The 54,222-nt window shown below is 59.0% G+C and carries 59 protein-coding genes (2 of these 59 cut by a window edge); 29 read left to right on the forward strand and 30 right to left on the reverse strand.

From position 1 onward, the window contains the following. The 3 genes in view from N7U68_RS16290 to N7U68_RS16300 are tightly spaced (each overlapping or abutting the next) and all read right to left on the reverse strand, a layout consistent with a single transcriptional unit that may run on beyond the window. Nucleotides 1-745: the 5' portion of a DMT family transporter gene (locus tag N7U68_RS16290; RefSeq protein ID WP_263047488.1), read on the reverse strand. 179 nt of this gene lie to the left of the window's left edge; only the first 745 of its 924 coding nucleotides appear in the window; its start codon is at nucleotides 743-745; its stop codon lies beyond the left edge, outside the window. Then, entirely contained in the window at nucleotides 742-1,140 is a 399-nt protein-coding gene (locus N7U68_RS16295) for a DUF1801 domain-containing protein (RefSeq protein WP_263047489.1), read from the reverse strand. Before N7U68_RS16295 ends, N7U68_RS16290 begins: the two co-directional genes overlap by 4 nt. After that, nucleotides 1,133-1,258 (reverse strand): hypothetical protein, encoded by a 126-nt coding sequence (locus N7U68_RS16300; RefSeq protein WP_263047490.1) that lies wholly within the window; start codon nucleotides 1,256-1,258, stop codon nucleotides 1,133-1,135. The genes N7U68_RS16295 and N7U68_RS16300 overlap by 8 nt, the downstream gene beginning before the upstream one ends. Nucleotides 1,259-1,341: 83 nt before the next feature. Between N7U68_RS16300 and N7U68_RS16305 the strand changes: the two genes are divergently transcribed. Then, complete coding sequence (locus N7U68_RS16305) at nucleotides 1,342-2,058, forward strand: helix-turn-helix transcriptional regulator (protein ID WP_165193861.1); 717 nt, start codon at nucleotides 1,342-1,344, stop codon at nucleotides 2,056-2,058. 63 nt (nucleotides 2,059-2,121) lie between these two features. Next, the gene (locus tag N7U68_RS16310) at nucleotides 2,122-3,477 is read left to right on the forward strand and encodes a lytic murein transglycosylase (RefSeq protein ID WP_263047491.1); all 1,356 of its coding nucleotides are present in this window, start codon (nucleotides 2,122-2,124) and stop codon (nucleotides 3,475-3,477) included. Between the two features lie 22 nt (nucleotides 3,478-3,499). Here N7U68_RS16310 and N7U68_RS16315 read toward each other — a convergent pair whose 3' ends face one another. The 8 genes from N7U68_RS16315 to N7U68_RS16350 all read right to left on the reverse strand — a co-directional run bounded on the left by N7U68_RS16315 (nucleotide 3,500) and on the right by N7U68_RS16350 (nucleotide 11,265). After that, on the reverse strand, nucleotides 3,500-3,997 hold the full coding sequence (locus tag N7U68_RS16315) for a hypothetical protein (RefSeq protein WP_263047492.1): 498 nt from the start codon (nucleotides 3,995-3,997) through the stop codon (nucleotides 3,500-3,502). Then, complete coding sequence (locus N7U68_RS16320) at nucleotides 3,994-4,476, reverse strand: RNA pyrophosphohydrolase (protein ID WP_263047493.1); 483 nt, start codon at nucleotides 4,474-4,476, stop codon at nucleotides 3,994-3,996. The genes N7U68_RS16315 and N7U68_RS16320 overlap by 4 nt, the downstream gene beginning before the upstream one ends. A gap of 143 nt (nucleotides 4,477-4,619) precedes the next feature. Beyond that, a complete protein-coding gene (locus N7U68_RS16325) occupies nucleotides 4,620-5,960 on the reverse strand; it encodes a S41 family peptidase (RefSeq protein WP_165193853.1) in 1,341 nt (446 codons plus the stop codon). 3 nt (nucleotides 5,961-5,963) lie between these two features. Further along, nucleotides 5,964-7,118 carry a murein hydrolase activator EnvC family protein gene (locus N7U68_RS16330; RefSeq protein WP_165193851.1) on the reverse strand — a complete coding sequence of 385 codons (1,155 nt, stop codon included), beginning with the start codon at nucleotides 7,116-7,118 and terminating at the stop codon, nucleotides 5,964-5,966. Further along, the gene (gene gpmI, locus N7U68_RS16335) at nucleotides 7,115-8,632 is read right to left on the reverse strand and encodes a 2,3-bisphosphoglycerate-independent phosphoglycerate mutase (protein WP_263047494.1); all 1,518 of its coding nucleotides are present in this window, start codon (nucleotides 8,630-8,632) and stop codon (nucleotides 7,115-7,117) included. Before gpmI ends, N7U68_RS16330 begins: the two co-directional genes overlap by 4 nt. A 190-nt stretch (nucleotides 8,633-8,822) precedes the next feature. Beyond that, nucleotides 8,823-9,293, reverse strand: coding sequence for a 23S rRNA (pseudouridine(1915)-N(3))-methyltransferase RlmH (gene rlmH / locus N7U68_RS16340; protein WP_263047495.1), 471 nt, complete (start codon nucleotides 9,291-9,293; stop codon nucleotides 8,823-8,825). Next, the gene (gene rsfS / locus N7U68_RS16345) at nucleotides 9,294-9,620 is read right to left on the reverse strand and encodes a ribosome silencing factor (RefSeq protein ID WP_241188250.1); all 327 of its coding nucleotides are present in this window, start codon (nucleotides 9,618-9,620) and stop codon (nucleotides 9,294-9,296) included. Between the two features lie 232 nt (nucleotides 9,621-9,852). After that, nucleotides 9,853-11,265 (reverse strand): mechanosensitive ion channel family protein, encoded by a 1,413-nt coding sequence (locus N7U68_RS16350; protein ID WP_263047496.1) that lies wholly within the window; start codon nucleotides 11,263-11,265, stop codon nucleotides 9,853-9,855. Nucleotides 11,266-11,366: 101 nt separating this feature from the next. Between N7U68_RS16350 and N7U68_RS16355 the strand changes: the two genes are divergently transcribed. The 4 genes from N7U68_RS16355 to N7U68_RS16370 all read left to right on the forward strand — a co-directional run bounded on the left by N7U68_RS16355 (nucleotide 11,367) and on the right by N7U68_RS16370 (nucleotide 16,496). Beyond that, nucleotides 11,367-12,293, forward strand: a complete 927-nt coding sequence (locus tag N7U68_RS16355; protein ID WP_263047497.1) for a histone deacetylase family protein — start codon at nucleotides 11,367-11,369, stop codon at nucleotides 12,291-12,293. 65 nt (nucleotides 12,294-12,358) lie between these two features. Continuing rightward, the gene (locus N7U68_RS16360) at nucleotides 12,359-13,540 is read left to right on the forward strand and encodes an MFS transporter (RefSeq protein WP_263047498.1); all 1,182 of its coding nucleotides are present in this window, start codon (nucleotides 12,359-12,361) and stop codon (nucleotides 13,538-13,540) included. Between the two features lie 68 nt (nucleotides 13,541-13,608). Next, the gene (locus N7U68_RS16365) at nucleotides 13,609-14,631 is read left to right on the forward strand and encodes an aspartate-semialdehyde dehydrogenase (protein ID WP_165193839.1); all 1,023 of its coding nucleotides are present in this window, start codon (nucleotides 13,609-13,611) and stop codon (nucleotides 14,629-14,631) included. Nucleotides 14,632-14,858: 227 nt separating this feature from the next. After that, nucleotides 14,859-16,496, forward strand: a complete 1,638-nt coding sequence (locus N7U68_RS16370; protein ID WP_263047499.1) for a DUF4139 domain-containing protein — start codon at nucleotides 14,859-14,861, stop codon at nucleotides 16,494-16,496. Between the two features lie 100 nt (nucleotides 16,497-16,596). On the opposite strand, the gene N7U68_RS16375 is transcribed toward N7U68_RS16370, so the two are convergent. Next, a complete protein-coding gene (locus N7U68_RS16375) occupies nucleotides 16,597-17,247 on the reverse strand; it encodes a carbonic anhydrase (protein ID WP_165193835.1) in 651 nt (216 codons plus the stop codon). Between the two features lie 171 nt (nucleotides 17,248-17,418). On the opposite strand from N7U68_RS16375, the gene N7U68_RS16380 reads away from it, so the two are divergent. From N7U68_RS16380 to N7U68_RS16395, 4 genes are all read left to right on the forward strand, one after another. Then, nucleotides 17,419-17,799, forward strand: coding sequence for a hypothetical protein (locus tag N7U68_RS16380; protein WP_165193834.1), 381 nt, complete (start codon nucleotides 17,419-17,421; stop codon nucleotides 17,797-17,799). Nucleotides 17,800-17,938: 139 nt separating this feature from the next. Then, a complete protein-coding gene (locus N7U68_RS16385; RefSeq protein ID WP_263047500.1) occupies nucleotides 17,939-19,345 on the forward strand; it encodes a leucyl aminopeptidase family protein in 1,407 nt (468 codons plus the stop codon). Further along, nucleotides 19,342-20,175, forward strand: coding sequence for a C40 family peptidase (locus tag N7U68_RS16390; RefSeq protein WP_165193832.1), 834 nt, complete (start codon nucleotides 19,342-19,344; stop codon nucleotides 20,173-20,175). Before N7U68_RS16385 ends, N7U68_RS16390 begins: the two co-directional genes overlap by 4 nt. A 125-nt stretch (nucleotides 20,176-20,300) precedes the next feature. Beyond that, nucleotides 20,301-21,155, forward strand: coding sequence for a class I SAM-dependent methyltransferase (locus N7U68_RS16395; protein ID WP_165193830.1), 855 nt, complete (start codon nucleotides 20,301-20,303; stop codon nucleotides 21,153-21,155). 16 nt (nucleotides 21,156-21,171) lie between these two features. On the opposite strand, the gene N7U68_RS16400 is transcribed toward N7U68_RS16395, so the two are convergent. From N7U68_RS16400 to N7U68_RS16410, 3 genes are all read right to left on the reverse strand, one after another. Beyond that, nucleotides 21,172-21,801 carry a LysE family translocator gene (locus N7U68_RS16400; RefSeq protein ID WP_165193829.1) on the reverse strand — a complete coding sequence of 210 codons (630 nt, stop codon included), beginning with the start codon at nucleotides 21,799-21,801 and terminating at the stop codon, nucleotides 21,172-21,174. Nucleotides 21,802-21,825: 24 nt separating this feature from the next. After that, nucleotides 21,826-22,170, reverse strand: a complete 345-nt coding sequence (locus N7U68_RS16405; RefSeq protein WP_165193827.1) for a DUF2794 domain-containing protein — start codon at nucleotides 22,168-22,170, stop codon at nucleotides 21,826-21,828. Between the two features lie 103 nt (nucleotides 22,171-22,273). Then, complete coding sequence (locus tag N7U68_RS16410) at nucleotides 22,274-22,555, reverse strand: I78 family peptidase inhibitor (protein ID WP_263047501.1); 282 nt, start codon at nucleotides 22,553-22,555, stop codon at nucleotides 22,274-22,276. 133 nt (nucleotides 22,556-22,688) lie between these two features. Between N7U68_RS16410 and N7U68_RS16415 the strand changes: the two genes are divergently transcribed. Both N7U68_RS16415 and yghU read left to right on the forward strand, forming a co-directional pair. Then, the gene (locus tag N7U68_RS16415) at nucleotides 22,689-23,801 is read left to right on the forward strand and encodes an S-(hydroxymethyl)glutathione dehydrogenase/class III alcohol dehydrogenase (protein ID WP_165193823.1); all 1,113 of its coding nucleotides are present in this window, start codon (nucleotides 22,689-22,691) and stop codon (nucleotides 23,799-23,801) included. Nucleotides 23,802-23,937: 136 nt separating this feature from the next. Continuing rightward, complete coding sequence (gene yghU / locus N7U68_RS16420) at nucleotides 23,938-24,804, forward strand: glutathione-dependent disulfide-bond oxidoreductase (protein ID WP_165193821.1); 867 nt, start codon at nucleotides 23,938-23,940, stop codon at nucleotides 24,802-24,804. Between the two features lie 4 nt (nucleotides 24,805-24,808). Here yghU and N7U68_RS16425 read toward each other — a convergent pair whose 3' ends face one another. Together N7U68_RS16425 and N7U68_RS16430 are read right to left on the reverse strand one after the other, a co-directional pair. Further along, nucleotides 24,809-25,105, reverse strand: a complete 297-nt coding sequence (locus tag N7U68_RS16425; RefSeq protein WP_165193819.1) for an AzlD domain-containing protein — start codon at nucleotides 25,103-25,105, stop codon at nucleotides 24,809-24,811. Further along, on the reverse strand, nucleotides 25,102-25,782 hold the full coding sequence (locus N7U68_RS16430; RefSeq protein WP_263047502.1) for an AzlC family ABC transporter permease: 681 nt from the start codon (nucleotides 25,780-25,782) through the stop codon (nucleotides 25,102-25,104). The genes N7U68_RS16425 and N7U68_RS16430 overlap by 4 nt, the downstream gene beginning before the upstream one ends. Before the next feature lie 87 nt (nucleotides 25,783-25,869). Between N7U68_RS16430 and N7U68_RS16435 the strand changes: the two genes are divergently transcribed. Together N7U68_RS16435 and N7U68_RS16440 are read left to right on the forward strand one after the other, a co-directional pair. Beyond that, the gene (locus N7U68_RS16435) at nucleotides 25,870-26,337 is read left to right on the forward strand and encodes an Lrp/AsnC family transcriptional regulator (RefSeq protein WP_263047503.1); all 468 of its coding nucleotides are present in this window, start codon (nucleotides 25,870-25,872) and stop codon (nucleotides 26,335-26,337) included. Between the two features lie 96 nt (nucleotides 26,338-26,433). Continuing rightward, entirely contained in the window at nucleotides 26,434-27,138 is a 705-nt protein-coding gene (locus tag N7U68_RS16440) for an NYN domain-containing protein (RefSeq protein WP_165193813.1), read from the forward strand. 188 nt (nucleotides 27,139-27,326) lie between these two features. Here N7U68_RS16440 and dapA read toward each other — a convergent pair whose 3' ends face one another. Further along, the gene (gene dapA, locus N7U68_RS16445; protein ID WP_263047504.1) at nucleotides 27,327-28,202 is read right to left on the reverse strand and encodes a 4-hydroxy-tetrahydrodipicolinate synthase; all 876 of its coding nucleotides are present in this window, start codon (nucleotides 28,200-28,202) and stop codon (nucleotides 27,327-27,329) included. 163 nt (nucleotides 28,203-28,365) lie between these two features. Between dapA and N7U68_RS16450 the strand changes: the two genes are divergently transcribed. Both N7U68_RS16450 and N7U68_RS21010 read left to right on the forward strand, forming a co-directional pair. Then, a complete protein-coding gene (locus tag N7U68_RS16450; RefSeq protein WP_308446149.1) occupies nucleotides 28,366-29,646 on the forward strand; it encodes a hypothetical protein in 1,281 nt (426 codons plus the stop codon). Next, complete coding sequence (locus N7U68_RS21010; RefSeq protein WP_308446150.1) at nucleotides 29,594-30,328, forward strand: lytic transglycosylase domain-containing protein; 735 nt, start codon at nucleotides 29,594-29,596, stop codon at nucleotides 30,326-30,328. Before N7U68_RS16450 ends, N7U68_RS21010 begins: the two co-directional genes overlap by 53 nt. A 119-nt stretch (nucleotides 30,329-30,447) precedes the next feature. Here the strand turns inward: N7U68_RS21010 and N7U68_RS16455 are convergent, their stop codons facing one another. Continuing rightward, nucleotides 30,448-31,314, reverse strand: a complete 867-nt coding sequence (locus tag N7U68_RS16455; protein ID WP_263047505.1) for a DMT family transporter — start codon at nucleotides 31,312-31,314, stop codon at nucleotides 30,448-30,450. Next, nucleotides 31,311-31,988, reverse strand: a complete 678-nt coding sequence (gene mnmC2 / locus N7U68_RS16460; RefSeq protein ID WP_263047506.1) for a tRNA (5-methylaminomethyl-2-thiouridine)(34)-methyltransferase MnmC2 — start codon at nucleotides 31,986-31,988, stop codon at nucleotides 31,311-31,313. Before mnmC2 ends, N7U68_RS16455 begins: the two co-directional genes overlap by 4 nt. A 76-nt stretch (nucleotides 31,989-32,064) precedes the next feature. Between mnmC2 and N7U68_RS16465 the strand changes: the two genes are divergently transcribed. The 3 genes from N7U68_RS16465 to N7U68_RS16475 all read left to right on the forward strand — a co-directional run bounded on the left by N7U68_RS16465 (nucleotide 32,065) and on the right by N7U68_RS16475 (nucleotide 34,390). After that, complete coding sequence (locus N7U68_RS16465) at nucleotides 32,065-33,096, forward strand: NAD(P)/FAD-dependent oxidoreductase (RefSeq protein WP_263049177.1); 1,032 nt, start codon at nucleotides 32,065-32,067, stop codon at nucleotides 33,094-33,096. 41 nt (nucleotides 33,097-33,137) lie between these two features. After that, the gene (locus N7U68_RS16470; protein WP_263047507.1) at nucleotides 33,138-33,635 is read left to right on the forward strand and encodes a L,D-transpeptidase family protein; all 498 of its coding nucleotides are present in this window, start codon (nucleotides 33,138-33,140) and stop codon (nucleotides 33,633-33,635) included. A gap of 401 nt (nucleotides 33,636-34,036) precedes the next feature. After that, nucleotides 34,037-34,390, forward strand: coding sequence for an H-NS histone family protein (locus N7U68_RS16475; protein WP_165193803.1), 354 nt, complete (start codon nucleotides 34,037-34,039; stop codon nucleotides 34,388-34,390). Between the two features lie 23 nt (nucleotides 34,391-34,413). Here N7U68_RS16475 and N7U68_RS16480 read toward each other — a convergent pair whose 3' ends face one another. Next, nucleotides 34,414-35,067 (reverse strand): YggS family pyridoxal phosphate-dependent enzyme, encoded by a 654-nt coding sequence (locus tag N7U68_RS16480; protein ID WP_263047508.1) that lies wholly within the window; start codon nucleotides 35,065-35,067, stop codon nucleotides 34,414-34,416. Nucleotides 35,068-35,233: 166 nt separating this feature from the next. Between N7U68_RS16480 and N7U68_RS16485 the strand changes: the two genes are divergently transcribed. Next, nucleotides 35,234-35,716, forward strand: a complete 483-nt coding sequence (locus N7U68_RS16485; RefSeq protein WP_165193799.1) for a DUF3576 domain-containing protein — start codon at nucleotides 35,234-35,236, stop codon at nucleotides 35,714-35,716. 152 nt (nucleotides 35,717-35,868) lie between these two features. Further along, nucleotides 35,869-36,321: a GNAT family N-acetyltransferase gene (locus tag N7U68_RS16490; protein WP_308446151.1), complete on the forward strand. Its 453-nt coding sequence runs from the start codon at nucleotides 35,869-35,871 to the stop codon at nucleotides 36,319-36,321. Nucleotides 36,322-36,341: 20 nt separating this feature from the next. Here the strand turns inward: N7U68_RS16490 and N7U68_RS16495 are convergent, their stop codons facing one another. Continuing rightward, nucleotides 36,342-37,592, reverse strand: coding sequence for a glycosyltransferase family 4 protein (locus N7U68_RS16495; RefSeq protein WP_263047509.1), 1,251 nt, complete (start codon nucleotides 37,590-37,592; stop codon nucleotides 36,342-36,344). A 193-nt stretch (nucleotides 37,593-37,785) separates the two neighbouring features. Between N7U68_RS16495 and leuS the strand changes: the two genes are divergently transcribed. From leuS to N7U68_RS16515, 4 genes are all read left to right on the forward strand, one after another. After that, nucleotides 37,786-40,335 (forward strand): leucine--tRNA ligase, encoded by a 2,550-nt coding sequence (gene leuS, locus N7U68_RS16500; RefSeq protein ID WP_263047510.1) that lies wholly within the window; start codon nucleotides 37,786-37,788, stop codon nucleotides 40,333-40,335. A 77-nt stretch (nucleotides 40,336-40,412) separates the two neighbouring features. Then, nucleotides 40,413-40,910 (forward strand): LPS assembly lipoprotein LptE, encoded by a 498-nt coding sequence (gene lptE / locus N7U68_RS16505; RefSeq protein ID WP_165193793.1) that lies wholly within the window; start codon nucleotides 40,413-40,415, stop codon nucleotides 40,908-40,910. Beyond that, on the forward strand, nucleotides 40,907-41,935 hold the full coding sequence (gene holA, locus N7U68_RS16510; RefSeq protein ID WP_263047511.1) for a DNA polymerase III subunit delta: 1,029 nt from the start codon (nucleotides 40,907-40,909) through the stop codon (nucleotides 41,933-41,935). The genes lptE and holA overlap by 4 nt, the downstream gene beginning before the upstream one ends. Continuing rightward, nucleotides 41,932-42,717, forward strand: a complete 786-nt coding sequence (locus N7U68_RS16515; RefSeq protein WP_263047512.1) for a dienelactone hydrolase family protein — start codon at nucleotides 41,932-41,934, stop codon at nucleotides 42,715-42,717. The genes holA and N7U68_RS16515 overlap by 4 nt, the downstream gene beginning before the upstream one ends. A gap of 6 nt (nucleotides 42,718-42,723) precedes the next feature. On the opposite strand, the gene N7U68_RS16520 is transcribed toward N7U68_RS16515, so the two are convergent. Beyond that, complete coding sequence (locus tag N7U68_RS16520; protein ID WP_263047513.1) at nucleotides 42,724-43,158, reverse strand: GFA family protein; 435 nt, start codon at nucleotides 43,156-43,158, stop codon at nucleotides 42,724-42,726. A 142-nt stretch (nucleotides 43,159-43,300) separates the two neighbouring features. Between N7U68_RS16520 and N7U68_RS16525 the strand changes: the two genes are divergently transcribed. Continuing rightward, nucleotides 43,301-43,888 carry a glutathione S-transferase family protein gene (locus N7U68_RS16525; RefSeq protein ID WP_165193787.1) on the forward strand — a complete coding sequence of 196 codons (588 nt, stop codon included), beginning with the start codon at nucleotides 43,301-43,303 and terminating at the stop codon, nucleotides 43,886-43,888. Here the strand turns inward: N7U68_RS16525 and N7U68_RS16530 are convergent. The 3 genes from N7U68_RS16530 to hemE all read right to left on the reverse strand — a co-directional run bounded on the left by N7U68_RS16530 (nucleotide 43,864) and on the right by hemE (nucleotide 47,502). Continuing rightward, nucleotides 43,864-45,042 (reverse strand): FAD-dependent monooxygenase, encoded by a 1,179-nt coding sequence (locus N7U68_RS16530; RefSeq protein ID WP_373322935.1) that lies wholly within the window; start codon nucleotides 45,040-45,042, stop codon nucleotides 43,864-43,866. The genes N7U68_RS16525 and N7U68_RS16530 overlap by 25 nt on opposite strands. Next, the gene (locus tag N7U68_RS16535) at nucleotides 45,042-46,370 is read right to left on the reverse strand and encodes a mechanosensitive ion channel family protein (protein ID WP_263047514.1); all 1,329 of its coding nucleotides are present in this window, start codon (nucleotides 46,368-46,370) and stop codon (nucleotides 45,042-45,044) included. Before N7U68_RS16535 ends, N7U68_RS16530 begins: the two co-directional genes overlap by 1 nt. A gap of 97 nt (nucleotides 46,371-46,467) precedes the next feature. Continuing rightward, a complete protein-coding gene (gene hemE / locus N7U68_RS16540) occupies nucleotides 46,468-47,502 on the reverse strand; it encodes a uroporphyrinogen decarboxylase (RefSeq protein ID WP_263047515.1) in 1,035 nt (344 codons plus the stop codon). Nucleotides 47,503-47,595: 93 nt separating this feature from the next. On the opposite strand from hemE, the gene hemC reads away from it, so the two are divergent. Beyond that, nucleotides 47,596-48,543, forward strand: a complete 948-nt coding sequence (hemC, locus tag N7U68_RS16545) for a hydroxymethylbilane synthase (protein ID WP_263047516.1) — start codon at nucleotides 47,596-47,598, stop codon at nucleotides 48,541-48,543. 94 nt (nucleotides 48,544-48,637) lie between these two features. Then, the gene (locus N7U68_RS16550; protein ID WP_263047517.1) at nucleotides 48,638-49,285 is read left to right on the forward strand and encodes a pseudouridine synthase; all 648 of its coding nucleotides are present in this window, start codon (nucleotides 48,638-48,640) and stop codon (nucleotides 49,283-49,285) included. A gap of 3 nt (nucleotides 49,286-49,288) precedes the next feature. On the opposite strand, the gene N7U68_RS16555 is transcribed toward N7U68_RS16550, so the two are convergent. Genes N7U68_RS16555 through N7U68_RS16570 form a run of 4 tightly spaced genes read right to left on the reverse strand, consistent with a single transcriptional unit; the run spans nucleotide 49,289 to nucleotide 53,436 of the window. After that, nucleotides 49,289-50,329, reverse strand: a complete 1,041-nt coding sequence (locus tag N7U68_RS16555) for a serine/threonine protein kinase (protein ID WP_263047518.1) — start codon at nucleotides 50,327-50,329, stop codon at nucleotides 49,289-49,291. Nucleotides 50,330-50,374: 45 nt separating this feature from the next. After that, nucleotides 50,375-51,223, reverse strand: a complete 849-nt coding sequence (locus N7U68_RS16560; protein WP_263047519.1) for an alpha-1,2-fucosyltransferase — start codon at nucleotides 51,221-51,223, stop codon at nucleotides 50,375-50,377. A 16-nt stretch (nucleotides 51,224-51,239) separates the two neighbouring features. Next, nucleotides 51,240-51,992 carry a glycosyltransferase family 25 protein gene (locus N7U68_RS16565; RefSeq protein WP_263047520.1) on the reverse strand — a complete coding sequence of 251 codons (753 nt, stop codon included), beginning with the start codon at nucleotides 51,990-51,992 and terminating at the stop codon, nucleotides 51,240-51,242. A gap of 10 nt (nucleotides 51,993-52,002) precedes the next feature. Then, nucleotides 52,003-53,436, reverse strand: a complete 1,434-nt coding sequence (locus N7U68_RS16570) for an aldehyde dehydrogenase family protein (RefSeq protein WP_263047521.1) — start codon at nucleotides 53,434-53,436, stop codon at nucleotides 52,003-52,005. Nucleotides 53,437-53,609: 173 nt separating this feature from the next. On the opposite strand from N7U68_RS16570, the gene N7U68_RS16575 reads away from it, so the two are divergent. Next, nucleotides 53,610-54,222 carry the 5' portion of a peroxiredoxin gene (locus N7U68_RS16575; protein ID WP_165193772.1) on the forward strand. 41 nt of this gene lie beyond the right edge of the window, so only the first 613 of its 654 coding nucleotides appear in the window; its start codon is at nucleotides 53,610-53,612; its stop codon lies beyond the right edge, outside the window.

Raw genomic sequence — 54,222 nt, forward strand, 5'->3', positions numbered from 1 at the left:
CGGCTGGCCCATTCTGATAGGCGATTGCGGCACCGATGCTGCCAATCAGGATCGCGCCTCCCAAGGCGACCATCAGTTGCCATTCCTCCCGGCCCATCGGCGTCCACGGCCGGGTAAGAAAACCGTCTGCCGCCGGGGCGGTCCATTGCAGCCAGAGCAGGGCCGCGCCACCAGTAAGGATAAAGCCGATGTTGAGACTGAACGCCAAAGCAAATGCGTGATCGTTCCGACAGCGCGCGCGGGTCAGGACCATGGCCAGCGCATACAGGATCGCCGCCAAGAGCGGTAGCAGACTGGCGGGACCGAAGGCATCGAACCCCGGACGCAAGATCACGAGAACACCGACGAAACCGATCAGCACAGCCAGCCAGCCCCACGCACCGATCCGCTCGCCTAGAAACAGCCCAGCGAACAGGGTGATCCATATCGGAGAGGTATAATAGACTGCGGCGGCGACAGGCAGATCAAGATGTGGCAGGCTGGCATAATAGGCAATCCAGTTCGCCGTCAGCAGAGCCGAACGCAACGCGGCCCAGCCCGGCGTGTCCGGTACGACTGCACGTCGGCCCCATAGTACCAGTCCAACGGCCAGCAACACTGCCAGCAACAAGACGGAGCGTAACACGAATATCTGCCACAGGCCGAATCCTGCGCTGCTGGCCTTGATGGCGGCGTCGCCCAACGACAGGGCCAGCACAGAGATTACAATCGTGAAAATGGCCAAAGGCAGACGGTCGGGGGTCATTGTGGCTTTTGGTGATAGGTCAGGGCATGCGCGATCAGATGCGACAGCCGCTCGGGCTCTATCTGCTCAAGCGTGTCAAAAAGAACCGCACGATTTCCGTCAAGCCGGTCCCAGCCGGGAAATGCCTGCGCATAGGCGGTGATTACAGTGCTCTGGCAATGGGCAAAGAGAGCAAAGCACGCATCACGGTGCGGTCCAAGACGCAATGTCGTTCCACCTGTCCGGGGGCGGTAGGCCGGTTGACCCCATTTCAGCGTCTCATTGATGGTAACGTTTTGCGGCAGGTTTGCCGCCACGTCATAGATGAGTGCGCGCAGATGCGAAACGCCTGCGCGCACCTCCGGCGCATAGGCGTCGATGACACATGCAACGTCGGGTGGAACAGCATCAGTCATGCGGGCCCGGCACGGTGCTGGTCAACTGACGAACACGTGCCATCGTCGGATCGTAAGGCCGATCGAATCCGGGCGGATTGGCATTGCCTGCAAATGTGCTGCGCCTGCGCCTGCGCATGGGAACGTTTCCTATCTAAGCAGGAAAAACATAACACATCATTGGTGACAATTCTTGTCAGGACGTGCGACGATACTCGGGCCATGACCCGCACCCACCGCTTGTTCCAATTGATGCAAACACTCCGGACGGTGCCGCCGCCCGCGACGGCGGCTGCGCTGGCGGATGCGTTGGGTGTGACGCCGCGCACGGTCTACCGCGATATCGACACCCTGCGAGGGTTAGGTGCTGTGATCGACGGTGCAGCGGGGTTTGGCTATACGCTGATCGAGGATGCAGCATTGCCGCCGCTCAGCTTCGATGCAGAAGAACTGGAGGCGCTGGTTCTGGGCTTACGCGAAGTGCAGCAGGTCGGTGACCCCGCACTGGCCGAAGCAGCCGGGGCGGCATTGAGCAAGATGCGCGCGCGTCTGCCGCCGGGACAGGCGCACAGGTTACAACACGCCGTTCTGAGTGCGCACCGCTACGCGCCAATGCCGGAACCGGGCATTGATGTGCGCGTATTACGTCAGGCCGCTTGGGACGAACGAACCGTACGATTTGACTATTGCGATGTGGAGGGCCGTGCCACCACGCGCAATGTTGACCCGTTGTCGATTGTGTACATGCAGGCGTCGCACTGCCTGTTGGCATGGTGTCACCTGCGTCGCGCTTTCCGCGCCTTTCGGCTGGATCGGATGGATGGGCTGGAGGTGCTGGAAACCTCATTCAGACCGCGCCGCGTGCCGCTGCTGCGCGAATGTCTGGCCGAGATGGGATCGTGCCCGCCATCGGCACCATCCCGCACGGCATCCGTTTGATGCTTCCGATTCGGGCGATCTGCGGGTACACTTCATATTGAGGCAGATAAAAAGGGCGAGGGTATGCGTACAGGATTTCTGTGGGCTGTGACCGTTGGTTTGGCGGTTTTTCAAGGCTCCGCAACATATGCGACTGAGGTTGAAACATCCCTCAGGCCACAACTTAGGCCAGAGGGATTGGGCGAAATCGTCGCGCGTCAGGCCGTGTCTGAAACGGTTCTGGCTTCTGCTGTGCGGCCAGTGCTGCGTCCGGCGAACCTGAAAGAGACACCGATCGTTCAGGTTTCGACGTCGAACCGCGGGTTTGATCAGTGGATCAAGGGATTCCGGGGGCGGGCAGGTGCGGCTGGCATCCAGTCGGGCGTCTTTGATCGTGCGTTCCACGGTATTCAGTATGACGCCAGTGTGGTCAAACTGGACCGTAATCAGTCCGAGTTTACCAAGCAGATTTGGGAATACCTCGACAGTGCCGTGTCACCGACGCGGATCACTAACGGCAAGCGAGAGCTGCGCCGCCAGCGCAAGACGTTGGATCGGATCGAGGCACATTTCGGCGTCGATAAGGAGATCGTAACCGCAATCTGGGGCATGGAGAGTGCTTATGGTGCGCGACGTGGCGACCGCCCATTGATCCAATCATTGGCCACGCTGGCTTATGACGGCAGACGCGGGCGGTTTTTCGAGGGTCAGTTGATCGCGGCGCTGAAGATTATTCAGGCGGGCGACGTGGCCCCGCGCAAGATGACCGGGTCATGGGCCGGTGCCATGGGGCACACGCAGTTTATTCCGACGTCCTATCTGGCCTATGCAGTGGATTTCACGGGCGATGGCAAGCGTGACATCTGGTCCGACGACCCGACCGATGCACTGGCATCGACGGCGGCTTATCTCGCGCGTTTTGGCTGGAAGAAGAACCAACCGTGGGGCGTAGAGGTCAAACTGCCCGGTGGTTTTGACCCCGCGCGCGCGCGCCGGTCGCTGAAACAGGCACCGTCGGCATGGGCGGCGGAGGGCATCCGCGATATGCGGGGTAAGCCGGTTCCGAATTATGGCGCGGCGTCGATTCTGCTGCCCGCAGGAACGCAAGGCGCGGCCTTTATGATCTTTCACAACTTTGGCGTGATTGAGAAGTATAACAAGGCTGACGCCTATGTGATCGGTGTCGGTCATCTGGCTGACCGACTAAAGGGCGGACCTGCGATACAGGCCAGTTGGCCACGCCAGTACCAATCTACGACGATCAAACAGAAAAAAGAGATCCAGCGGCAGCTAAAGCGCAAGGGCTATAACGTGCAGGCGATTGACGGCAAGATCGGCCCCAAGACTATTGGCGCGATCCGCAAGTTTCAGAAGTCGCGTGGCCTGCCGCCTGATGGCTACCCGTCGCGGCAATTGCTGAAAGAACTGCGCGGCAGTTAGTGGACCGTGCCCCGCGGGCGCATCACTCCATGCCGGGAACGCATGCGCCACCAGCAAAGCACTGGCGCACGGTTTCCAGTGTTGCGCCCGTCGGTTCCGAAAAGGCATCACCACCACAAGGGCCGATGGTCAGGCTGTACCCGTCGTCCCCTGACTGCAGAAACCCAAGATACTGTTCGCCAGATACGGCACTGGCGCACCATGGTCCGGCGCATTGAATTTTCAGTGTGATATGCTGGTCGAAGGGTGTCTCGAATCCCTCAATGCTCAGTGAATGGCCGGTCAGACGAGCGGACAGCAGTGTTTCGGGCGGTGTGGTTTCCTGATGTTCCCAGTCAGTAGATGGCAGACGCTCTTCGTCAAAGACGAGCGTGCCGACAACGCCGATATAGATCTCTGGCGCGGCGTGAATCCGTTGGAACGTGGCGGCCGGATCATGCGGTGTGCAGGACAAGGCTGACGCTTCAATCGGGATCAGTGCGGTGATGAGGGCGAATACTGCTGCCGAACTGCGCATCATAACTTGTCCCCGAATTCTGCCAGCACTTGCCGATACACGTCGCGTTTGAATGGTACGATGTTGCCCTCCAGATCAGCGGCGGGCAACCAACGCCATTCAGAGAATTCAGGATGTGCGGTGGCGATGTTGATCTGCTCGTCGTTCCCGGCAAAGCGCAGCAGGAACCATTTTTGCTCCTGCCCGCGATAACGCCCTTTCCAGATACGCGGCACCAGATCATGAGGCAGTTCATACCGCACCCAGCTGGTGGTTTCAGCCTCGACATGTACCAGATCGGGAGTGACGCCGATTTCCTCGCCCAATTCACGCAGCGCCGCTTCGCGCGGGCTCTCGCCGGGATCAATTCCGCCCTGCGGCATCTGCCAGGCGGGTGCATCATTGTCGATCCGCTGACCGACAAAGACTTCGCCTGCGGAATTGGCCAGCATGACACCGACGCAGGGACGATAGGGCAGCACGGCGATCTGATCTGGGGTCATTGGTGTTTCCTTGCGGTTATGGGACCGGATGCAATTGGAATACTCGGTAGCACTTGTGCGATCCAGCCAAATGAAAAACCGCCCCGCTATTGAGCGGGGCGGTGTCAATTCCTCACCAACAAAGGTTCAGGTCGGCTGAAATCCTACTTCGCCCCGTTCAGCGTGCTCAAACCCTTGAGGATGTCGATGGCATAGGCCAGCTGATAGTCTTCTTCGCGCAGCTTGGCGACTTCTTCGGCGCGGGCGCGGTCCTCTTCGATCTGGCGGATTTCATCCTCTGTCAGGCTGTCATTGTCGAGGCTGCCGCGCAGTCCTGCCTCGGTCCGGGCAAAGCCTGTGGCCTCCTCTTCGCCTTCGTCGGCGCCGTCACGATCGCGGCGCGGCTGCTTGACCAGAATATCGGGCGATACACCCAAGGCCTGAATCGAGCGACCCGACGGGGTATAGTAGCGCGATGTGGTCAGACGCATCGCACCATCGCCGCGCAGTGGCATCACCGTCTGAACCGATCCTTTGCCAAAGCTCTTGGTGCCGACAATGATAGCGCGCCGGTGATCCTGCAATGCGCCTGCGACGATCTCGGACGCAGAGGCAGAGCCTCCGTTGATCAGCACGACAATCGGTTTGCCCATAGCCAGATCGCCGGGCGTTGCATTGAATCGGTCGCCATCAGCGGGGTTGCGCCCACGGGTCGAGACGATCTCGCCCTTATCGAGAAACGCGTCGGAAACCTTGATTGCCTGTGTCAGCAGACCACCCGGATTGTTGCGCAGGTCAAGCACGATACCGTTAACCTTATCCTGCCCGCCGGCCTCTTCGATTTGCTTCTTCAGGCCTTCTTCGAGATTGGGATAGGTCTGATCGTTGAATGTGGTCACACGCAAAACGACGGTTTGCTGTTCAGTCCGGGCGCGAACTGCAGTTAGTTTGATCGTGTCGCGGATGATCGACAGATCGAATGCATCGGCTTCGCCTTCGCGCACAACGGTAATCACGATTTCGCTGCCGACCGGCCCCCGCATCAGGTCAACCGCTTCATCCAAAGTCAGGCCGAGGACGCTTTCGCCGTCGACATGGGTGATGAAATCACCGGCCTCGACACCTGCGCTATCTGCGGGTGTGCCGTCGATGGGCGAGACGACTTTGACGAATCCTTCTTCCTGCGTGACCTCGATCCCGAGACCTCCGAATTCGCCACGGGTCTGCTCTTGCATCGCCTGAGCGTCGTCTGGGCTAAGGTAGCTGGAATGCGGGTCAAGCGAAGTGAGCATGCCGTTGATTGCCGCCTCGATCAGTTCCGCTTCGTCTACTTCTTCGACATATTGCGCGCGGATGCGTTCGAAAATATCGCCAAACAAGTCCAGTTGTTCGTACACGCTGGTATTGCGCGTGGCCTCTTGCGCCAAAAGCGGGGCTGCAACCTGTGTCGTAACGACCACCCCGGCCAGCGTTCCGGCGGCGGCGGCCATCAGAAATTTCTTCATTGCTCAATCATCCTTGTCTGTCCTGAACCACAGCGCGGGATCTACCGGTGTGTTGTCTTGTCTAACCTCTATATAGAGGGTTTCTGTCCAATCGGAACCGGCGTCTTGTAGCCGGGCGGGCACAATCCCGTCATCACCCGGATCCAGTCCGCCCATCAACCCCACCGGGCTGTTCATGGGCAGAACCTGGCCGATTTCCCCATAAACCACGTCCATGCCCGCCAATACCAGCAGAATGCCGGATTGCGGTTCCAGAATGGCAACGGTGCCATAATCCAGCAATGGACCGCGATAGCGCAGTGTTGCAGCAGCGGGCGTCGTCACCAATGCGCGCGGCGGCGCGGCAACCAATATGCCGGGGCGGGTGATCCCTGCGGCGTCGGCCTCGCCTGCATCGCGCAAAATGCGACCCTGAACAGGCAATGGCAGCGTGCCCTTGCGATCCTCGATCCCCGGCAAAGGGACAGCCTGATCGTCAGTTGTGATCTGACTGAGGCCGCTGGCGAACCCTGTTAACGACTCGGTCGATGCGATGAGCAGCGCGGTTTTTACCGGGTCCTCGGTAAAGCGGCGGGGCAGGTCGGTGCGATCTGCAATGGCTTGGCTGAGTGCTGTACGCGCGGATTGCGCACCATTCAGGCCGTCCTGAAGCCGACCCGCCGCGCTTTGCTGTAACGCGCGCAGCACCGCCAGGTCGTCGAGCTTAGCGCGCAGCGCGCGGGCTTGTTCGTTAAGGGTTGGCGTGACATCGGCGAGGATCATGCCAGATCGCGCAGTCCCGACCGGTCCGGTGGGGTGCAGAAGAGTGATTGGCGTCGGTGTCTGGCCCATCGATTGCAGCACCCCTAGGAGCTGGGCAATCTCACCTTCGCTCGCGGCCAACTCTTGCTCCAGCGTCTGTTGGCGAATCGCCGCGCGGCGCAGTCCCTCTCTCATTGCGCGCAAACCGGCCTCGTAGGCCTGAACGGTTTGGGTGAGGGCCTTGACCCGGTCGCGCGCCTCGTGTGCTTCGTCAAGCGCGAGGGTTGCGGCCTCGAGCAGTTCTGCGGCAGCTTCGGCATCTGCGGTGGGGTTTGTTTGCGCGTGGGCGATCATCGGCGCGACACTTAACCCCAGGCTGAGAAACAAAGTGCATAGGTGCGAGCCGTATTGCTTCATGCCAACAGGCTCTTGCCGGTCATCTGTGGCGGTTGTTCGAGGTCCATCAATGCCAGCAGTGTCGGCGCGAGATCGGCCAGACGGCCTTTTTGCAGCCCGGTGCCTTCGGGGCCGCCCACCAGAATGACCGGGACTGGATTGGTGGTATGGGCGGTATGCGGCTTGCCCGATACGGGATCGATCATCATCTCGCAGTTTCCATGATCGGCTGTCACGATCATCGCGCCGCCGGACGCCTTTAACGCGGTCAAGGCACGGCCCAAACCGCTGTCGACAGCTTCGCAGGCGGCGATGGCCGCAGTCAAATCGCCGGTATGTCCGACCATGTCAGGATTCGCGTAATTCACCACGATCAGATCGTAGCGTTTTTCTATCGCGCCAACCAGTTGGTCCGTGACCTCGGCTGCTGACATCTCGGGTTGCAGATCATACGTGGCGACGCGTGGTGACGCAGCCATATAGCGATCTTCACCCGGTTCCGGCGCTTCCTTGCCGCCGTTGAGGAAGAAAGTGACATGCGGATATTTTTCGGTTTCGGCCAGATGAAACTGGGTGCGCCCGTGCTGTGCGACCCACGCGCCGAGTGTGTTCACGGGTTGCTCGTCGGGAAAAATGCAGTCCATGTATTCCGCGTGGCGACGGGAATATTCGGTAAAGCCGCTGACGATCGCAAACGCAGGCCGTTTTCCGGTATCGAAATGATCAAATGTCGGATCAGCGAACGCGGCAAGGATTTCACGCGCGCGGTCTGCGCGGAAATTGAGGCACAAGATGCCGTCGCCATCCTGCATACCGCTATAGCTGCCCAGCACGCGAGGCTTGATAAATTCGTCGGTGCGCCCCTTGCCGTAAGCATGCTCAATCGCCTCGCCTGCCGTCTCGGCGGTATAGCCGCGCCCCTGTGCCAGCGCCTGATAGGCCAGTTCGACCCGCTCCCATCGGTTGTCGCGGTCCATGGCGTAATAGCGACCGGACACGGTGGCGATAAACGCACCGGCAGGCAGGGCGCTGCGCAACTCCTCGAGATAGGATTTGGCGGAAACCTGTGCGACATCGCGCCCATCGGTAAATGCATGGATGGCCACCCGCAGGCCATGTTGTGTCAGCGCCTTGGCGGCGGCGATCATATGGTCCAAATGGCTGTGAACGCCGCCATCTGACAAAACGCCGAGAAGATGCGCCGTGCCACCGGTCTGGCGCAGTTTGTTTGCGAAACGCTGAATGCCTGGGAGATTGGCGAATGTACCTGTCTCAATGGCGCGATCGATCCGGCGCAAGTCCATCTCGACGACGCGGCCGGCACCGATATTCATATGGCCAACCTCAGAGTTGCCCATTTGACCCTGAGGCAGGCCCACATCGGGGCCATGAGTGATCAGCGTCGCATTGGGGCAGGTGGCCATCAAGGCGTCAAAATGCGGAGTCTTGGCCAGCACGGGGGCATTGGCGGTGGTGTCATCAGAGAGGCCCCAGCCATCCAAAATGCATAGAACCACCGGTTTGGGTGTGCTCATCAATCTCTCCTGCCTACAGCCTTATGCGTCTGTCTCAACTCAGGATGAGCGGACAACGCCTTGCTTGTGGCCTTGTTATCCAATGTGGCCGGGAGGGGGAATGTTGTTTGCGATAACGGTGGGCGGGAAATCGCTGCGCGCCGGGGATTCAGGTATTTATAGAAAGATGAGAGGTTTGGGACGGGCGCATTCAGCTACGGTGATAGGGAGTGCCTGCGAGGATTGTTGCCGCGCGGTAAAGTTGTTCGGCCAGCATCACGCGAGCCAACATATGGGGCCAGACCATCTGCCCCAACGATACGGACATCTGTGCCGTTTCGCGCAAAGTCGGGTCAATTCCATCCGCGCCGCCAATGACAAAGGCGAGGTCAGAGGCTCCGTCATCGCGCCATTCGGCAAGATGTCGGGCGAAACGCGGAGAGCTGAGCAACGTACCGCGTTCATCCAGCATTACGCGAATAGCGCCCTGCGGCAGAGCGCGTTCCAACAGGGCCGCTTCAGCGGGCATGCCGCCACCTTTGCGGTCCTCGACTTCATGTTCTGAGAGTGGACCGAGCGACAATGCGCGCCCGGTTCGCCCGAAGCGGGTAATGTAGTCATCAAGGAGCGCACGTTCGGGCCCTCGGCGCATCCGTCCGACAGCACAGATATGAACGCGCATTCAGCTGGGTTGGGAGGTGAACGCCTGTTGTCCGGCGGGCAACCACATCTTTTCCAGCTGGTAGAACTCTCGTACCTCGGGGCGGAAAACATGCACAACCACGTCTCCGGTGTCGATCAGCACCCAGTCGCCTGTTTCCTTGCCCTCGATGCGTGATGGGCGGTTCAGCTCTGTCTTGAGCTTGTCCATCAGTTTTTGGGCGATGGCCGAAACCTGGCGTGACGACCGGCCAGAGCAGATCACCATGTAGTCGCCAATAGCCGATTTGCCGCGCAGATCAATCTGCACGATATCTTCGGCCTTGTCTTCGGTCAGTGAGGATAGGATGCGCGCAAGCTGTTCATCGCTTGAAGCACTCGGTCCGCGGTGCGCATTTTGCGCCCCATGGTCAGCGGCCTGTGCCGCGTCAGTCGTTAAAGACAGGACAGTGTCCTCCTCTTCAGCGCACCGTCAAAGACCCCGGTGCCGGGTATGAGGTGAAGGTAACAGTGGCAGCGCAGCATTTCAACAATCTGCGACGCAGGCGGGCGGTAAAGTGCCGAAACCTGAGGCAATTTTATCAGTCGTTGGTGTCGACCACCGCAGGTGGAACGGGATCGCCAGACGAAGCCGCGCCATCTGACGGAACATCTTCCAGCATGCGCACTTCTCGCTGCGGGAATGGGATCGAGATGTCATGGGCGCGAAACGCGTCCCATAGCGCCAAATAGACATTACCGCGAATGTTGGTCAGTCCTGCCGTCGGGTCCCTGATCCAGAAACGAAGGATGTAATCCACGGAGCTGTCTCCGAAACCGACGATATGGCATACAGGAGCTTTCATCTTCAGCACGCGCTCGACCCCCGAGGCGGCCTCAATGGCGATTTTGCGCACCAGATGCGGGTCGTCGCCATAAGCCGTACCGAAATAGATATCGAGCCGTACGAATTCGTTGGAATGCGACCAGTTGACCACCTGCCCGGTGATCAGATCCTCGTTCGGGATCAGGTATTCCTTGCCATCGCGGGTGACGACAGAAGCGTATCGCGCGCCCAGCGTCTCGATCCAGCCGAAGGTCTCGCCCAAGCTGATGACGTCGCCGGGTTTTATGGACTTGTCCAACAGGATGATGATGCCTGAAACCAGATTCGAGACAACCTTTTGCAAGCCAAAGCCGAGGCCGACCCCGATCGCACCCGATAGGACCGCCAACCCGGTGAGGTCGAAGCCGACGGTTCTGAGGCCGATGAAGAACGCTGCGCCGAAAAACGTGACTTGCAGAAACTTGACCGCCAACACCTGCATGGATGGCGAGATTTCCTTGTTCTGACGTATTCGGCTGGTGGTTGTCTTGGACAATAGTCGGGCCACGAAGAACAGCGTGCTGAGAACGAACACGCCTTGAACGAGAAGCCACACGGAATACCGTGTTTCGCCAACTTCGATCGCAAGGGAATCGAGCAGTTGTTGCGCTTCGCCCGTCAGGCCGAGAATGATCAGTGTCGCCCAAATCCATCCTACGTATCGCACGAGTCCGCGCAGGAAACCGTTGACGATCAGACGTGTAATGATGGTGATAAGCAGCCATGCAAATGCGAGGCTGGCGACGATGCCGATGATATAGGATCGGCTGGGCCAGGTCGCCTCTTGCATGATCCAGTATGTTGGCCAACTGAGCAGAACGAAGAAGATCAAGCGCAGCCTTCTGTGGAACATCACGAGAAACCGCATCCGCCATTTCGGCCATCCTTCGCGGGTGCGCATCCATGCATGAATACGTGGCCCCAGAAGTGAGCGCAGAACATGCGCGCACAGGATCAGTCCGATGATGATGACAACCTGATAGGCGTTCCATGGTCTCAGGAGGCCAATGGCGAAATTATACGTCTGCTCCCAGAGGCTCAGCGCGATATCTTGAGCCTGTTGGGCCGGCGCTGCCGCCTGTTCTGCGCTGACCGCAGTATCTGTGACTTGGTCGGTTTCGTTTGCCATTCCTTTCAGCATGCCCTGCGTTGAGGCTACGGGCAAGGCTACACTGGACAGAGCGGCGCGTTTCGCGTCACATGCCGCGATCCCACGACAAGGACTGCGCCATGACGACTGCACTTCTGACCCATCCCGATTGCCTTAAGCACATCAATCCGGACGGCCACCCCGAACAGGTTGCACGGCTGGAGCACATTCTGGCGGTCCTGAGGGATAAAGAACTGACGCGGACCGATGCACCTCTGGCGGAGGATGCTCTATTGATGTTGGCGCACCCCAAGGCGCATGTCGATGCGCTCCGCGCGGCGGCTCCGACAGAGGGGCGCGTGCAGCTGGATGCCGATACCTCGATGTCGCCCGGATCGTTGAATGCGGCATTGCGCGGTGTGGGTGGCGCTGTGAAAGCGGTGGATATGATCATGGCGGGTGAGGTTCGCAATGCATTTGTCGCCTGTCGTCCTCCGGGGCACCACGCGGAACGGTCCACACCAATGGGGTTTTGCCTGTTTGGTACGGTTGCGATTGCTGCGAAACATGCGCTGGAGCATCACGGGCTAGCCCGCGTTGCTATTGTGGATTTCGACGTGCACCACGGGAACGGCACACAGGATTTGTGTCAGGACGACCCACGTATCCTGTTTTGTTCAACGCACCAAATGCCGCTTTATCCCGGCACCGGACATCCAAGTGAAACCGGCTGCGATGGCAACGTGCTAAACGTGGCACTGGCTGACGGTGCAGGCAGCGCGGCGTTTAGGCAGGCAATGGAGCGGCAGATTTTGCCTGCTGTGGCTGCATTTGCACCCGAGATGGTGTTTATATCGGCGGGGTTTGATGCGCATCGGGCCGACCCGTTGGCGGGGCTCAACCTGATAGAGGATGATTTTGCCTGGGCAACAGAGAAGATTTGCGATCTGGCGGATGTCCATGCCGGGGGGCGCATCGTTTCCAGCCTCGAAGGTGGTTATGATTTGAGGGCGCTTGCCGCTAGCACCGCGACGCATGTCGATGTCCTGATCGCGCGTGGTGATTGATACCTTCTGGTGATCCTTTGCTTCAACGGTGCCAGCGCGCCTTCTAATTTTGCGGAGCTGTTTTCATGCGTCTCGGTCTTATCCTGTTATGTCTGGCCTATGTGCTCAGCCAGTTTTTCCGGGCTTTTCTGGCCGTTCTGGGCAGCGTTCTGGCGCGTGATATCGGCACCACGCCTGAAGATCTGGCGTTTGCCTCGGGGATTTGGTTTCTCGCCTTTGCCGCGATGCAATTGCCCATCGGCTGGGCGTTGGACCGGATCGGGCCACGCAGGACAGCGGCAAGTTTGCTCTTCATTGGCGGGGCCGGCGGTGCCGCGCTCTTTGCGTTGGCTACGGGACCGGCGCATGTAACGCTGGCAATGGCGTTGATCGGTATCGGTTGTTCGCCTGTGTTGATGGCCTCCTACTATATTTTTGCGCGGCAGTTTCCGGCGACGCAGTTCGCAACGCTCGCTGCGGTGATGCTGGGCGTGGGCTCACTGGGCAATCTGGTAGCGTCATATCCGATGGCACTGGCAGCCGAAACTTTCGGATGGCGTACATCACTTTGGGGGCTGGCAGCGGTTTCAGCAATCGTCGCAGGGGGGATCGCGCTGACTGTTAGAGATCCCGAAGCTGTGGTCGGGGGCGCGCGCGGTTCGGTCCTGGATTTGTTGAAAATGCGTGCGCTCTGGCCGATTTTTCCTTTGATGTTTGTGGCTTATGCGCCTGCGGCGGCGATCCGCGGGCTGTGGATCGGTCCCTACATGAGCGATGTTTTCGCGCTGGATACCGGGCAGGTCGGTCAAGCCAGTCTGGTGATGGGGGTTGCGATGATCGCCGGCACATTTCTGTACGGCCCTCTGGATCGAATGCTGGGCACGCAGAAATGGGTATGCTTTGGTGGCAATCTGATCTGCGGTGCAGCGACAATAGCGTTGGCGCTGCTGGTTGGGCAGGGGGTCGGACTATCCATCGTACTCTGTGCCACCATCGGGCTGTTCGGGGCCAGTTTTCCGCTGATGGTGGCGCATGGGCGCAGCTTTTTCCCACCGCATCTGGCCGGGCGCGGCGTGACCCTGATGAACCTTTTCGGGATCGGCGGTGTCGGGGTGATGCAGTTTGGATCGGGGCCCTTGCACGCGGCCGTTGCAACGCAGGCAGGGGCGCAGGCCGCCTATAGCGCGCTTTTTGCATTTTTCGGTTGTGCGATCCTTATCGGATTGGTGATCTATCTGTTCAGCCGCGACCATAAACCCGAGTTGTAAGGCCTTTCCATAGGCGGGCTTTGGGTCTAAGAGGCCAGTTCCCTTTCAGTCCCATTTGGAGAGATATCATGGGCTATAAAGTCGTCGTCGTTGGTGCCACAGGTAACGTGGGCCGCGAAATGCTGAACATTCTGGCCGAGCGCCAGTTCCCGGTCGATGAGATCACGGCACTGGCATCGCGCCGGTCGCTGGGCACGGAAGTCAGCTTTGGCGACAAGACGCTCAAGACGAAGGACCTTGATACGTTCGATTTCACAGGCTGGGATATCGCACTTTTTGCCATCGGTTCCGACGCGACCAAGACATACGCCCCCAAGGCTGCCGCGGCCGGTTGCGTCGTGATCGACAACTCGTCGCTCTATCGCTACGACCCGGACATTCCGCTGGTCGTGCCAGAGGTGAACCCCGAGGCGGTCGAAGGCTATGCCAAGCGCAACATCATCGCCAATCCGAACTGTTCGACCGCGCAGATGGTCGTGGCGCTGAAGCCGCTGCATGACCGTGCCCGGATCAAGCGCGTGGTTGTCAGCACCTATCAATCGGTATCTGGCGCGGGCAAAGAGGGCATGGACGAGCTCTGGGAGCAAACCAAAGCCGTCTATAACCCGACCAAGGACGTGCCAGCGAAGAAGTTCCAGAAGGAAATCGCATTCAACGTCATTCCGCATATCGATGTGTTCATGGAAGATGGTTCGACCAAGGAAGAGTGGAAGATGGTCGTCGAGACCAAGAAGATCGTCGATCCGTCGATCAAGGTAACGGCGACCTGTGTGCGGGTTCCGGTGTTTGTCGGCCATGCTGAATCGATCAATATCGAGTTCGAGGAATTCCTCGACGAAGACGAAGCGCGCGACATCTTGCGCGAAGCGCCCGGTATCATGGTGATCGACAAGCGCGAGCCGGGCGGCTACGTCACGCCAAAGGAATGTGTTGGCGATTTTGCCACTTTCATCAGCCGTATTCGTCAGGATAGCACGATCGAGAACGGCCTGAACCTGTGGTGTGTCAGTGATAACCTGCGCAAGGGCGCGGCGCTGAATGCAGTGCAGATCGCTGAGACGCTCGGTAATCGTGTGCTGAAAAAGGGCTGAATTCAGCTAAGCCACATGCGACAGACGGATGCTAGCGGGCGCGGCCAGAACAGGCGGCGCCCGATTTCACTTGGACCGCGACTAATCTTGTTTTCAGTCGCGCAAGCCTGCCGAGGCTGCATCAAAAAGCATTGCGAGATATAGCGTGAATCCGCGTATCAGATGCTCGGCGCTTGCAAATGCGTTCAAGCCGCCAAAGATAAAGACGATCTTGTTGGAGGAACCCCATGCGCACCCTGACCCTAGTTTTCGCTCTTTTACCCGTGGCCTTATGGGCCGAGGATATACCACTCTCCAGTGAGGTGAGTGCCGTTACGATTTATCCGCAGGGGGCCACAATCACCCGCGACGTGCCCTTTGCCGCGCCTGCCGGACAACATACGTTGATCCTGACGGATTTGCCGTTGCGCACACCGCTGTCCAGCGTCCGCGTTCGGGTGGAAGGCGCAGAGATGGGTGGCGTGACCGCGCGCAATCGGTTCGTGCCGCCTCGCGATCCCGAAACCGACGCGGCTATCGAGGCGGCCGAAGCCGAGGTGGAGCGACTTCAGGATGCGCTGCGTGCGCAGCAGGGGGCGGTACGCGAGATCCGGCTCGAAGCGGAAGCGGCAGAAGCGCGGGTGGCGTTTTTGAAGCAAATCGGAGAGGGCAAGGAGGTGGCGACACTGGACGTGGTCGCATTGCGCGATCTGGTTGATCTGGTTGGCAAGGAAACCCTGTCGGCCAAGCGCGAGGCGCATGACGCGCTGATGCGCGCAGATGCAGCGTCGCGATCACTGAGCGATCTGAAGGAAGAATTGCAAAACGCCGAGAAGGCATTGGCCGCGCTGGTACCCGAGGCTGAAGCCCGTGCTATGCTGTCGGTTGCCATCGCGGGCGACGCCCCGATGGAGGGCACCATGACCGTGACCTACACCGTGCAGGATGCAGCATGGCGCCCGGTCTACGATCTGCATCTTGACCGTGCAAAGGGTACCCTGACGTTGGAGCGCGGCGCGTTCGTGGCACAGGGTACGGGCGAAAACTGGCAGGATGTCGCGCTTCGCCTGTCGACTGTGCGCCCCTCGGAGCAGACCCAGCCGGGCGATATCTGGCCCGAGCAACGCTGGATCGTCAAGGAAGAGGATGAGGAACGGTATACCCTATCTGATGCGGCCCCCGCACCGATAGTGATGGCAGAGGAGTCGGTCGTTGGCGCGGCGATCAAACCCAGCCCGAAACGTCTGACAGCGGCGGCAGATTTCGACGGTTTGGCCGTAACCTACACCTATCCGACTCCGGTTGATATTGCGACTGGCGCTGACAACGTACGCCTTGCTCTCGATACGCTGGATACCGAGGTAGAGTTGTTTGCTCAGGCTGTACCGATCGCGGATACAACCGCATTTTTGATGGCGAAATTTACCAATGACATGGGCGAATTGATCTTGCGCTCGAGCGAGGCGAATTTCTATCTGGACGGGACATATCAGGGGCAACGCGGAATTGGTATGATTGCCGCCGGCGCCGAAGAAACACTGTCCTTCGGTCCCATTGATGGTCTCCGCCTGACGCGCACCATTCTGGACCGCCAGCAGGGGGATCGGGGTGTGATCAGCCGGTCGAATGATCTGAGTGAGAAGGTCAAGATCGAGGTGGAAAATCTGACGCAGGAAACCTGGCCTGTGCGTTTGCTCGACCGTGTACCTTATTCAGAGCAAGAAGATCTGGAGATCGAATGGTCTGCCCAGCCGCAACCGGCAGAGACCGACGTGGATGGCAAGCGCGGTGTCCTGGCATGGACCTTTGATCTTGCGGCGGGAGAGACGCATGAAATCCGGCTCGATTCTGATCTGGAATGGCCGGATGGGATGGAGTTGCGCTGATTACCGGCCTATGCGCTCTGGCGGTCATGTCCGGAATCCGGCGTACCCAGCGGGCAATCGGTGATGCCAGATTGCCCGCAAACTGCGACAGACTGAACGTTTAGATCGCGACGAATTTGTGCGCTTCGGGCACATATTGTTCGATGCCGCCGCCACCAATATCGTGCCATAGCCCGTGGAGCGTTATCCGCCCCTCTTCGAGAGCCTCGCTGACGAACGGAAAGTCGGCAAGGTTTTCGAGAGAAATCAGCACCGATTCCTTTTCAAGCGCGCGGGTACGCTCGGCGTCATCCTCGATATGGGCGACACGGTCGTAACCGGGGCGCAGGATGTCCATCCAGCGACCGACAAAGCTGGATTTATCCTCTAGCTCAGGCGCGCGACCGAGGCACATCTCGTGGCACCCGCTGACGCCGCCGCAGTTGGAGTGCCCCATGACGATCAGGTGCGCGACGTGCAGGTTTTTCACCGCATATTCGATTGCCGCTGAGGTGCCGTGCTGTCCACCGTCGTTTTCATATGGGGGCACAAGGTTCGCGATGTTGCGGTGAATGAAAAATTCACCCTGATCCGCACCGAAAATCGACGTCACATGCACCCGGCTGTCGCAGCACGAGATGATCATCGCGCGGGGGCGTTGCCCTTCGTCGGCGAGCAGTCGATACCAAGGCTTGTTTTCGGCATATGTGGTTGCTTTCCAGCCGTGATAACGCTGGACCAGATATGGTGGCAGTGGGCGGGCGCGGTGCATGTCAGACCCTTCTTTTAGGCGTATTGGAATTGTTGAATAGCTGGAATTCACAGAGAATTCGAGAGAGAAATTCGCCGCCCTGAAACCTTTTGAGAAGGTTCATCCGCCACGGTGTAGCTGTCCGGTGGAGTGGGGTCCGTCCGGGCATCTGTAAAGATTCGGGGTGAGAAATTGGAACACGTGACATTGCTGAAACAGAACGAGGCTGCCCATCTTGATCCGGACAGACTGGAAGAATTATACGCTCAGTTAGGCGAAGCGGGTGCGGAAGAAGTCGTTTGCCGTGCGCTCGAGGAACTGGCGGTGCGCCTGTCGCATACTGAACGATGCTATCGCGAAGGCGCGGTGGCGGAGATGCGAAAATCCGCACGCAGCCTCTGCGCGATTGCCGATCAGATTGGAATGGCGATGCTCAGTCGGGTCGCGCGCGACGTGACCCACACCATCGACGGCGCTGACAGTGTGGCGTTGGCGGCGACGCTGGCGCGGTTGCTAAGGATCGGTGAACGCAGTCTGAGCGAGATTTGGGATTTGCAGGATATGTCCATCTGACGGCACAATCTACCGGGCGGTCAGGGAACGCAGAGAGCAAATTGGCGGCATCATTTTGGTTAGAAAACGGCTTTCGCTTGCGGGCGCTGGTGGGGCGGCTAGGCTGGGCCCTATCTGTCCCAGCTTGAAAGTGCGCCACGTGACCTCTTCTGCCAACTTGAACCCTAATTCCCTGACATTCGCGGATGACGCAGAAAATGCGATTCCATTGCATGTGATTGCTGTTGATACGCTCGATACATGGGCGAAAGCGCAACCAGACCGCATTGCCAACTGGGTGCGCGCTGCCGGATTCAGCGGCGCCTTGGGTAGTACGTTGCTGGTTCCCGATGGCAATGGCGGCATTGAAATGGCGTTGGCCGGGTATGGCTCGGATGCGGCGCGCTGCCGCGGGCGGTTTCACCTTGCGGGGTGCGCTGCCGGTCTGCCCGAAGGCATATATGCCCTGAATGGTCTGGAACCGGAATACGCGACGCAAGAGGCGCTGGGCTGGTTGTTGGGGGGATACAGTTTCGATCGATACGCCGAGCAGCGCCCTGCAAAGGCGCGATTAGTGGCTCCCGAAGGGATCGACGCCGCCCGGATCGAGATTATCGCTGCCGGCGAGGCCCTGACTCGCGACCTGATCAACACGCCCGCAGGCGACATGGGGCCGACAGACCTTGAGGCGGCATGTGGTGCACTTGCGTCCGAACACGGTGCTACGATGGAAGTGATACGCGGCGAAGCGCTGCTGGCACAGAACTTTCCGATGATCCATGCCGTCGGGCGGGCCGCAGCCGATGGCCCGCGTCTGATCGACATGGCGTGGGGTGATAGCGGTCCCAGCCTGACGCTGGTTGGTAAGGGCGTATGCTTTGACACTGGCGGGCTGAACCTGAAGCCGGGTGCCAGCATGGGGCTGATGAAAAAGGACATGGGCGGTGCTGCGACGGTTCTGGGGCTTGCGCATATGATCATGGCATTGGAACTGCCGATACGGCTGCGGGTGCTGATCCCGGCGGTCGAAAATGCAGTCGCGGGCAACGCGTTTCGGCCCGGTGACATCCTGACCGCGCGAAATGGAAAAACCGTCGAAATTAACAATACCGACGCCGAGGGGCGGTTGGTACTGGCTGATGCGCTCAGCCTTGGGGCAGAGGGCGCGCCGGATCTGATGATATCGATGGCCACGTTGACCGGCGCTGCTCGGGTGGCGGTCGGGCCGGACCTTGCGCCTTATTACGCCGATGACAGCGCATTGGTCAGCGCACTGGAGGACGCCGCGGCGCGGGTGGCTGACCCGGTCTGGCGGTTGCCCTTCCACGACCCCTATGAGGCGATGATCGAGCCGGGCATTGCTGATCTGGACAACGCACCAAAAGGTGGTTTTGCCGGGTCGATCACCGCTGCCCTGTTCTTGCGCCGCTTCGCAGTAGATACGACATACATGCATTTTGACATCTACGGCTGGAACCCTACCGCTGCGCCTGCACGGCCCAAGGGTGGTGTTGGCATGGGGGCGCGCGCACTGCTGGAAGCACTGCCGCGCATGCTGGGCCTATGACAGACCGTCGGTTTCTGGCTGCCAACAGTCGTGTGGCACATGAGAGTCTGAAAGATGATGTGCGCGCCCCTTCCTATGTCAGGGGCGAAATCCTGCGCTGCATCGTGCCATGGATCGACCTGTGCGGTACACCGGGCGGCGCGCGCGACAAGCAATTGTTGCAGGGTCAACCGCTTGAGCTGCTGGAGGTGCACGAAGGCTATGCCTTCGTTCGGGATGTCGTGGATGGGTATGTCGGGTATGCCCCCGAACACGCGATTGGCCCTACACCCAGTCCGACGCACCGTATCAGTTCGCGTATGGCGCATATCTACGCCGAGCCAGATATCAAGGCACCCGATACCGGGCTGCTCAGCTTTTTCAGTGAAGTTGCTGCTGAAGAGGACGAGAACGGCTTTCATGCAATTGCAGGCGGCGGGTACGTTGCGGCCCAACACCTCGTCCCTTTCAGGTGGCGTACGGACGATGCGGCCTCCATAGCCGAGATGTTTATGGGCACGCCTTATCTGTGGGGGGGCAACACCGGGGTCGGCGTGGACTGTTCGGGACTGATCCAGCTTGCGCTTTATGCGGCAGCCCGTAGCTGTCCGCGCGATAGCGATGTCCAACAACGGGAACTGGGCCGGGAAGTCGCGCCGGACGCGTCTCTGTTGCGCGGCGATCTGATTTTCTGGAAGGGGCATGTGGGAATCCTCACGGATCCTGAAACGCTGCTGCATGCCAACGCATTTCATATGCGTGTGGCGACCGAGCCGCTGCAAGACGCTATCGACAGAATCGGGGCCCGCGAATTTGGCGCGGTTACGGCAATCAGACGCATGGGCAGTTGATCGTGAGCGCTCTGCTTTTCGACCCGCCTTTCGGGTATCGGTTGCCGCGTCTGACGTATCGGGCGAACTCGGCTCGTGATGCATGGCGATCATATTCGAACTACTTTGCATAATGGTGGCAAACGATGGATGAAAAATTGGGTAACGCCAGTCAGGCGCAATATTGGTCCGACGGGCCGGGCCGCAAATGGGTGCAGCAGCGCGAGCCGCTTGACGCGCTGATGGCTCCGGTGCTGGATCTGGTACTGGAAGGCGCGGGGCTGACACCCGGTGCGCAGGTGCTTGATATTGGCTGTGGCACCGGCACCAGCACGATCGAGATCGCACAGGGCATTGCCCCGGGTGGGCGAGTGGTGGCAGTGGATATCGCCGCGTCGCTACTGGACGAGGCGCGAATCCGCGCCGATGGCGTGCCCGGCGCGCATTTTATTCTTGCAGACGCACAAACACATGCGTTCGAGTTGGGTGCCTTTGATATGGCGCTATCGCGGTTCGGTGTAATGTTCTTTTCCGATCCGGTGCAGGCGTTTCGTAACATCGCCAGCGCGCTCAAACCCGGATGTCCATTGATCTTTGCCGCATGGTGCGGTGTCGATGACAACCCTTGGTTCGGTATTCCCGCAAAGGCCGCAATGGACCGGTTGGGGTCTGTGCCACCATCCGACCCGCGCGCGCCGGGGCCGATGGCCTTTCAGGACGGCGAATACGTCACGGGGCTGTTGACTGACGCCGGCCTGCGGGAGGTTTCAGTCACCCGAGAGGAAATCTATCTGACGCCGGACGGCACCGCCGCAGAGGTCGCAGCATTGTCAACACGGATCGGCCCTGCCACGCGCGTGATCAAGGAACATAACGCGACGAAAGAGGATATCGCTGCGATTCAGGACGTTGTTTGCGCAAAAATCAGCGACTTCGAGACGCCAGAGGGGATAAGAGTTCCCGCCGCGATTCATATATGTACGGCCCACGCGCCGGGATGAAGGCGTTACAGGAGGGCTATTTTTGCGGCGACATGTCCTTGCTCGCTAGCAGGACTGCGGCTGCGATCATCAATGTGCCGCAAACCCGGTTGACCAACCCACCGGAAAATCGTTGCAGCGCCGACGCCGCCCGCAATCCGACCCAGCCCCAAATGACTAGGATGGTGCCATCGACGATAATGTATGTGGCGCCAAGAATCACTAGTTGCGGCAATACCGGTGCCGCCGGGTCGATGAATTGCGGAAACAACGCACCAAAGAAGACGACTGCAAAAGGATTGGCCATCGAGGTGAAAAAACCCTGTCGATATAGCCGTAACCGCGATGCAGATGCGCTGGCATTGACCTCCCCTTCTTTTTCGGGACTCAACATCAGTTGCAGTCCGATCCATGCCAGATAGGCCACCCCGATCCACTTGATCCATGCAAAGGCAGTCGCAGAACTGGCGATGATTGCAGCCAAACCAAAGGCGGCGGCGGTCATTTGCAGTGTATTGGCGCTGAGGTCGCCCAGAACCGTCCAAAGGCTGCGGCGCAATCCGTGGCGGATGCTGTTCGAGATGATCAGCAGTTGGCTGGTATCGGGGGGCGTGGCGAAAAAGACGCCAACAGCCATGAGATAAATCAAGTAGGTTTCCAGCGGCATGGCGTTTCCCTGACCTGTATTCGGCTATTCTACTGCGCGGATGAGCTTGCGCTCTAGAACCCGCAACACGGTTTTGAGGTCGCCGCCGCGTTTCAGTATCTGTCCGTCAGAGCCGATTACCGCATATTGTCCCTGCCGCCCGCGCAGGCGTGGACGTTTCTCGATCCGGTAAAGCGGATGTTCGGCCGTGCGGCGGAATACCGAAAAAACGGCAGCATCGCGCAAGCAGGAGATGCCGTAATCACGCCATTCACCAGCTGCGACCATGCGCCCGTAGAGCGACAGGATCACTGACAGCTCCGTGCGATGAAATGCCACCTGCGCAGTGTTGGCGCTTGTAGGGAAGGACGAGGAGGACTGGTAGCTCATCCTCTCAGAGTTGCCGCGAAGCGACCACAACGCAAGCAAAATCGCGGCGGTTCTGCTTTAACGCAAGCGCCTCACATTATCCTGATCTGGACTGTTGTTTCTATTAACCACACCAGACGCGTGTGATCACGCCTTGGTCGTCGACGTCAATGTTCAGTCGGTCAAGGCGATGATCCAGTGTCACGGCCGAATCCGGCGCGATAATCCGCAATGGGCGGTCGGGTCCGGAGAAGTCGTGATCAGAATGTGGTGTGCCAATCGCGGTTTCATACATCCTGGCCCCGCAGGTATCATCGGTGTCTTTTTCTTTCATCTGGCTCCACGCAAATGCCCCGAGGGCCGCGATTATCACGACGCCGACTGTCATGCCCACAAATCGGTTCATTGTTGCTCTCCTGATTGCTCGTACGCAGATTGTCAGGCAGGGCTGGAGATTCAACTCGTGGGTGCCAAATCGGTTGTAACTGCGCGGGGTTTCGCCCAAAGTCTGCGCCGTATCAGATTAAGGAGGACGCGCTATGCGCACCACAGCCGCCGTGGCCCTGCAAGCCGGCAAGCCGATGGAAATCATGGAAGTGAATCTGGATGGCCCGAAGGCCGGCGAGGTTCTGGTCGAGATCAAGGCTACAGGCCTGTGCCATACCGATGATTTCACCCTGTCCGGTGCCGACCCCGAAGGTGCGTTTCCCGCCATTCTCGGCCATGAGGGCGCGGGTGTGGTGGTCGAGGTTGGTCCCGGCGTAACCAGTCTGGAAGTCGGCGATCATGTCATTCCGCTATATACGCCTGAATGCCGGGAGTGCGACTATTGCCTCAACCCCAAAACCAACCTGTGCCAGAAAATTCGCACCACGCAGGGCGCGGGTGTGATGCCGGATGGCACCAGCCGTTTTTCAATGCTCGATGGGACGCCGATCCTGCATTACATGGGCTGTTCGACCTTTTCGAACCATACGGTTCTGCCGGAAATCGCGCTGGCCAAGGTGCGCAAAGACGCGCCGTTTGACAAGATTTGCTACATTGGCTGCGGTGTTACCACGGGTATCGGTGCAGTTATCAACACCGCCAAGGTCGAAATCGGGTCTACCGCGATTGTGTTTGGACTAGGCGGGATTGGCCTGAACGTGATTCAGGGGCTGCGGCTGGCTGGCGCTGACATGATTGTTGGGGTCGACCTGAATGACGACAAAGAAACGATGGCCCGCCATTTCGGCATGACGCATTTTGTGAATCCCAAGAAAGTGCAGGGCGACATTGTCGGGCATTTGGTCGAACTGACCGGGGGCGGCGGCGACTACACATTTGACGCGACCGGCAATGTGACTGTCATGCGTCAGGCGCTGGAATCCGCGCATAAAGGGTGGGGCGAAAGCGTCATCATCGGTGTCGCGGGCGCGGGGCAAGAAATCTCGACTCGTCCGTTCCAGTTGGTCACAGGGCGGGTTTGGCGCGGTACGGCCTTTGGCGGGGCGTCTGGCCGCACAGATGTGCCCAAGATCGTCGACTGGTACATGGACGGCAAGATCGAGATTGATCCGATGATCACCCACACCCTGAAGCTGGAAGAGATCAACAAGGGCTTTGAGATGATGCACGCAGGCGAGAGCATTCGCAGCGTCGTCGTTTACTGAACCACGACGGCGGGGTTTCGACCCGTCCCACAGAATACAAATGAGGGGGCCGCACAACTGTTGTGCGGCCCTGCACCTTGCCTCGGGCTCGTCGCTTAATACGTATGCTTGCAAGGTCGACAAAAGGAACTCACACATGAGCAAAGATACCTACACCCCGCCCGAGGTCTGGACCTGGGACAAGGATAACGGTGGCAAATTTGCGTCAACCAACCGGCCCATCGCCGGAGCCACCCATGACAAGGCGCTGCCCGTCGGCAAGCACCCTTTTCAGTTGCATTCTTTGGCCACACCAAACGGTGTCAAGGCCACGATCCTGTTCGAAGAACTGCTGGAAGCCGGATATGATGCGGAGTATGACGCTTGGCTGATTGATATTGGCGAAGGCGATCAATTCGGCAGCGGCTTTGTCGAGATCAACCCGAACTCGAAAATCCCCGCGATGATAGACAACACAGGTGCCGAGCCACTGCGCGTCTTTGAAAGCGGGTCAATCCTGATCCATCTGGCTGAGAAGTTTGGGGCTTTCCTTCCCGCTTCGGGGCCGGAACGAACCGAAGTGCTCAACTGGCTGATGTGGCAGATGGGCAGTGCACCTTTCCTCGGTGGTGGGTTCGGCCATTTCTATGCCTACGCTCCAGAGAAATTCCAGTATCCCATCGACCGCTACGCGATGGAGGCGAAGCGCCAGCTTGATGTGCTGGACCGAACGTTGTCCGAGCGTGAGTTTGTTGCTGGTGAAGAATACACTATCGCCGATATGGCAATCTGGCCGTGGTATGGTCAGTTGGTCCTCGGGCGGCTCTATGATGCGGCGACCTTCCTTGATGTTGAGAGCTACAACAATGTGATGCGCTGGGCCGAAACGATTGATGCCCGTCCCGCAGTACAGCGTGGTCGTATGGTGAACCGCGCATTTGGCGATCCGTCCATGCAATTGCATGAACGTCATAGTGCCGGTGATTTCGATACCCAGACCCAAGACAAGATTGGCGATGCGTAAACCGCTATAGCAACGCGCCGCCACCAACGATTACCGCCATTCCGATCAGCATTGTTATCACAAGGTTGCCGGTCAGGATGGCGGTACTCAGCGCCACAGCAGCCGCAGCCCAGTAGAGCAATGACGCATCGGCAAGCGATGCGGCGACCAGTCCGACGATCAGACACCCCGGTAGGTCATGCAAAAGCGGCTTCAGGCGCGGATTGGCAGCCAGAGCCCGCCCGCCAAACAGACCAGCCAGACGCACCCCATAAGAGGCTGCGGCTAACAGGGCGATGAGAGTCCATTGTGATGAGGTCATGGCTGGGCCTTTCGGGTAATGGCCGCGCTGCGGGCTGCGGCAACCCCGGCTATTGCGCCGAAAAGGATCGCATAGGCAGCTCCGATGGACATCTGAACCAGCGCAAGTGTTGTGATGAATGTCACGGCCCAAGGCAGCACAGCCTCCCGGCCGCTCCACATGGCGCGCGCCATGGCGATGAACGCGGCAGTGAAGGCAAAGCCGAGCCCGTATCCTTCGAGGTTGGGAATCGTACTGCCAGTCACGGCGCCCAACATGGTTGAAAGGGTCCAAACCGATATCATCATCATGCCTGATCCCAACAGGAACGCCGCCCCGATGGCCGGATCCTCGGCGCGGCGGGCCATTGTCAGTGCCCAATTCTCGTCTCCGGTGACATGGATCGCAATCAACCGGATCCGAAGCGGTACGTCGTGTAGCACATCCGTCAGCGAGGCGATGATACCCAGATAGCGCAGGTTCAATGCAGCACCTGCCAGCACGGCCCCCAACACGAAACCATGCGAGCCGAATTGTTCGACCGCGACAATCTGCGATGATCCGGCATGCACACTCGCGCTCATCAAAGCGACACCCCACCAAGGAAAGCCAAGCTGCGCTGCAAGCACGCCGAAGGCAAAGCCATAGAGTGCGGCACCGGCAGCTAAGGGAAGGATGGAGAGTAAACCCTGTTTCATAGCGACACTGTATGCGAGCAGGCTGATTGCATTTCGGCAATGATTGAGGAATTGTGAGATGATAGGATCAAAAAATACGAGATAGTGATGCAGAATATCGAAATCGACACGGTAGACATGCGTATTCTGGCGCAGCTACAACGCGATACACGTATCTCCATCGCGAGCCTGGCCGAACTGGCCGGGGCTTCAACGGCGTCAATCCAACGCCGGTTGAAACGACTGCGCAACAGTGGTGTGATCAAGGCGGAGGTAGCGCAACTCGACGCTCAGGCTTTGGGTTTTGGGATCACTGCCGTGGTTTCGGTCGAGTTGGAGCGAGATCGGCTGGACCAGATTGATGCATTCAAACGCAAGGCACGCGCGGAACCTCATGTGCAGCACTTTTACTGCGTCGCGGGGGAATGTGACTTTTTTATCATCGTTGTGGCGCGTGACATGGCCGATTACGAGGCTTTCACGCACCGTTTCTTCTTTGCTGATCGAAATGTACGAAAGTTTCGTACGTCGATAGCGGTTGCTTGTGAAAAGGCGACGTTGGCCCTGCCGATATAATCGTTAAACGCTCCTGCGCTTTGCGCGGTTTGATGATGCGATCTGCTGGCAACTTGAGCGCATTTCCTGCACAACATCAGGACAAGGGAGAATTTTATGGCAGATGCTCAAACCCCATTGCTTGCCGTGCTGATCGACGCGGACAACACGTCGCCGAAATGGACGCAGGCAATCTTTGATGAAATTGCCGGGATGGGCGAGGCATCCGTGCGGCGCTGCTATGGGGATTTTTCGTCACAGCAGATGAGCGGTTGGAACAAGGTGCAAGCCGAATTCGGTCTTGTGCCACATCATCAGCCCGCCAACACCGTGGGCAAGAATGCCAGCGATATCGCGCTGGTGATTGATGCGATGGATTTGATGCATTCGGGGCGGTTCAATGGCTTCGTTTTGGTGTCGTCCGACAGCGATTTCACCCGGTTGGCCAGCCGTATCCGGGAACAGGGATTAGATGTATTTGGTATCGGTGCGCAGAAAACTCCCGAGGCATTCCGCAAAGCGTGCAAGCGTTTCATCTATCTGGAGAACCTGCAGGGCAGTGGTGTATCGAACACGCCCGTCAGTGCCAGCGGCAAGAACCTGATTGAAGCGCGCGATATGCTGTTCAAGGCGATGGACAGCATCGATCAGGACAGCGAATGGTACGCGCTGGGGCGTCTCGGACAACAGATGACGACTGCGAACCCCGATTTTGATACGCGTAGCTATGGACACAAGAAACTGAGTGACCTCATCAGTGCAATCAAGGTGCTGGAGACGCGGCGCGAAGGCAATCAGTTGATGGTTCGTCGCGTCGACTGAAATCGTCGGTCTGGTGGATGGTTGCGATTGGGTATTTCACCCAAGAAGAAAGTCGTTTGAACGTAGGAATGAGTGGGCACCCTACCGCTGAGCTAAACCTCGGGCCCAATAATCAACAAGCAGGGTGCGCCGTTTTCGTATTGAAAAATACGCAGTCAGCCGACCGGCGTCGGATCGCTACGTTTGGATCAGTTCATCAACCCGGCGTGGCGTAACCCGTCATCAACCATCGCCTTGGTCTCATCCAGAAGCGAGGTCAGTGGCGAGCGGACTTCTTCACCGCACAGACCGAGGCGGGACATGCCGTATTTCACGCCAACCAGCCCCGGTTCGGTAAAAATCGCTTGGTGCAGCGGCATCAGGCGGTCCTGAATCTCCAGCGCCTTGCCATAATCTCCTGCCAGCGTTGCCTCTTGCAGTTGGGCGCAGAGCTTGGGTGCGACGTTTGCTGTGACAGAAATGCAACCGGTACCGCCCTGAGCGTTGAACCCATGGGCGGTGGCGTCTTCTCCCGACACCTGAATGAAATCGGTACCGCAGGTTATGCGCTGTTGGCAAACGCGAGCCAGATCACCGGTGGCGTCCTTGACACCGATGATGCGCGGCAGTTTTGCCAGTTCACCCATAGTGGCCGGGGACATGTCCACGACGGATCGACCGGGAATGTTATAGATGATGATCGGTAGGTCGCAGCAATCGTGCAATGCACGGAAATGTGCGATGAGGCCTCGTTGCGTCGGTTTGTTGTAATAGGGTGTGACCACGAGTGCGGCATCGGCGCCAACCTTGTGAGCATGCTGCATGAAGCGCATGGATTCGACAGTGTTGTTGCTACCTGCGCCCGCGACGACAGGAACGCGGCCATTGGCAGCGCGCACGACTTCCTCGACGACGGCTTCGTGCTCTTCATGCGTAAGTGTCGGGCTTTCGCCGGTTGTCCCGACAGGAACAAGACCGTTGCTGCCTTCGCCGATATGCCATTCCACCAGCTTCTTGAGCGTGTCGAAATCCACTGCGCCGTTCTTGAACGGCGTGACCAGGGCAGGCAAAGAACCTTTAATCATGTCGCGCTCCTTTCGGATCAGATGGGCGGTTGCGTCGCCCGTGGGATTAGAATGGCATAACCCGGCGATATGCTGCCCGGATCCGGGATTGCTCATGGACGACGGCACGGCACGCGCATAGGTTGGCGCTGTCTATCCTTTGCAATGGCAGGAAATGCAAGAGATGTTGCGCGCATTTACGGCGATTCTGGTGCTGATTTACCTCTCTGGCCCGAGTGTATCACAGCCTGTTGAGACGCGCCCCCCCAGCGCGCTGGCCAGCGCGCTTGATGCCGCGGGCGGAGGGCGGTGGACGCGTGCCTCGGAACTGGCCGCGCGAGAGGGCGCTGCCGCAGAGGCGATCATTGAATGGACGCGCCTGAGGGCTGGGCGTGGAACGACGGCAGAGGTCCTGAGCTTTCTCGCGGCGAATCCGGACTGGCCCGGCCTCGACTATCTGCGCAAGCGAAGCGAGCCCGTATTTGAGGACGCAAGCAACGCAGATGTCATCACGTTCTACTCTGGGACGCAGCCGCAGACTGCCACAGGTGTGCTGCGCTACGCCAAGGCCCTGATCGCCCGCGGCGAAACCGGAGAAGCAGAGGCGACGGTGGTTCTGGCGTGGCGCACGATGGATCTCAGCACCGCTGAGCATGTTGCATTTCTCAACGCGCACGGGCCGCTGCTGGAGCCGCATCATCTGGCACGTCTGGAGATGACACTGTGGCGCGGTTTGAAAGATAGTGCGCAAATGCTGCCGCTTGTGTCCGAGGTCGATCGAGAAGTTGCCGAGGTGCGGCGCAAGATCGCGCGTGATGAAAGTGGGCTCGATGCGGCATTGGCCAAACTGCCCGCAGACCGTCGCGACGACGCCGGGATCGCCTATGAAAGGTTCAATCGCTACCTCAAACGCAACGAAAGTGAAAAGGCCATTGCGTTGCTGCAATCCCAGAGTCGCATTGCAGGCGGGTTGGGCGAGGCAGAACGGTGGTCCGGTTGGCGGCGCAGCTTGGCGCGGCGGATGATGCGCGACGAGCAATATGCGCTGGCCTATGATCTGGCGGCGCATCATCAGCTTAGCGAGGGTGCGGCCTATGCCGATCTGGAATGGTTGGCCGGTTATCTGGCGCTACGGTTTCTGGATGAGCCGGAACTAGCGCGCGATCATTTCCAGCGGTTACGTGCAGGAGTGGAGACACCAATCTCGCTGGGTCGGGCGGGGTATTGGATCGGGCGCGCCCAAGAGGCGCTGGGCGATACCGAGGCCGCGCAAATAGCCTATGCAGAGGGTGCAGAGCACCAGACCAGCTTTTACGGGCTGCTCGCTGCGGAAAAGGCTGGGCTGCCGTTTGATGTGGGCCTCGGCGCGGCGGATGTCCCGCCATGGCGGGACGCCGCTTTCGTGAGGGGGGGTGGCACAAGCGGGTGCTGCGGCATTGGCTGCAGGGCAACGGAGCCTGGCTGAACGGTTTACGCTCGCGCTGGCCGATACTGTGGATGAGACCGGGCTGCGGCAAATGGCGCAAATGCTGAACGATCTGGATCAACCGCATTTGCAGGTGATGCTGGGCAAGCACGCTGCCCGGCGACAGATCATCCTGCCAGAAGCATACTATGCGCTGCATCCGATGATCGAGATGGACCTGCCGGTGCCGATGGAAATGGCGCTGGCGATAGCCCGCCGAGAAAGCGAATTTGATCCGACGGTGGCCAGCGGCGTAGGGGCGCAGGGGCTGATGCAGTTGATGCCGGGGACCGCCAGCGATGTGGCGCGAGACCTGAAACTGGCGCACCAAGCATCCCGTGTGCTGCGCGATTGGGAGTATAACGCACGATTGGGATCCACCTATTTGGCGCAGCTATCGGATGAATTCGGTGCAAATGTCGTGATGATGTCGGCGGGGTACAATGCCGGGCCGCGTCGACCGGCGCAGTGGATTGAACGTTTTGGCGACCCGCGCGCGGACGGTATGGATGTGATCGACTGGATCGAGCATATCCCGTTCCGTGAAACGCGCAATTACGTCCAGCGTGTGGCAGAAAGTCTGCCGATTTACCGTGCGCGGCTGGGGCGCGATCCATTGCCCATTCCATTCAGCGCCGAGTTGATCGGTGCGACGCTGCCGTCGTCACTCAAAACGGATTGACGCGATTGCGAACGTGGTCGTCCGGGCGTGGATCAGAGTCACCATTGCATTCGGTAAATAAAGGATTCTGCGGCCTTAGCGCATTGTTTTCGATCGCCCCGAAACCTTCAAACCCGCACCTATGAAGTCACGCGTTCGCGCCAGAGAGTGAACAGCCCGGCGGCCACAACGATCGTCACGCCGATCGCGACGTTGGTGCGGATCGCCTCGCCAAAGACAGAGACGCCGATAATACTGACAAAAACGAGTTGCAGATAGGCAAACGGTTGCACTGCGCTCGCTTCGGCGACTTCATAGCATTTGATCAGCGTGTAATGTCCGCTGGCACCCGTGATGCACAAAATAGCCATCCAACCCCAATCGGCTGTTGTCATGGGTTCCCAGAACCACATGCCAAAGATAGTCATGCCGATTGATCCTACGACCCCGGTCCAGAAAAAGCTGGTCGCGGCGCTGTCTTGTCGCGCGACGTATCGGGTGAGCAATCCGTAAAGCGCGAACATCAGCGCCGCGATCAACGGAACAATCGCCTCGGGCTGAAAGACGCCAATGCCTGGTTGTAGAATGATGAGGACCCCTATGAAGCCGATGCCAATCGCGGTCCAGCGCCGCCAACCCACCCGTTCGCCCAGCACCGGACCGGACAGGGCTGCGATCAGCAAGGGGTAACAGGCAAAGACCGCGTGGCTCTCAATCAGTCCGAGCAAAGTGAAAGCCAGTACCATCACGCAAATTTCGGTAACCAGCAGCAACGCGCGGAACGCCTGCAACAGAGGTTGGCGCGTGCGGGCGGCTGCACGCATTCCGCCCGCCTTGCGCCCCGCGATGGTGATCACAAAGGCCGCGAAAAACCAGTAGCGAACCATGATCACCATATAGACGTTGTATTCGCCTGCCAGATGTCTCGACAGTCCGTCCTGCACCGCAAAGATGAAGGTGGTCAGCAACATCATCCATATGCCGAGCTTCGTATTCTGTTCGGTCATTTTTTGCGTTCCGCAACTGTCATGTGTCGCTTGCGCCCGTATCCCGGCTGGCGTGATACGTCAAACCCTGCATCGGCTAATCCACGCCGGACAAAACCAGCGGCGGTATAGGTGGCAACAGTGCCAGAGGGGGCTGTGTGGTTGAAAACCGCCTGCATCAGGTCTGGCTGCCACAATTCAGGGTTCTTGGCTGGCGAGAACCCGTCGAGAAACCACGCGTCTGCAGTACCTTCCCATTGGGGTAATGTCTGGCGTGCATCACCGATTATCACCTCCAGTATGGCACCATCGCCTAGATCAATCCGGGGGGCATTGGCGGTCCATCCGGCGAGCAATGGCGCTGCGAGTGCCGCCAAAAGCGGATATCCCGCGAGCGCACGCCGCATGTCGTCCGCATGCATGGGAAAGGCCTCGAATGAGGTCAGGTGCAGATGCCCTGGCGCGCCAATGGCGCGCCAGGCAGCAAGCGTCGTAAGCATGTTTAGCCCGGTGCCAAAACCCAATTCTGCGATGCGAAATCCATCGCGGAATCGTGCGGGCAGCCCATTACCCTGTAAAAAGACATGCTCCGTTTCCGCCAGCCCGTTATCAAGGCTGAAATAAGGGTCGTCGAACCGGGTGGAGATCGGAACATCACCTGTTCGCCAGTCCAGTTCGGCCTGCTGGCCCTGCATGTTTTCTTCCTTTATCACCTGCGCCAAAGAGTTCCGGCGAACGGGGCGACCATGCAAGGGAGGGCGCGCTTTGACAATGGTCGATGTGACAGTAATGGGAGCTGGAATTTTCGGGCTGTCGGTTGCGTATTCTTGTGCGCGGCGTGGCGTGCGGGTGCAGGTGATTGATCCGGGCGGACCGGGGGCAGGGGCCTCTGGCGGGATCGTGGGGGCGTTGGCGCCGCATGTACCCGAGCACTGGAATGACAAGAAGGCGTTTCAGTTGGATAGCCTGCTGCTGGCGGACCGCTGGTGGAGCGACATCGCCCAAGCGTCGGGACGCGATCCCGGCTATGCCCGGTCGGGGCGGTTACAGCCGGTGGCGGATGATGCCGCGCGTGTGCTGGCCGAGGCGCGCGGCATCGGCGCGCGTGATCTCTGGCGTGGACAGGCCGATTGGCAGGTTGTCGCATCTGATGGCACTGAATGGACGCCCCTGACCCCGTCAGGTTTGCTAATCCGCGACACTCTGAGTGCGCGCGTTCACCCGCGCCGAGCGTGTGATGCGTTGGCGGCTGCAATCGTTGCGCATGGTGGCCGTGTTGGATGCGCCGGCGAGCCACTTGGCGCCGTCGTGTGGGCTACGGGTGTCGCAGGGCTGGAGGAATTGACCACCGCACATTCCCGGCAGGTTGGAAACGGGATAAAAGGGCAGGCGGCATTGCTGGAATACGATGCGTCTGATCTGCCGCAAATCTTCGTCGATGGTGTTCACATTGTCCCACATAACGATGGAACCGTCGCCATTGGGTCGACTTCAGAGCGTGACTTTGACGATCCGGCCAGCACCGATGCGCAACTCGACGTCGTCATCAGCCGCGCGCGCAATGCCGTGCCTGCGTTGCGGGATGCGCCGGTGATCGCGCGGTGGGCGGGAATACGTCCGCGCAGCCGAAGCCGCGCGCCGATGTTGGGCGTGCATCCATTGCGCGCGGATCAATTCATCGCCAATGGCGGATTCAAGATCGGTTTTGGGATGGCACCGAAGGTTGGTGAAATCATGGCAGATATGGTGTTGGACGGTGTGGACCGCATACCGGGTGGCTTTCGCCCAGAAGCGTCTTACTGACGGCTCTTTCGCCCACTCGGACAATCGGGCAGAAAGGGCGCATGACACCTTTCGATCTTGTTCTTACACCCACCGGATTGCGCTATATGGGGCAACGGTTCCCCTGCACGATAGGGCGCGGTGGATTGAGTGCGCAGAAACGCGAAGGTGACGGTGCCACACCTATCGGCACACACCGGATTGTCGGGTTGTTGTACCGCCCCGATCGTCTGGCACGCCCTGCGCGTTGGGCGATCCCGATTCGGCCCGGTGATCTTTGGTCGGATGCGAGCGGTGCAGTCGATTACAATCGATTGGTACGGGAGCCCTATGCAGACAGCCATGAGACGTTGCGCCGGGCCGATCCACTCTATGATTTGATCGTGGTAACAGATTGGAATTGGCCGGATGCGCAGGCTGGTCGCGGGTCATGTATATTTATGCACCAATGGCGCAGGCCGGGTTTTCCGACCGAGGGTTGCATTGCATTGCGGCGTGACCATCTGCACCGGATCGTAACAGAGATTGTTCCCGGTACCCGCCTGATCGTGCGCGACTGACTGCCAAAAGGAATGGTCGGTGTGGCTGAAGTTTTCATTTTTCTGGTGATATTAGAAAAAACCATAATCCGACTGGTCGAACCGTAGCGCCGGCATCATGATTAGGTGTTCCCCCTATGGTGCACAACAAAAAATGCGACCGCAGTAAGTTGATTTTTGAATACTTATTGAAAGTCGAACTTATAGCTGCATTTTAAAACTTCGGATAGCGTCAGTGGGAAGTTCCGTGGGGTGGATGGAATATCATCCAATGGAAAAGGCGCATTCAAAGCATCAAAATCATATGATTGATCGTAACCTGATTACTACGAATGGTTGATGTGATTTGCTTTGCACAACTTCTTACGACGAGTTAAATTAAACAATGCCTAGAACAAGAACGAATTAAGGATTGAAAATTCATGTCGCAAATTGACTTGAAGAAAATGAGTATGTCGGAACTCCGCGCGCTGGAGAAAAAAGTCGCGCGAGCAATTGTTTCGCGACAGAAGCAAGAGCGCAAAGATGCGTTGGCTGTGGTTGAAGCGAAAGCAAAACAATTAGGATATTCGCTCAACGAGCTTTTGGACAATGCAAAATCCGGCACAAAAGAAGCCGCCGCGAAATCTGCAAAGCGGGGTAAACCCGTTGCGCCCAAATACCGCAATCCAGAGGATCCCAGCCAGACCTGGACCGGTCGCGGTCGCCAGCCGAACTGGATCAAAGAGGCGGTTGCTTCGGGTACACCGATCGAGACCTTCGCAATAGGATCGTGAATTATCCGGGCTGGGGTATTACCTCAGCCCGTTTGACGTGTGCCGAAAATCGCGCTGCCAACGCGCACATGTGTGGCACCCAGCGCGATGGCGCTCTCGAAATCGCTGCTCATGCCCATCGATAATCCGGTCAGATCGTTGCGCTTGGCGATCTTGGCAAGTAACGCGAAATGCAGGCTGGGTTCTTCCTCCACGGGAGGAATGCACATCAGTCCTTTGAGTGGTAAATCCAGATCGCGGCATTCGGCGATAAAGCCATCTGCATCAGCAGGTAGAACGCCTGCCTTTTGATCCTCTTCACCGGTGTTGACCTGAATGAAGAGATCCGGACAATGCCCTTCCTCCTGCGCGACACGAGCAATGGTACGGGCGAGCTTTGGACGGTCCACGGAATGGATGGATTGAAACAGATCAAGTGCCTGACGCACCTTGTTACTCTGGAGTGGACCGATCAGATGCAAGTCCACCCCGTCGAACGTTTTGCGGAATTCGGGCCACTTGCCGGCGGCCTCCTGCACACGGTTCTCGCCGAAACACCTATGTCCTTCGGATAGCACGGCTTCTACCCGTGCGTCTGGTTGCACTTTGGATACTGCGATCAGCGTCACGGAATCGGCGGATCGGCCTGAGTCGATCGCGGCGGCGCGGACTCGGGTGGTGATATCGCTTAAGCTCATGAATCTGTCTCTCCGGTTTAACGCTGCGGCTATGGGGCAGGAGTAGATCAGGCACGGGACCGGATGCAAACTGTGAATTGGCATCCCGGCGCTGGTAAAGCTAAACCGCTTGCTCCGATGGCGCAGCTTGGATAGTAGAGAGGGGCAATTAATGTCGGGCGGTGGTATGATCTTTTCTTCTGCAAAGCGTGTATTCGGGATGCTGGCCTGTCTGGTCATCGTGGCCGCCTGCGGTAACGAGCCACCGAAGTTCGATCCCGATGCGGTCAAGGTCGAAGGCGGCAAAGAGGCGACCACAGGCGGCGTGACCAACGGCACCAGCATTTTTGATGCGTTCCGTGGCGATAAAACCGGTGTCAAGGTGAACCGCTTCTTGTGGACCGCATCGCTGGATGTGCTCGATTTTCTGCCGATCCAGTCTGCTGATCCCTTTACTGGCGTGATTTCTACCGGGTATGGCGTTCCACCGGGTGGCGGACGTGCCTACCGGGCGACGATCCTGATCAGTGATCCGGCGCTTGATGCGCGGTCGCTCAATGTGGCACTACAGTCCAAGGGTGGACCCGTTGCGGCAGGCACCCAGCGTGCGGTCGAGGACGCCATCCTGTCACGTGCGCGTCAGCTCCGAATCCAAGCGGGTAAGTTCTAATCCTCGAACCGCCTGTGCGCCTCTGGGGCATACAGTCGATTGAGGAAGAGGCTGACAGAGCGATAATCGAATCCTAAGCTGTGATGGTACCTTTGGGGTGTAATCTATGGATTACCCTGCTTTGAAGGATGGCTATTGAAAAGGGACGCATCGTGACTGCTGATATTCTGATTCGACCATTGAGCGAGGATGATCACGCCGACTGGCACCGACTTTGGACGGCCTATCTGGAATTTTACGAGACAAAGCTGCCTGAAGATGTATTCCAAACGGCGTTCTCGCGTTTGCTAAGCGGTCAGCCGGGAGAATATCAGGGGCTCATTGCCGAATTGGATGGCCGCCCTGTGGGCCTTGCCCATTTTCTTTTCCACCGCATTTTGTGGTCGGTCGAGGACACTTGTTACCTGATGGACCTTTATGCGGACCCTGCGATACGCGGCAAGGGCGTCGGGCGCGCATTGATCGAGGCGGTACATGCCACGGCCCGGTCGGCGGGCATACCGGGCATCTATTGGCAGACGCAGGAATTCAATTACAAAGGGCGTATGCTCTACGACAAGGTTGCAGAAAAAACGCCGTTTATTGTCTATGAGAAGAACAGCTAGTTCACTTTGTTGATTTTCCGTCAGACAACCAGCGGCAGATCCATCAGTTCTGTCACCCATTTAATCTGACGCGGCAGACAGATCGTTTTAAGATCATATTGCGATTGCATGAGGGCGCGGGCATTGCGCCCCAGATCGGCGCGCGCCTCGGCATCCTCCAGCAGTTCGCAGACCTCATCGACCAGCGTTTCACCGTCAAAGAAATCGACCATGCGGCCGGTTTCATCATCGGTGATCACCTCGCGCACCGGGGCAGTGTCGCTGGCGACGATCGCAGCCTCGCAGGCCATCGCCTCCATAAGGCTCCAGCTGAGGACGAAGGGATAGGTCAGGTACACATGAACCCGGCTGAGTTGTAGAATGCGGGTGAAATCGGCGTGCGGAATGCGGCCCAGAAAATGCACGCGCTTCCAGTTCTCTGCGCTGATCTGGCTTGCGACCTCTTCGCGAAATATCTGTTTCCAAGTTTTGCCACCGGGCGGTTGGGCACCGTAGCTGACTTCGTCGCCGCCGATGATGATGACCCTAGCGTTCGGGCGCTCCTTTAGCAGCCTTGGCAGCGCCCGCATAAAAACGTGATAGCCGCGGTAGGGTTCCAGATTGCGATTGACGAATGTGATGATCTCGTCGTCGCGCGTATATTCGGTGTGCCCTTTCAGCTTTAACCGCACGTTGGGTGCGGGTCTGGACATCGCGGTGTCGATCCCGTCGTGGCAGATCGTGATCCTGTCGCGAAATTCCGCCGGGAAAGTGTCGGCCTGAAATCGCGTCGGACTGATCCCGGCCTCAGCCATTGGGAAATGCAAATGGTTGTTCAGGTTCTTCAATCGAATGCGCAGCGGCTGCGATTCAGGATCGTTCGAGGGAAACTCCGGGTCAAAATCCAGATGTGGATAACCCGGCTCGTGATAAAGTTCGCAATAAAGACCCAATCGCGCGCGAGGCCACAGATCACGCAGGAACATCGATTCGCCCCAGCCAGGATGTGCGAGAATGATATCGGGCTTGTAACCCTGATCGCGCAGCGCACGGGCGGCGCGATAGCACGCCTCGCCGCGCGTTACCTTGGTATCAAGGTCCAGCAGCCAGGGATGCAGTTTTTGGCCATCGCGCTTGGGCAACGTATATGGACGAACATCTACACCTTTCCAGTTTGTCGTGTCCTTTACGCGTAAGGTCAGCGCGATGCAGTCATGCCCGGCTTCTGCCAGTGCCGGAGCCAGATGTTTGTATTGACCGGGAAAATTCTGGTGAATGAATAGGATCTTCATATGCTTGCGCTGCCTGCTGCCCTTTTTGTTCCGTTATAGGCGGGGTGGGGCGGGCTGCATAGGGCGGCGTGCCCGTAATGTGAGCCAATCAGACCCAAACAGCGATGCTAATCTCCACCTGCCTCTGGACCCCGCGCCGCGCCCGGCCTATCACCGCTAACGACGCATTTTGACCAAAGAAGGGGCGCCGCCCATGTCGCGCTATTCCGCCGCCGAGATCGAAGCCAGATGGCAGGACGCCTGGGAACAGGCATCTGTGTTCCGGGCTGCCCGCTCGGATGACAAGCCGAAATACTATGTGCTGGAAATGTTCCCGTATCCGTCGGGTCGTATCCATATGGGGCATGTCCGCAACTACACGATGGGTGACGTGATCGCGCGGCATAAGCTGGCGACCGGTCATAACGTGCTGCACCCGATGGGCTGGGACGCGTTCGGCATGCCAGCAGAGAACGCGGCCATGGCGATTGGCGGTCATCCAAAGGACTGGACCTATCAGAATATCGCCGACATGCGCGATCAAATGAAACCTCTTGGCCTGAGCATTGACTGGAGCCGCGAATTCGCCACCTGCGATCCAGAATACTATGGTCAACAACAGGCGCTGTTCCTCGATATGTTGGAGGCCGGGCTGGTTTATCGCAAGAATGCGGTGGTCAACTGGGATCCGGTGGACATGACGGTGCTGGCCAATGAGCAGGTCATCGACGGCAAGGGGTGGCGTTCTGGCGCGGATGTTGAGCGGCGCGAGCTGACGCAGTGGTTCTTCAAGATTTCCGACATGGCCGAAGAATTGCTGGATGCACTTGATACCCTCGACGACTGGCCTGCCAAGGTGCGGCTGATGCAGGAAAACTGGATCGGCAAATCGCGCGGTTTGCAGTTCTCTTTTTCACTGATCGACGGACCTGAAGGGTTCGACCGGGTCGAGGTCTATACCACGCGCCCTGACACGTTGCTGGGCGCGAGTTTTATCGGTGTGTCGCCCGATCACCCGCTGGCCAAGCATTTGGAGAAAAGCGATGAGGCGCTGGCGGCGTTCAGTGCAGAATGTCGCAAAGGTGGCACCACCGCCGAGGCATTGGAGACCGCGGAGAAGCGCGGCTATGACACTGGGCTCCGGGTGCGTCATCCATTCGATACATCGTGGGAATTGCCGGTTTATGTCGCCAATTTCATTCTGATGGATTACGGCACCGGCGCGATTTTCGGCTGCCCTGCGCATGACCAGCGGGATTTTGATTTCGCCCGCAAATACGACCTGCCGATCATCCCGACCTATCTGCCATCCGAGGATGCGTCGCCTGACCTGAACGAAGCGTATGTGCCGCCCAAAAACGAAACCGTTTTCTATAACAGCGGCTTTGCGGGCGAGGCCCATCAGACAGGCAACAAAGCTATCGACGCGGCCATCGACTTTTGCGAAGGGCAAGGCGTCGGGCAAGGCGTCACGAAATTCCGTCTGCGCGACTGGGGGCTTAGTCGGCAGCGGTATTGGGGATGCCCGATCCCGGTGGTTCATTGCGAGGCGTGCGGCGTCGTGCCCGAGGCCAAGGAAAACCTGCCCGTCCGCCTGCCCGATGACGTCAGTTTCGATGTTCCCGGCAACCCGCTGGATCGTCATCCGACGTGGCGGCAGACCAGTTGCCCGGCATGCGGCAGGGACGCGCTGCGCGAGACCGACACGATGGACACGTTCGTGGACAGCTCTTGGTATTTTGCGCGCTTCACCGCGCCGCGTGCGGATACACCGACCGATCTGGCCGAAGCGGCGTACTGGATGAACGTCGATCAGTATATCGGCGGCATCGAGCATGCGATTCTGCACCTGCTCTACAGCCGGTTTTTTGCCCGCGCGATGCACATTACCGGACACCTGCCGAAATCGGCGATCGAGCCGTTCAATGCGTTGTTTACGCAAGGGATGGTCACACACGAGATTTACCAGACGCGCGATGACAATGCCCGGCCCGTATATCACCTGCCAGAGGACGTAACCGACGGTAAGCTGGCTAATGGCACACCGGTCGAAATCATCCCCTCGGCCAAGATGTCCAAGTCCAAGAAGAACGTCGTCGATCCTGTCAGTATCATATCCGCCTACGGCGCTGACACGGCGCGCTGGTTCGTTCTGAGTGACAGCCCACCGGAACGTGACGTGGAATGGACGGCTGCCGGGGCCGAGGCGGCGCACAAGCACCTCAGCCGGGTGTGGCGTATCGTGAATGAAATCGCGGCAGTTACATCTGGCGATGGCTCGCCAGAGGCGGACGAGGCGCTCTTGCGTGAAATGCACAAGGCGATCCATGATGTAACGGGCGGGGTCGAAAGCTTTGGCTTCAATGCGGCCATTGCGCGGCTCTATGCCTTTACCAACACGTTGTCGAAATCCACTGCCGGGGCGGACGCCAAACGCCGCGCTGCTTCTGCTCTGGCACAGCTGATGTCGCCCATGACGCCGCATCTGGCCGAGGAGCTGTGGCAGATGCTGGGAGGCGAGGGCCTGATCGTGACGGCACCTTGGCCGGTGGCCGATGCGAGCATGCTGGTGGATGACACCATCACATTGCCGGTACAGGTCAACGGCAAACGCCGGGGCGAGATCAATGTCGCGCAGGATGCGCCCAAGGAAGAGGTTGAAAAAATCGCGCTGGCACTGGATGCTGTGCAAAGAGCGATGGACGGCGCGCAGCCCAAGAAGGTGATTGTTGTCCCGGGGCGGATCGTGAATGTGGTTGTTTAGGGCGTTTCCGCTCGCGACAACTAGTTGATGGTCGTCCAAATGCCGCGCATGAATGCAACTGGTGATACGTTTTTGACATGATCGACACACGCCATTCCCGACGTCTCTTCTGCCTCGGTAGCCTTGCGGTACTCTGTGCCTGTGGGTTTACGCCTGTTTACGGACCCGGCGGAGGGGGGGCCGCGCTGCAAGACGCGGTGTTGACTGATGCGCCTAAAACACGGGATGCGTTTTTGCTGGTCCGAGAGATCGAGGAACGGCTGGGCCGTGGCAGCCCCGCCACTTATGGCCTGTCTTATGCGATCAAGGTCGACGAAGAAGCGATTGCCATCGACCAGAATGACGTGACGCAGCGCTATAATCTTCTGGGTGAAGTCACTTATGCCCTACGACATTTGCAGACAGGTGCCGTTGTGACGTCTGGCAAGGTCAACAACTTTACCGGATATTCCGCCTCGGGCTCTACCGTTGCGACGCAGGCGGCAGAGCGTGACGCGCGCGAGCGACTGATGTCGATCCTGGCAGATATGATGATCACGCGGTTGGTCGTCGCTGCTCCGACCTCGGCCACATGAAGCTCGGCCCGCGCGACGCGCCGGGCTATTTTGCGCGGCCCGAAGCGACCCGTACCGGGTTGTTGATTTTTGGCAATGACGCGATGCGTGTCGCATTGCGGCGGCAAGAGGTGATCGCGGCCCTGATCGGCCCGCAAGGCGAAGAAGAAATGCGTCTGACGCGCATGCCTGCCGCTGACCTGCGCAAAGATCCCGCTCGGCTGATGGATGCGATCAAGGCGCAAGGGTTCTTTCCGGGCCCGCGCGTTGCATTTGTCGAGGACGCGACTGAGACGCTGGCCCCCCCGATCCTTGCGGCCTTGCAGGACTGGCAGCCGGGGGATGCTCAGGTTATCGTGACGGCGGGTGCGTTGAAACCTACGTCGAAATTACGCAAGGCGTTCGAGGCGCATGGAAATGCTTATGCAGCAGCAATCTATGATGATCCCCCCTCCCGAGGAGAGATCGAACCGATGCTGGGCAAGGCTGGCCTAACGGAAGTTTCACCCGAAGCGATGACCGACCTTGTGGCGCTGTCGCGCGCGCTGGATCCCGGCGATTTCCGGCAGACATTGGAGAAGTTGTCGCTGTACATGCTGGGCAGCGATGCAGCGCTCAGTACTGACGATGTTGCGACCTGTGCGCCTGCCTCAACCGAGGCTGATCTTGATGATGTCCTAAACATCGTGGCCGAATCCCGATCGGGTGAGATCGGCCCGATTATGAAGCGTTTACGGGCGCAGGGTGTGCAGCCTGTCGGCCTGTGCATTGCGGCGATGCGTCACTTTCGTACGCTTTATACTGCGGCATCTGATCCGGGGGGGCCTTCGCAGGGGATCGCGCGAATGCGCCCTCCTGTGTTTGGTCCGCGCCGGGATCGGATGACTCGTCAAGCACAACAATGGGGGGCGGATCGACTGGAGGCGGCACTGGTGCTGTTGACCGATACCGACCTGCACCTTCGCTCGGCCGGGCAAACCGCACCACAGATGGCACTGGTGGAAAGGACGTTGATCCGACTTGCAATGATGGGAGCCACACGATGATCCGTTTTCTGTCCGCTCTGGCAACGCTGTTTTTGCTCTGCGTACCAAGCAATGCAGAAGATCTGGGCAATGATCCGCGCGAGCTGCAACGCACCTATGAGGCCGCGCTTGTCTACGTTCCGGATGAAGTGCATGGCGCACGACGTATCGGAATCGGTTCATTGGGTGATTATCTGGCCGCTCGGGATGGCCAGAAACTGGTGCTCTATATGCACGGGTGCACTGGCATCATCTCGATCGCGCATGACGCGGGAAGGATGTACGCGAATGCGGGATACATCTTTGTGGCACCGGACAGTTTTGCGCGTGAGGACAAGCCGGTGAGTTGTCGCGCCGATCCACCAGAAGGCGGATTGCACCGGGCCGTGTTGGGATGGCGGCAGGCCGAGCTGGATCATGCCCGTGCGCAGTTATCCGCATTGCCCGGAATGGACGGTGCGCAGATAGTTCTCGCTGGCCATAGCGAGGGGGCCGTTACCACCGCGACATATGACGGTCATGGCTTTGCGGCGCGGGTGATCGAAGGATGGACCTGCAATGCTGGCTGGCCGGAATACATCGGTCTGAACGCGCCCAGCACAACGCCCGTGCTGTCACTGGTGGGCAAGCGTGACCCATGGTTCCGCCTGCCCGTGTTGCGCGGCGATTGCGGAGAGTTCATGGATGGCAATGATCAGTCGTTGGTCTTTGGCCGCGATGACCCGCTCTATAAACAGCACTGGCTCTCAAAAGAGCCGCGCGTACAAAAGATCATCCTCGATTTCCTCGCCGCCAATCTTTGAACGCATTCACTCCTCAGCAGGTGGAGCAAACATCGCGAATACCTCGGCCCCCGTCATTGTCTTGGTTTCTTGGGCAAAACGGTAGCCATCAGGCTTTTCGTCGATAAATATTTCTTCGGTCAGGTCGATCCCATCTGAATCATCCAACGTCCCCAGAGCTACGTGATAGGTGCCCTGATGCGGCCCGGGGGCGGTCACGCGATAATAGAGCGAGCTCCCGCATTTGCTGCAAAATGCCCGTTCAGCCCATTCGGATGATGTGAACGTGGTGACTGCCTCTGCGCCGGTGATTGTCAGCCCATCGGGGGGTGTCTGAAGGCCGAGGTATACGCCGCCTGACCACTTGCGACACATGCTGCAATGGCATGCGCCGGTATGGGCGGGGCGGGCATTCATTACATAGCTCACGGTACCGCAGAGGCAGGATCCTGTTCTGGACATGGGATGGCTCCATTTTCGAGTTGTTAAACTGGTGAGAGAAATAACATGAATGAGGTGACAGTTTTTGTCAGCATTCAGTCCCATTGCATTCCGCGTGAGACTGCGCCACTCCTTCGGCGTACTTATCTTCAGGAGAACCCAGATGTACGAAGTGATCGGAACCCGCGCCAGCCGTGCTCTGCGTGTCCTTTGGATGCTCGAAGAGATGAACGTCCCATATACTCACACAGCTTGTGCTGCTCGCAGTGACGCGGCGTTTGCGGCGAACCCGTCGGGAAAAATTCCAGCGATGCGGGTAGATGCTGAGCTGATCACCGATTCGGTCGCGATTATGACTTTCCTCGGGGACAAGCATTCGATGTTCACCCATCCGGCGGGCACCGTGCAACGTGCGCGGCAGGACGCGCTGACGCTTCAGATTCTCGATGACATCGACGGGGTACTCTGGGCGACGGCGCGGCATACGTTCATTTTGCCCGAAGAGCACCGGATACCGGCCATCAAGATACCGATGAAATGGGAGTATGCCCGTAATCTCGCACGTCTTTCCGTTGCGATGCAGGGGCCGTTTCTGATGGGGGACGATATGACTATCCCCGACATGCTGCTGGCACATTGTATGCGGTGGGCAGAGGTCGCCAAGTTTCCTGATCCGGATGAAAAACTCGCTGATTTCAAAGCTCGGATGGAGGCCCGCGAGGCGTTTCAGCGCGCGGTGGCAATGCCGTGATCTGCTGTCCACCGGGCGGCGTGGCGTCCCGCCCATAGCCCTGTCGCCAGACAGGCCGTGATCAGGTAACCTCCAGTCGGTGCCTCCCAATCCAACATTTCGCCCGCCGCGAACGTACCGGGCCGGTCGCGTAGCATGAGCCCGTCATCGAGCGTATCCCAGCGCAGCCCGCCGGCGGTCGAGATCGCCTGATCCATCGGCATTGGCCCTGCATGGCGGATTGGCAGAGCTTTGATCAATGGTGCAATGTCATCGGGCAGGGGGCGGGCGAACTCCATCAATAGCGCCTGTTTCTCTGGCGTCAGTTTCAGCGATTTACGTAAATGGTTTCCAAGGCTGATCTTGCCACGTGGACGGGTCAACCGTTCACGAACACTGTCCACAGTAACATCGGGCATCAAGTCAATGGACAGCGCGGCGCCGTCGCGTATCGCTCGTGACACTTCGTAAACGCCGCCGCCCTCAATGCCGTGTTTCGTCAGGACAAATTCACCACGAGACACCGTGTCTCCGGCGTACAATGCTATCCCCTTGATCGCACGTCCCATATACGGGCGCATATGGTCTGACCAAGCGATCTGAAATCCCATGTTCGCTGGCTGAAACGGGCTGGTTTGCCCCGGCAGATGTGCCGCCCATGCGCCATTCGACCCAAGGCGCGCCCAACTGGCACCGCCGCAGGCCAACACGGTTACGACAGGGTTAAGCTGTACGAGGCCATTAGGGGTTTCTATCCGCACTTCCGGGCCGTCCCATCCATCCCAGCGCCAACGTCGATGCAATGTGACGCCCAGACCGTCGAGTCGCGCCAACCATGACCGCAGCAAAGGGGAGGCCTTCATCTTTTTGGGAAAGACCCGGCCGGTGGATCCGGTAAAGAGTTCCTGATTTAGCCCTTCGGCCCAACCCTGCGTTTCCGCCGGACCGAAGGCGCGCAACATCGGTTCCAGTGGGCCGGTATCCGCGCCAAAGGCCGCTAGGAATGTTTCTATTGGATCGGCTTTTGTCAGGTTCAGCCCGGACTTGCCCGCCATCAGGAATTTACGTGCTGGTGACGGTTTCGCCTCTGCAACCGTAACGCGCAGTCCAGCGCGGGCCATTGTTTCGGCTGCCATCAGGCCAGCTGGCCCGGCCCCGATAACGAGCGCGTCCATTATCCAGCTCCGGTGGGGGTAGGTGGCAGACCTTTGTGATGCACGACACGTTGCGGGAAAGGAATCTCGATACCCTCAGCCTTGAGCGCGTTCCAGATCAGAAAGAGCACGTCGGAGGTATACTTGTTCTTGCCGTCATCCAAGCCGTTCACCCAAAACTCAACCGCGAATTCTACGCCGCTGTCGCCAAAGGCGCGCAGTTCGCAATCCGGCGGAAACGGTTCATCCAACACCTCGGGATGGGTGGATACGGCTTTTTCCACGATCTCGGGGATGATGTTGATGTCGACGTCATAGCTGACCGAAAAGGGTGCTTCGAACCGATTCGCACTGCCCTGATCGGAATAGTTGACGACACGGGTTGTGATGAAATCCTCGTTCGGGACCACGATCCAACGACCATCGAATGTCTCCAGAATCATCGCGCGGGCCGTGGTCTTGACGATGGTACCTGCCTCGCCGCCGTCCAGCTCGACATAGTCCCCGACGGTCGCCTGACCTTCGAGCAAGAGGATCACGCCAGAGATGAAGTTCGCCGCGATTTTCTGTAGGCCGAACCCAAGGCCGACGCCAATGGCACCACCCAGCACAGCAAGGCTGGTGAGGCTGATGCCCATAATGTTCATCAAAACCAGAAACGCGACGCCAAAAATCGCGATCTCGGCAGCCTTGGCAGCCAATTGACGTGTGGCCGGGCGCATCTCTTCTTGGCCCTGAATGAATTCGCTGGACTGATCATTCGACCAGCGCCCGAACCAAAAGACGACACCGCCGACGATGACACCCTGAATGAGCCACATCAGGTCGAATGACATGTTGCCCAATGGCACGACCGTCGCGCGCAGCTGTGCCGTTAAATCGTCCAAAAGGCCGACAGCATAGAGCGCTGCAACGGGAATGAGGATGAATTTACCCAAGAGGCGTAGAAACGGGTCGCGCAGAATATCGCGGACCAGAATGCGTATCGCGAGGAAGAGGAAAACGCGTTTGCCGAACGCGATCACCGCACCCGAACCAAAGAGTGAACGGGTGATGCTCTCGCCGATACCGGTAAAGGCATAAGCCAGCAGCGGCAGCACAAGCGGCACGAAGATCAGTATAAAACGCCGCGCACGGGCGAGGATGTTCTGCTGCGCATCGGCTGGAGTCAGCAGTCGCCGGATCAGCGGTTTCAATTTGCGGCTAACCAACATCGCGGCGAGATAGGCGGCAATGAGCAGCGCGAATTGTGACCATGCGGCAGGACTTAGCAGCCACCCTTCGGCCAATTCCCAACCTTGCGTAGCATAGGCGATTGCCCGATCCACGATCTCTGGCCGTTCGTCCATCACTTGCCTCTTGCCTGTGCGATCTGTGTGCTCATTCTCTTGCCCGTTACCACCTCGGGGATCAAGAATTAGACGCAGCGCAGCCCGACTTCGCCACTCAGTGGTTGCGCACCGCGTCGATCATCCGTTGCACATTATCAGGGTTGGCATCCGGTGTGATACCGTGACCGAGGTTGAAGATATGCGGCCCACCGCGCAGCGCGTCAACGATTCGGCGGGTTTCGCGAACCAGCGCATCACCCCCGGTGACCATATGCGATGAGGCCAGATTCCCCTGCACGCAACCGTCGACCTGTACGTTTGCCGCCACCCATTCGGCACTCACTGAATTGTCGATGGCTACGCAATCGGCACCTGTCTCATTGGCAAAGCCGACGTATTTATCACCCGCCTCGCGGGGGAAGGCGATGATGGGCGTATCCGGGTGGCGTGCCTTCAGGGCAGTGATGATCTCTTTGGCGGGTGCGATTGCGTATCGGTCGAAATCATTACCCTTGAGCGACCCGGCCCAACTGTCGAAGAGTTTCACCACTTCGGCGCCGGCGTCTATCTGGGCCGAGAGGTATTCGATTGTGGCCTTGGTCAAACGGTCCATCAGCCCGCCGAATACTTCTGGCTGAGAATGTTTCAGGGCGTGCGCCGGTCCCTGATTCGGTGTGCCGCGACCGGCGAGCATGTAGGTTGCCACAGTCCATGGCGCACCGGCGAACCCGATCAATGTCGTCTCGGCGGGCAGCGCGCTCGTCAGGTTGCGCAACGTCTGATAGATCGGGCCGAGAGTTTCATGGATGTCATCCGGGCTGCGCAACTGTGCCAGATCGTCAGCGTTGTCGATCGTGGACAGACGCGGCCCCTCGCCGGTGACGAACCACAAGTCTAGCCCCAGTGCCTGCGGGATCAGCAGGATATCTGCAAAGAGGATGGCGGCGTCGAATCCGTAGCGCCGGATCGGCTGCAATGTGACTTCGGTTGCCAGATCGCTATTGTAACACAGCGACAGGAAATCGCCCGCTTGGGCACGCGTCGCACGATACTCTGGCAGGTAGCGACCTGCCTGACGCATCATCCAGATCGGTGGGGTTGGCAATGTCTCGCCCGCCAACGCGCGCAGGATCGTCTTGTCTTTGGCCATGGTGCGGTCCTCCTGCGGGGTTCGTCCCCCTGCGGGCGCTGGATGTCAACCCTGATGCTTGCACCGCCCGCGCGGTGCCACTAGACCGTTTGCATGAGATTGAAACTGCCCACACCTTCGGCCCCGATGAGATTGGGAACGCGCGGCTCTCCGCTCGCACTTGCGCAGGCGTATGAGACGCGTGCGCGGCTAAGTGCGGCGTTCGATGTTCCGAGTGAAGCGTTTGAAATCGTTGTGATAAAGACCACTGGCGACCGGATAGTCGATCGTCCTCTGAAGGAGCTTGGCGGGAAGGGGCTTTTTACCCGCGAAATCGAGCAGGCGCTGCTGCAAGGTGGCATTGATCTGGCCGTGCATTCGATGAAGGATATGCCGGTTTTGCAGCCCGGTGGGCTGCTATTGGACACCTATCTGCCGCGTGAGGACGTACGTGACGCATTTGTCGCACCCCATGCCACTGGGTTGGGCGATCTGGAGCCGGGCGCCAAAGTGGGCAGTTCATCGCTACGTCGCCGTGCACAGGTACTGGTGAAATATCCGCATCTGGAAGTAGTCGAGTTTCGCGGTAACGTACAAACCCGACTGAAGAAGCTGAACGACGAGGTTGCCGCTTGTACCTTTCTTGCTGTCGCGGGCCTGAACCGGCTGGGGCGCTCGGACGTTATCACGGCCGCGATTGAGCCAGAGGTGATGCTGCCTGCCGTGGCGCAAGGCGCGATCGGCATCGAACGACGCGAAGATGATCAACGCGCCGCTGCCATGCTGGAAGCGATCCACGATACGGCCACCGGACAACGGCTCGCGGCGGAACGCGCATTCCTGACCGCGCTTGACGGTTCGTGCGAGACGCCGATTGCCGGGCTGGCTGATCTGGACGGCGGCACCTTGCGGTTGCGCGGTGAAGTTCTGCGCCCCGATGGATCAGAGAACCTGACGGATGACCGCACCGCGCCTATTGAGGATGGTGCCGAACTGGGCCGTGAAATGGCGCATGACCTGCTGGATCGGGCCGGGCCGGGGTTCTTTGACTGGCGGAAGTAGCGCCAGCCGGGACCTGCCAATCGAGTATTTTAAGAATGTTGAAAGCAGCAAGGCAGTGCTGGACCGTGCGGCGCGCTTCGGCTAGTCGGGCGGGATGAGTAACGAATACACCCCGCCTGATGTGCCTTTGTCGGTCTTGCATGCCGATCACGAGATCGTCGTGCTGGACAAGCCTGAAGGCCTGTTGTCAGTGCCCGGAAAGGGCGAGCATCTGTCCGATTGTCTGCTCAGCCGGGTGCAGGATGCGTTTCCGACGGCATTGTTGGTGCATCGGCTGGACAGGGATACTTCGGGGGTCATGGTTTTTGGTCTGACGCCCCATGCACAGCGGCATCTGGGGTTGCAGTTCGAGAAGCGCTATGTGCGCAAGAGTTATGTTGCGCGCGTGTTCGGGCGGATGGAGCCCAAGACCGGCACGGTGGATTTGCCGTTGATCGTGGACTGGCCAAACCGGCCACGCCAGATGGTTTGCCATGAAACAGGACGCGCGGCGCAGACAGACTGGCGGGTGTTGCGCGCCAGTGAGGCAGAGACACGGGTACGTTTGATGCCCAAGACCGGGCGCAGCCACCAATTGCGTGTGCATATGCTGGCGATGGGGCATCCTATTCTGGGCGATCCGTTCTATGCGGAGGGGGGCGCGCGTGCGCATCCGCGACTGATGTTGCATTCCGAAGAGCTGAGGCTGAAGCATCCCGATGGAGGGCGCGGCATGAGTTTCCGTGCCAAGGCGCCGTTCTGAGCGTTACCGCGAACGGTCGGTCAGGTTGAGGCGACTGGCGATGATCGGTCGTAGCACGGTGGCGAGTTCAGAGTCGGCAGCTATCAACATTTGCAACTCGTCCAGACGGTTTGCGGCGATCAGATGCAGGACGTCCTCGCGGGGCGCGCCGTCCTTTGTACGTGGCAGAGCGGCGAGTGTCTGGATCAGTTCGGGCCGTGGGGAAGGGGCGAGTTCTGCGACGGCCTCTGTGCTGAGCGTCGTTTCGACGAAAGCGTAGAGGCCCACCCCTTTGGCCGGCAGCGCGTAGGTGGCCAGTGCCACGTCGGTGATCTGGGGATGGGCGAGCAGGGCGGCGCAGAGTGCCGGGCCATCACGGGTGATGCGGTCTTCGGTGCCCTCACCGTCGGACCAGTTCATCAGGCGGCGGGTAATGAAATTGTAGGCCGGTTTGGCTGTTGCCATCCAAATACGCGCTGGCAGTGCCTTTTGCGCCAGCATTGCATGTTCTGATGGGGTCAGCAGATCGGGCGCGTAGGCTCGTTTTTGTTTCAGCAGATGGCGCAGGTCCTCTCGGGCCATCACGCGAAAGAGACGTCCGCGACGGTGATGGACCGAAGCAAGCTGAAAGTCGATCACTGCCGCGCGCCCGTCCGGCGTCATCAGCCAGTTTTGCGGCTTGGCGATGTCGTTATGCGTCACTCCGGCGCGGCGCATTTCGCGCAAGAGACGCCGCGCGTCGCGATACCAAGCGGCGCTGGCTGGTTTGGCCAGATGCAGGGGGGTGCCGCGCGTCCAGCTACGCAACAGGCCGGTGCGGTCTACCCGGATCAGTACTGGCGTACCGTCGATCCCCTGCACGGCACGCAGCCCTTTGATCTCTTTGCGGGCCAGTGCCCAGGCAATGGGGCGCGCACAAAACGGCACACCATCCAGTTTACGCAACACCACGGGAAAATCAGGAATGCCAGCTAGATGGCCCGAGATGGTCTCGGAAAAAATATCGCGCTTGTGCACGGTCTCGCTCACAAAGGGCGCATCGACTATATCAGGCGGCAGGTTCATGCGCTTCTCTTAATGTGTTTACGAACGGCGGCAAAGCATGCTTGGTCAGAGCCGCACCCATTCTGGCGGGCAGAGGTCGGGGTTGTGCAGCTTGTCCTTGGCGAACCATGCGGCGGGGGCAATGACTGTCTTGTTGGGCTGTGGATTTAGCCATGCGCCCCACCATGAAAAGGTTGAATTGGCGATGATGTTGTGAGTGCACCGCGCCATCAGGGCCATGTCGAAGTGACCCGTCGTTTCGTCGTTGAGATCGACAATCACCGTTTCTTGCCCAAGGTCGAGATTGTCGCGTGCCCAATTGGGGTCATTGGAAAAGACAAAGCATGTCAGGGGCTGGGCAGCATTTTCGGCGATGCAGGATACCGCGCGACGGTAGTAGTCGGGCGGACAGGCGGCGTAGCTATCACCGGCAATGTAGTCACCTCGACGCACATGTAGGGACACGGGCATGGCGGCTGTGGCAATCCGGGCGGCCATGTCGGTGTTTTTTGCGTCTAGCGATGAGGTGAACATAAGATCACGGCGTAGTTGTCCGGCGATGGGCGCAAAATATCGTGGCGATTGCCAATAACCATGCAGGTAGATGCCGCGCGGCAGATCGAAAAATGATGGATCGAATCCGAGGCCACGTTCGCGGTAAAACCGGGGTACCCGGCCAAAATTGCGCCAGAGCGCATAACGCAGGACGCCATCAGCTTTGACAGGTGGCAGGCGTATCTCGCGCGCGAACCGCGCATGGCCAAAATGCGCGAAACAGTCGCCCCGATTATGGCTACCGGCCACATAACGCGAGTCGATTGCCAATTCGCAGCCCAGATGATCGGCCAGCGCCCGCCCGGCGGCATATTGAAAGAGCTGGTTGCCCGCCCCGCCGAACAGGCGGGTCGTAATCATGCGCTCCGGATCAGACTCATTCATCATGTGATACTGGCGTAGGTGTCTTGCGCGAGATACGTCGCACGGCGGCGCGGTAGCGTGCGCGGGCAACTTCGCGCCGTGCCTTCTCCCACAGTGTTTTATCTGCGCTCTGGATGGTCGACCCGTCGAGCTGATCTGCAATTTCCAGCACGCCGGAGGGTGTGATCATTGCCGGTTTCAGCCCTGTGTGCCAGAAACTCTGGACATATGTATCGACGGGCCGATCGAATGGATCGGATCGCGCCAGCAATTGCGCCGCAGCGGTTCTGCTGACAACTTGAGCGGTGGTCCGCAGGCCGGCCACCTCTGGCAAAACCAGCGCACAAGGGCCGTTTTTGTCGATCAGGCGGCTGGGCCCGCGCGGCGCACGTGTTTGTAGTTGGATATAGCCAAGGTCATGGACGTGCTCGGTGGCCAGTGCCATCGCCTGCTGGAACAGCGGCAGATCCAATCCTGCATCATCTTCGATGATCAGGGCGGCGTCTTCGCTACGGTCCTGCATGTCGGCCCAGATTTGCCGGTGGCTGAGAAAGCAGCCGATCTCGCCTGTGCGTAGGGCAAAGGGGTAGGCGGGTTCACAGAGGTCTGCGCCATAGCTCTGGTTCAGATCCGTTGATGACATCGCGGCGCCATCGACGGCGGGCCAGATACTTCCGGCCACACCGCAGTTTCGTAGCAAATCGCGCGCGTTCTGGCGCCGTTTTTCGGCACGTAACAAGTGCAGAACGTAGACGCGCATCGCCATGGCAGATGCCTCAGGTCCAGCCCGAGATCGACTTGACCTCGGTAAAGTCCTCGATGCCCCAGGTGCCGCCTTCGCGCCCGTTGCCGGACTGCTTCATCCCGCCAAAGGGTGCGCCTGCGCCACGGCTTTTGCCGTTGATCTCGACCATACCTGCACGCAAGGCGCGCGCCAGCCGGTTGGCGCGGGCCGGATCCTGGGTCTGGGCGTAGTTGGTCAGACCGTAGGGCGTATCGTTGGCGATCTCGATCCCTTCTTCTTCGGTATCAAAGGGGATGATCGACAGGACAGGACCAAAGATTTCTTCGCGGGCGATGACCATCTGATTATTCACATCTGCAAAGACCGTCGGTTTGACGTAAAAGCCCCGGTTCAGGCCATCCGGCCGTCCAGTGCCGCCTGCGACCAGACGTGCGCCTTCGTCGATGCCCTTCTGGATCAGGTCCTGAATTTTGTTGAACTGTACTTCGTTCACCACCGGACCGATGTGGCGGCCTTCTTCGTTGGCGGGTCCAACGGTGATGCTGTTGGCGACCTCAGCGGCGGTCTCCACGGCTTGGTCATAAATCTCGCGCTGCACCAGCATACGTGTCGGCGCGTTGCAGGACTGACCAGAGTTGTTCATGCAATGCAGAACGCCGCGTTTTACTGCCTTTTCGTCGGCATCGGCGAAAATCAGGTTCGCGCCCTTGCCGCCCAACTCAAGGCTGACGCGCTTCAATGTGTCTGCCGCTGCCTTCGAGATCAGCTTGCCTGCGCGGGATGATCCGGTAAAGCTGACCATGTCGACGTCCTCATGTACGGTCAGCTGGCTGCCTACGCCCACGCCATCGCCGTTCACCAGATTGAACACACCTGCCGGTAGACCGGCCTCATGCACCATGTCGGCAAAGACCATCGCCGACAAAGGCGATTCCTCTGACGGTTTCAGAACCATGGTACAGCCGGCGACCAGTGCTGCGATCACTTTCAGCGTGACTTGGTTCATCGGCCAGTTCCATGGCGTGATCAACGCGGTCACGCCGATCGGCTCATGCGCGATCATGCTGCCCGGTGTGCCGGGATCCATCTCATGCATGAATTTGAACTTCTTAGCCGTTTCGATGAAGGTGCTGATATGATAGCTGCCTGCACCCGTCTGCTGGTCGCGCGACATGTCAATGGGGGCGCCCATTTCCAGACTGATTGCCTGTGCCATATCTTCGCTGCGGCTGTTGTAAACTTCTAACAGCTTTTCGACATGGGCGATCCGCGTTGCGGGATCTGTCGCCGCCCACGCAGGAAAGGCTGCCTTTGCCGCGGTGACGGCTGCATCGGTATCGGCCTGCCCGCCAAGCGTGATGATCGCGCAGGGTTCTTCGGTGGTGGGGTTGATGACATTGCAATCATTCTTGGCGGCTGGATCGGTCCAGGCCCCGTTGATGTAGAACTGACGTTTTTCGATCATCTTTAACTCCGTGCGAAAAAAGGAAGGGCGCGCCGCCCGGCGAGCACCAGACAGCGTTGCTCGGCGCACCTTGTCACCCGGCGTGGCAAGGAGCAAGTGGGGTAGGGGTGCAATTTAAGATCATCAAGCCTATCTTGCGTCTGAGTCGAAACCAACTGTGAAGGAGAGCCGCTATGGGCCTGCGCATTAATGATACCGTTCCCGATTTTTCGGCGGAAACAGACCAAGGGTCAATTAAGTTTCACGACTGGATTGGCGATAGCTGGGCGATTCTGTTTTCGCACCCCAAGGACTTTACCCCGGTTTGCACGACGGAGTTCAGCGCTGTGGCGCGCCTGTCTGATGAATGGGAAAAACGCGGGACCAAGGTCATCGGCGTGTCGGTTGACGGTGTCGAGGATCACAAGAAATGGAAAGGCGATATTGAAACCGTCGCCAACACCAAGGCGGGTTTCCCGATCATCGCCGATGAAGGGCTGGCTGTGTCCAAGGCGTTCGATATGTTGCCGGCAGAGGCCTATATGCCCGATGGCCGCACACCGAATGACAGCGCGACCGTTCGCAGCGTTTTTATTATCGGCCCTGACAAGCAACTGAAGCTGTCGATGACCTATCCGATGAATGTTGGCCGCAACTTCAGCGAAGTGTTGCGTGCCCTGGACGGATTGCAGACGGCCGCCAAGGCCGGTGTCGCAACGCCAGCCGACTGGCAGGTGGGTGAGGATGTGATCATTCCGCCATCGGTCAGCGACGAACAAGCCAAGGAAAAATTCGGCGAGTTTGACG

The sequence above is a fragment of the Roseovarius pelagicus genome (genome assembly GCF_025639885.1).
Lineage (GTDB): Bacteria > Pseudomonadota > Alphaproteobacteria > Rhodobacterales > Rhodobacteraceae > Roseovarius > Roseovarius pelagicus.

Excerpts from the sequence above, each read along its gene's own strand:
- N7U68_RS16320 (WP_263047493.1), bottom strand. The coding sequence starts at position 4,476 with ATGACCCCAGATCAGATCGCCGTGCTGCCCTATCGTCCCTGCGTCGGT.
- N7U68_RS16430 (WP_263047502.1), bottom strand. The coding sequence starts at position 25,782 with ATGAAACAGGGTTTACTCTCCATCCTTCCCTTAGCTGCCGGTGCCGCA.
- gpmI (WP_263047494.1), bottom strand. The coding sequence starts at position 8,632 with ATGAGCACACCCAAACCGGTGGTTCTATGCATTTTGGATGGCTGGGGC.
- N7U68_RS16310 (WP_263047491.1), top strand. The coding sequence starts at position 2,122 with ATGCGTACAGGATTTCTGTGGGCTGTGACCGTTGGTTTGGCGGTTTTT.
- N7U68_RS16355 (WP_263047497.1), top strand. The coding sequence starts at position 11,367 with ATGACGACTGCACTTCTGACCCATCCCGATTGCCTTAAGCACATCAAT.
- rlmH (WP_263047495.1), bottom strand. The coding sequence starts at position 9,293 with ATGCGCGTTCATATCTGTGCTGTCGGACGGATGCGCCGAGGGCCCGAA.
- N7U68_RS16470 (WP_263047507.1), top strand. The coding sequence starts at position 33,138 with ATGACACCTTTCGATCTTGTTCTTACACCCACCGGATTGCGCTATATG.
- N7U68_RS16565 (WP_263047520.1), bottom strand. The coding sequence starts at position 51,992 with ATGGCGATGCGCGTCTACGTTCTGCACTTGTTACGTGCCGAAAAACGG.
- N7U68_RS16450 (WP_308446149.1), top strand. The coding sequence starts at position 28,366 with ATGTTGCGCGCATTTACGGCGATTCTGGTGCTGATTTACCTCTCTGGC.
- leuS (WP_263047510.1), top strand. The coding sequence starts at position 37,786 with ATGTCGCGCTATTCCGCCGCCGAGATCGAAGCCAGATGGCAGGACGCC.
- N7U68_RS16455 (WP_263047505.1), bottom strand. The coding sequence starts at position 31,314 with ATGACCGAACAGAATACGAAGCTCGGCATATGGATGATGTTGCTGACC.
- N7U68_RS16390 (WP_165193832.1), top strand. The coding sequence starts at position 19,342 with ATGACAGACCGTCGGTTTCTGGCTGCCAACAGTCGTGTGGCACATGAG.
- N7U68_RS16365 (WP_165193839.1), top strand. The coding sequence starts at position 13,609 with ATGGGCTATAAAGTCGTCGTCGTTGGTGCCACAGGTAACGTGGGCCGC.
- N7U68_RS16375 (WP_165193835.1), bottom strand. The coding sequence starts at position 17,247 with ATGCACCGCGCCCGCCCACTGCCACCATATCTGGTCCAGCGTTATCAC.
- N7U68_RS16475 (WP_165193803.1), top strand. The coding sequence starts at position 34,037 with ATGTCGCAAATTGACTTGAAGAAAATGAGTATGTCGGAACTCCGCGCG.
- N7U68_RS16370 (WP_263047499.1), top strand. The coding sequence starts at position 14,859 with ATGCGCACCCTGACCCTAGTTTTCGCTCTTTTACCCGTGGCCTTATGG.
- N7U68_RS16415 (WP_165193823.1), top strand. The coding sequence starts at position 22,689 with ATGCGCACCACAGCCGCCGTGGCCCTGCAAGCCGGCAAGCCGATGGAA.
- hemE (WP_263047515.1), bottom strand. The coding sequence starts at position 47,502 with ATGGCCAAAGACAAGACGATCCTGCGCGCGTTGGCGGGCGAGACATTG.
- N7U68_RS16295 (WP_263047489.1), bottom strand. The coding sequence starts at position 1,140 with ATGACTGATGCTGTTCCACCCGACGTTGCATGTGTCATCGACGCCTAT.
- N7U68_RS16425 (WP_165193819.1), bottom strand. The coding sequence starts at position 25,105 with ATGACCTCATCACAATGGACTCTCATCGCCCTGTTAGCCGCAGCCTCT.
- N7U68_RS16315 (WP_263047492.1), bottom strand. The coding sequence starts at position 3,997 with ATGATGCGCAGTTCGGCAGCAGTATTCGCCCTCATCACCGCACTGATC.
- N7U68_RS16300 (WP_263047490.1), bottom strand. The coding sequence starts at position 1,258 with ATGCGCAGGCGCAGGCGCAGCACATTTGCAGGCAATGCCAATCCGCCC.
- N7U68_RS16560 (WP_263047519.1), bottom strand. The coding sequence starts at position 51,223 with ATGATTACGACCCGCCTGTTCGGCGGGGCGGGCAACCAGCTCTTTCAA.
- dapA (WP_263047504.1), bottom strand. The coding sequence starts at position 28,202 with ATGATTAAAGGTTCTTTGCCTGCCCTGGTCACGCCGTTCAAGAACGGC.
- N7U68_RS16305 (WP_165193861.1), top strand. The coding sequence starts at position 1,342 with ATGACCCGCACCCACCGCTTGTTCCAATTGATGCAAACACTCCGGACG.
- N7U68_RS16350 (WP_263047496.1), bottom strand. The coding sequence starts at position 11,265 with ATGGCAAACGAAACCGACCAAGTCACAGATACTGCGGTCAGCGCAGAA.
- N7U68_RS16530 (WP_373322935.1), bottom strand. The coding sequence starts at position 45,042 with ATGGACGCGCTCGTTATCGGGGCCGGGCCAGCTGGCCTGATGGCAGCC.
- N7U68_RS16485 (WP_165193799.1), top strand. The coding sequence starts at position 35,234 with ATGATCTTTTCTTCTGCAAAGCGTGTATTCGGGATGCTGGCCTGTCTG.
- N7U68_RS16410 (WP_263047501.1), bottom strand. The coding sequence starts at position 22,555 with ATGAACCGATTTGTGGGCATGACAGTCGGCGTCGTGATAATCGCGGCC.
- N7U68_RS16525 (WP_165193787.1), top strand. The coding sequence starts at position 43,301 with ATGTACGAAGTGATCGGAACCCGCGCCAGCCGTGCTCTGCGTGTCCTT.
- N7U68_RS16555 (WP_263047518.1), bottom strand. The coding sequence starts at position 50,329 with ATGAACCTGCCGCCTGATATAGTCGATGCGCCCTTTGTGAGCGAGACC.
- N7U68_RS16360 (WP_263047498.1), top strand. The coding sequence starts at position 12,359 with ATGCGTCTCGGTCTTATCCTGTTATGTCTGGCCTATGTGCTCAGCCAG.
- N7U68_RS16550 (WP_263047517.1), top strand. The coding sequence starts at position 48,638 with ATGAGTAACGAATACACCCCGCCTGATGTGCCTTTGTCGGTCTTGCAT.
- N7U68_RS16400 (WP_165193829.1), bottom strand. The coding sequence starts at position 21,801 with ATGCCGCTGGAAACCTACTTGATTTATCTCATGGCTGTTGGCGTCTTT.
- N7U68_RS16495 (WP_263047509.1), bottom strand. The coding sequence starts at position 37,592 with ATGAAGATCCTATTCATTCACCAGAATTTTCCCGGTCAATACAAACAT.
- N7U68_RS16515 (WP_263047512.1), top strand. The coding sequence starts at position 41,932 with ATGATCCGTTTTCTGTCCGCTCTGGCAACGCTGTTTTTGCTCTGCGTA.
- N7U68_RS16435 (WP_263047503.1), top strand. The coding sequence starts at position 25,870 with ATGCAGAATATCGAAATCGACACGGTAGACATGCGTATTCTGGCGCAG.
- N7U68_RS16405 (WP_165193827.1), bottom strand. The coding sequence starts at position 22,170 with ATGAGCTACCAGTCCTCCTCGTCCTTCCCTACAAGCGCCAACACTGCG.
- N7U68_RS16570 (WP_263047521.1), bottom strand. The coding sequence starts at position 53,436 with ATGATCGAAAAACGTCAGTTCTACATCAACGGGGCCTGGACCGATCCA.
- yghU (WP_165193821.1), top strand. The coding sequence starts at position 23,938 with ATGAGCAAAGATACCTACACCCCGCCCGAGGTCTGGACCTGGGACAAG.
- N7U68_RS16440 (WP_165193813.1), top strand. The coding sequence starts at position 26,434 with ATGGCAGATGCTCAAACCCCATTGCTTGCCGTGCTGATCGACGCGGAC.
- N7U68_RS16395 (WP_165193830.1), top strand. The coding sequence starts at position 20,301 with ATGGATGAAAAATTGGGTAACGCCAGTCAGGCGCAATATTGGTCCGAC.
- N7U68_RS16520 (WP_263047513.1), bottom strand. The coding sequence starts at position 43,158 with ATGTCCAGAACAGGATCCTGCCTCTGCGGTACCGTGAGCTATGTAATG.
- N7U68_RS16330 (WP_165193851.1), bottom strand. The coding sequence starts at position 7,118 with ATGAAGCAATACGGCTCGCACCTATGCACTTTGTTTCTCAGCCTGGGG.
- holA (WP_263047511.1), top strand. The coding sequence starts at position 40,907 with ATGAAGCTCGGCCCGCGCGACGCGCCGGGCTATTTTGCGCGGCCCGAA.
- N7U68_RS16325 (WP_165193853.1), bottom strand. The coding sequence starts at position 5,960 with ATGAAGAAATTTCTGATGGCCGCCGCCGCCGGAACGCTGGCCGGGGTG.
- mnmC2 (WP_263047506.1), bottom strand. The coding sequence starts at position 31,988 with ATGCAGGGCCAGCAGGCCGAACTGGACTGGCGAACAGGTGATGTTCCG.
- N7U68_RS16535 (WP_263047514.1), bottom strand. The coding sequence starts at position 46,370 with ATGGACGAACGGCCAGAGATCGTGGATCGGGCAATCGCCTATGCTACG.
- lptE (WP_165193793.1), top strand. The coding sequence starts at position 40,413 with ATGATCGACACACGCCATTCCCGACGTCTCTTCTGCCTCGGTAGCCTT.
- N7U68_RS16480 (WP_263047508.1), bottom strand. The coding sequence starts at position 35,067 with ATGAGCTTAAGCGATATCACCACCCGAGTCCGCGCCGCCGCGATCGAC.
- hemC (WP_263047516.1), top strand. The coding sequence starts at position 47,596 with ATGAGATTGAAACTGCCCACACCTTCGGCCCCGATGAGATTGGGAACG.
- N7U68_RS16465 (WP_263049177.1), top strand. The coding sequence starts at position 32,065 with ATGGTCGATGTGACAGTAATGGGAGCTGGAATTTTCGGGCTGTCGGTT.